We start from the raw sequence: 57,671 nt of genomic DNA, 5'->3' as shown, positions 1-57,671 counted from the left end.
AATTATAGGTACAAATTTAAAGGCATTAAACTGATAAAACGCACAGCAATGTGAGACTTATCGCACATTGCTATTTCCAAAACGTCCTTTGCTTAATTTGCAGCTTTGAACATCAAGTCACCTTCAACTTGGTTAAAGCTCAAGGCTTTGAACACCTCAAACCCTTCAGAGCTAAAGAATTCACGCTGTTCAGAGCGGGTAACAAATACAGCTAAACCACTTGCTTGATTGCTTGACTCAACTAAATCATCAAGCCCTCGTAGCAGATATCTGCCTAAACCTTGCCCCTGAAAATGTGGGTCAACGGCTATAAAGGCTAAAAACAGATAATGGCCTTTGCTTGAAAGCGCTTCGCGAATAGTACGCTCTTTTTCTATAAGCTGATTGGTTTGCAAGTAACCTGCACTGAGCATCAGTTTTAAGCGCCAATGCCAGTATCGCTCAGCTTGTAGTTCACTTGCCGAATCAAATACACAGGCAATGGCTTTTAATCTACTTTGGGAGTAAAGACCTATTAGAGGCTGTTTTTCTTGCCAGAAACTTGCTAGCTCTTCACGTACTAAAGCACGTAATTTAGTTTCATATTTACTTGGGTTATCTTGTTGAAAACCTAATACATTCTGAAGAACGGGATCATCATGATAGGCTTGATAAATAAGGCTTGCGGCAGTGCTGATATCTTCAGCACTCAGGTATTGCACACTTAAGGTTTCGGGTTCAGCAACTGTCAAAATACTCATCCTTTTATTTGTTTTATTATTTTCGTACTAGACTATAAGGTATATACCCAACGGTGATTAAAGACAAATTCAGCGTAAGTTAAACTGCGGTTCATCATCATTAAGTTCAAGCAGTAATAATTATCGCCATACACAAGGAGCAGAACTATGGATACGACAAAACATGATATTTCGACCCTATTTGCACAACTTGGTTTACCGAGCAAAGAAAGTGAAATAGATGCTTTTATAGCATCTCATCAACTGTCTGATACAACCCTATTGCAGGAAGCGCCTTTTTGGGATGAAGCTCAGCAACACTTTTTAGCAGAATCACTTGCAGAAGATGGTGCTTGGAGCGAGGTGATTGATGAATTAGACGCAAGGTTACGCCAGTAACGCCTGCGAGCTAATTAACAAGCTTAAATAACATTCTTTTAGCTCGTTAATTAGGAAAGTAATTTCACTCCACATCTATTATTGCTACCATACGCGCGCACTGCAGCCCATATACTGCGGTGCTTTTTAGTCTTTATAAAAGAGTTTATACAAAAATGAATGCCGTTGTATTTGATGCAATTAAAACCCTTCTTGATGAAGGTAAAACCCCAACAGTTGCCTTAACTAAAAGTAAGTTAACCCAACCTATGCCGATGCCTGTGATCATCGCTGCGGTTAGCCAATATAAAAACAACCCGGATTCAATTAATAATTTCATCAATAACCCGTCAAATGAACAACTGAGTACACCAAAAGAAAGCCAATTGGATCGTATTGAAGCTAAATTAGATAGGTTATTAGCACTGCTTGAGAAAAAATAATGTTTGTTGTCGATCTGACTTTTGATTGCTACCAAGATACTACCCTAGAGCTTGCTGAGCAGGCGATAAACCGCCTAGTGAATGCGCTTCGTTTTAACGGCCAAATAATTGGTGATGAATTTCCAACGGTTTTAAAAGATGGATTTTTCATTACTCGTGTAATGTGCCCAACCGAAGATGCGATGCATCCGCTCAACCATAGCCCGTTTGTAAAACATAGCATTGAGCAATTAAACACTGCAGGCTTACTGGCACCAAAAGTTAAAGTGGTCGGCCAAGACATTCACTCAAATGGCGCAGACATGTGTCATGATCCGTCGTGCTATATTTTGTATACCACGTACGTGCACACCTGTAGCCCGCTTTATTGTGGTGATGACTTTTTGCCTGTGCCGTTATTTCGCATTCCAGCCATTGCCAATGGCGATTACAAAACACTCATTAAATGGCAAGAAGACTGGCAAGCGTGCGATCAAATTCAGATCAATGGTGCAACCCGTTGTGAATTTCCTGCGCTTGAAGAGCTAACGAGCATCAAGAGTGACTTATACCGCCGTGGTCGTGATATCACGAAACGTATTAGTTTTCTAACCAAGAAGCCGGTTTATTACTATTTATACCGTGTAGGCGGCGTTGATAAAGAGTCAGAGCTTAAACGTCGTTGCCCAAGCTGCGATGGCGAGTGGAAATTACCAGAGCCATGGTTTGGCTTATTTGATTTTCGGTGCGAGCCCTGTGGCATTGTTTCGAATATTTCGTGGGACTTTCAATAATTTAATAAAGGCAATAATACACGAAAGGGGCAACCGCCCCTTTTTACTTTTTAAGCTTACACCGTTACTTTGTCTAAAAACTCACTGATGCTTTTCGCTAGCACATGATGTGGTTTTTTACCCACATACTCTAAGCAAACCTCACCGCTTTCGACTAATACAGTGATCAGCAGATCATCTTGCTCTGTAAGACCAATAAATACGGTTTCTGGCTGCTTTAGCTTGCGCTTCATTAACACGTGACCGGTAATATTTTGCTGTAAGCGGCTAAAATCATCTTCATTCCATGCCTGTAGCAGTTCAATGTGATGATCATCAATACTCAATAACAAATTACCCGCATAGACATGACCAAACAATGGGCTTAAACCTTCAGGAAACGATAACTCTAGTGCCTTGGCTAAGTCTTCTAAACTGCCAGCAGGTTGCTGTGGAACTGCACACCACTGAATAAGCCCCTGCTCATCTACTTCGCCCTGCTCACATGGACTTGGCCATGCTGTATCATGTTCAATAACAGGAAGCTTTCCTGTGCGTTCGAGGCATTTTTCACTAAATGCTTGATGTAACTTATCTAATTTTGTAGAAACAGACATACTGCGAAACTCATTGGCTTTAGGTATAATGCCGCCATTGTAACTACAAAAGTGTAAAGATGACAGATTACAGCAACTCACCCGAACTGAAAAACAGTGTTCTTGGTAAAAGCACAGAGTATGTAGATACCTACACACCCAGTTTACTGTTTCCTATTGCCCGTAAATTAAACCGTGATGCATTAGGTGTTAGCGAAGATAACTTACCGTTTAAAGGCCAAGATATTTGGACTGGCTATGAATTATCGTGGCTAAATAGCAAGGGTAAGCCAATGGTCGCTGTGGCAACGTTTGTATTTCCTTGTCAAAGCAGTCACATCATTGAGTCAAAGTCATTCAAATTGTACCTAAACAGCTTTAATCAAACACGTTTTGAGACGCCGGATGACGTACATCAAGCACTGAGCAAAGACTTATCCGATGCGGTAAATGCACCGGTGATCGTTACTTTATACCAAGCTGATGATTTCAATTGTTTGCCATTTTCAGCGTTACCGGGCGAATGTATTGATGATCTGGATATCGAAATCACTAGCTATGATATTGATGCCAGCTCACTTCGCCATAATGGTGATGAGATTGTCTCAGAAACCCTACATAGTCACTTACTAAAATCGAACTGTTTGATCACCTCACAGCCTGATTGGGCGAGTGTGATTATTCGTTATAAAGGCCAAGCGATTTGCCATGAAGCCTTATTAAAATATTTAATTTCGTTTAGAACTCACAACGAATTTCATGAACAATGTGTGGAGCGTATTTACTGCGATTTAATGCAGCAGTTAAACCTCGAAGAGCTTGAAGTGTATGCCCGTTATACACGCCGTGGCGGTTTAGATATCAACCCTTATCGCTCAACGAATCAAGATGAAACACCTTTCAAGGTAAAAATTAATCGCCAATAACTTTGGTGGCAATAAAAAACCGAGTTGTGAAACTCGGTTTTTTATTGCCTGAAGATTCGTTACAGGTAATTATTCGTCTTTAAAAATACCCACATACGTTGGTGATGTATTCGATTTACTCGCACGATACATACCAACGGTGTTAAACGGCAAACTGATGTTACCTTTAGCATCAATGATGATCACACCACCAGTTCCCCCTACAGGCATTAATACATCGTGGATCACTTCGTTACCTGCTTCCACAATGGTTTTACCTTGGTATTTTACGCGAGCACAAATATCAGCTGCCACATTGTAGCGAATAAAATACTCACCATGACCTGTCGCAGATACTGCACATGATTCATTTTCAGCAAAGGTTCCTGCACCAATCACAGGTGAATCACCCACACGACCAAAACGTTTTGCTGTCATACCACCTGTAGAGGTACCTGCGGCGATATTACCGTTTTTATCAAGTGCAACCGCTCCAACAGTGCCCATTTTGTAATTAACTGGCAGGGCTTTGTGTGCAGCTTGGTAGTCTTTGCTGGTGACTTTTTGTTTATCGAGCTTTTCTTTTGCTTTTAATAACGCTTTGTAGCGATTTTCAGTATCGAAAAGATTGTTTTCAACCAGCGGCATACCTTGAGTTTTTGCAAACTCTTCGGCACCTTGACCGCTGAGCATAACATGCACTGATTTTTCCATCACTAAGCGCGCCAAGTTAATTGGGTTTTCAATGTGTTTAACCCCAGCAACAGCTCCTGCTTGGCGTGTACGACCATCCATAATCGATGCGTCAAGCTCATGTGCACCGTCATAAGTATATACAGCACCGCGACCAGCGTTGAAATACGGCGAGTTCTCAAGCACATTAATTGCCGCAGTAATGGCATCTAGGCTCTCACCGCCTTTTTCGAGCACGGCATAGCCTGTTTCAACGGCTTCTTTTAGTTTTGCACGGTAAGCTTTTTCTTGCTCTGGCGTGAAGCGGCTTTTTTCAATTGTTCCAGCACCACCATGAATAGCAATAGCGAAAGGTTGATCACTACTATGGCAGAAAGTACTAAATGATAATGCGCTAAGGGCAATGGCTGAGGTGAGTAATGTTTTTAACATAGGGGCACTTATATTTATTTTAGTTTGTAAGCCCAATGTGAATAATTCGTCGCTCGTTTTCAAGCTTTAACAGACGAAAGAAACAAAAAAAGCGCCTAATGGCGCTTTTTTTCAGCAGTTTAAAATTAAGCTTGAGCTGCTTTTAAACGTGCTAAACGTGCTACTTGGTGAGTAGACGTTAAGAAAGAGTAGATTGGTGCTAAATAGCCACGCTTACGAAGGTCTAAGAACTCTTCATCACTTAGTGAGTTAAGTTTTTTCTCGTCAACAAGGTAGATACCGTTGATGTCTTTTTTCTCACCTTTGATTTCTACAGTTAGCGTTTGAGCTACTAGTAGTTCTTTGTCTGCAAGGTACTTAGTGAATGCTTCAGTTACCTGAGAGAACTCGATGAAAGAAACAAGTGCTTCTTTACGACGCTTAAGGTATTCAGTTTCTTCACCGTTTTCGAAAAGTGCATTACCTGTTTCTTCGCTTACAAGTGGGCTTGCTTCGTCGATTACGATACCAAATTGGTCAGCTTCTGGATGCTTAACAAGACCAAGTGGGTAACGAGTCATAGACATAGGCGCAAATGCTGCTGTCCATTTGCCGTCTTGAATGAAAAGGTTTTCGCCTGGCTCTAGACCAAATAAAGCAACTGCTTGAAATTTACCTGATTCGTTGTTTTTAACAAATGCCATTGGGAATTCATTTGCGATACGTGCAAATTCGTGTGCAACCACAGGTACTAAATGCTGAGTTTTCATGAACTCAATGTTGATGCCATTTTGAATTTTAGTGTTGGCATGTTTTTCGTTATGTAAAGGCTGTACTTGTTGCTCCGCCATGATACTGCTCCGTTAATTTTATAATATGTTTTTGCTGTTAGTGCCCAAAGCCTATAGGTTTTGGCAACAAAAAGGAAGTGAAAATTTTGTGGCAGTTTGTACATTATAAATTAACAAATTTACTCATGTTGCTAATTAACCTTAAGTGATGAAAAAACAAGCTGCGATCAATTAAATATTATCACGCATAAGCCACTATTTTTGTTAGTATATTCAACAAACACGGGATGACTGAGGCAAATAATGGAAGGCTATCAATTAAATAAAGACTATAAAGTAAGCCAAGTATTTATTGGTGAAATTAATGAAACCGTTATTATCGTTGATGGCTTTTTGCACAACCTTGAGCCAGTTTATCAATTTGCCACAGAGACAGCCTATTTCCAGCCTTTTGGCAGCGATGGCACACTCTACCCTGGCAAACGAGATGAAATGCCTGCGCCCTACTACCGAGCTTTTGAGCAGCTAGTTAACGAACTTTTAGAGCAAGGGATCATTACTAGCGGCGAAAATAATTTATATCTTCACCGCTGTAAACTTTCATTAGTTACTCAAAATGCGGATGAATTAAATACCTTGCAGCGTATGCCACATATTGATTCAACGGATGATAAAACATTTGCAGCAGTGCATTATTTGTCAGACAAAGAATGGGGTGGCACAGGCATATATAAATACCTACCTGAGAACATTATTAAAGTGACGGCTGATAACCAAAATAGCGTGCATAACATGATTGCTGATACAGAAAAACACAGCGCAACTCATCCTGGCTATTTAAATGAAACAACAGCGCTTTTTGAAAAAGTTGTGGATGTTGAAGCCAAGATCAATAGGCTCGTAATTTATAAAAGTAATCTATTACATAGCGCAACTCTTTTAAATCACAAAAAGTACTGTAATGATTTAAATAACAGTCGTTTATCTATCTCCTCATTTTTTAGAATCGACTGAGTTGGCTAATACGTATTAGCCAGCTCAGTTAATAAAATTAGTACTTCTGTAAGCCAAATTTCTTTATTTTATCTAACAGTTCTCTGTGCTTAGGTAGCTCGCTTAATAGCTGATTGACGCGCTGCAGTTTAAGTTTAGCAACTTGTTGATTGTCGCTCTGCTTAGTTTGCTGTTTGGTGGGTACATAATGCATACCAAACAGTACGTATAAGTAGTTTTCTAAGTCGAACAAATCGAACTTACTAGCAAAGTCTTCGCGTACCGGTGTAAAGCGCTGCCAGCGTGCTAGGTTATTTTTTAGTTTTTCTGATAACTGGTCGGTTTTTTTGTTATCACGCCAAAAAGCCGAATCAGTTCTATCCGAAATACAGTAATGCATTTTTATAAAATCAAACGTTTGTTGCCATACATAATTCACCTGCTGATTATAATCATCAGCAACTAAGTTAATGTCTTCTCGGGTACGCGGAAAACGTTTAGCTAATAACCCCGCAGAAAAGTCTGCAATTAAGATGGCAGTTGCTTCAAGAGGCTCAACAAAGCCTTGCGACAACCCGATAGCCACACAGTTTTTGTGCCACATTTTTTCTCTGTGCCCTACTTTCATCGGGATCTTTCGTAGCGTTAAGTGCTCAAATTTATTACCTAAATAATGATGCAATTTAGCGTGCGCTAGCTCATCGCTCATATACTTAGATGAGTAAACAAACCCCACCCCTCTTCGCTCTGTTAGCGCAATATCCCAGATCCAACCGGCTTGGTGTGCCGTGGCAATAGTGTAAGGCGGTATTTCATCATCGCTTTGTGTCGGTACTTGCAATGTGATTGCAGTATCAGTTAATAAACTATCTGACTTATCAACAAAGCCCACCCCTAGTTTTTGCCCAATAAAGGCAGCCGAAAAACCGGAGCAATCAATTATAAAGTCAAATTCTAAGGCGTTAGTTTCTGAGTCAATTAGGTGTGTAATAAAACCTTGCTCATCACAGCTGACATCTTTAATTTCTGCAAACAGGTGTTTTACAGCAAAATGTTGCGTGGCATGGCTTCCTAAGAAAGCAGCAAACTTTTTAGCATCAAAATGATAGGCATAGCCATTGATACCTGCATATTGCGGTGTCGCAATTGTTTTTGGAGCTAAATTATTTTCACAACATGCATGCTGCTTAGAAACAAAGTCTGCGTAATCATTACCGTTACCCTCAGCAAGCCACTGCTGCGTTAACTCCTCACCGAATATATGTGGGTGATCAAATAAATGATGGTAAAAGTTAGCACCATGTTTGTGTTTATCTAGCCAATTTACAAACTTGATTGACTGCTTAAAAGTAACATCACATTCATTGATAAAATCACTTTCACTGATACCAAACTTTTGCAAAGAGTTGCGCATCGAAGGAACAGTACCTTCACCGACACCTATGCTGGCAATATTAGGAGACTCGATTAACGTGATCTCAATGCCACTTTGCAAAAGCGCATGACCCAAATGGTTAGCGGCTAACCAACCTGCTGTTCCACCACCAACAATTGCGATTTTTTTTATCATTTTTACTCGCCCACTTTTTACTCACAAAAAAGCCCAGTGCGAGCTGGGCTTTCTTAATTTCGTTATCTAAATCAAATTAGAAACGTAGTGATACACCTAGCTTGTAGCGTGCTTCACCTTCAAAGCTCCATGCTGGGTAGCCGTTACGAAGCTCAGGTTTAACATCTGCATCACCTGAGGCAGTACCAATTTGAATACTGTCTTCTTCAGTAATGTTAACCGCTTCAAATGTTAAGTCTAGATAGTCTGTTACTGAATACTTAGCCGTTAGGTCAAGTGTACCGTAGTCTTGATGCTCACGGTTACCATAGAAACCTGGTGCTTCACGAACCATGTACTCTGAACGCCAGTTATATGCTAAACGTACGCTGTAGAAATCAGCCTCATAGTAACCAACTAAGTTAACCGTATGCTCTGAAGAGTCAGAGAATAATTCAATACGGTCAGGGAAGTTTTCTGCAGGAGCTTCTGAATCGACGTAAGTATAATTAGCTTGGTAGCCGAAACCATTGTCAAAACCATCTTGAATTTGTAGCTCGATACCTTTAATCTCACCACCTGAGCCCGTCCCCTTAGAAGCTACTGTCCAGTCATCCTTTCCAGTGTTAGGGTCTGTTATACCAATACTTTGATTAGTCACTTCATCTACCTTAGTAAATGATGAGATATCTTTGATGAAGTAAGTAGCACTAACCATGCCGTCACCATCAAAGTAGTATTCAATACCAAAATCAGCTTGTGTTGCTTTGAATGGCTCCAGACCGATATTACCAGTAGTGATAACTTCATTACCATCTACATCATCTTCATAACCCGCTAATGATGAAGATGCAAACATGTCAGTGTAGTTAGCACGTGACATTACTTGCGCTGCTGAGAAACGTAGAATCATATCTTCAGTTAAATCAAATGCCACGTTAACACTTGGTAATACTTCGCTGTAATCAGCTTTATCAGTGCTTAGGCTGTTTGCGTAGTTACCATTCGCATCTAGTGCGAAGTAATCAGATGATGCATCTGTAGAGGTATAACGTAGGCCAAAGTTACCACGTATGCCTTCAGCAGAAAAATCAGCCATTGCGTAAAGTGAAAAATTCTCTTCATTTACTGTACCATAGCCAGCCTTATAAGCGATTGATGTATTATCAAAACTAGTAATCGCTGCGTAACCATCAGAGAGCATTTGATCAAGGTTAGGTTTAGGTATAGTGAAACCCGCCCCTGAGGATACTGTGCCTGAATAATAATGAGATGCATCGTATGCCGCGATTGAATCAACTAAATTCGCAGTATAAGTCTCTTGTTTAACGTCGTGGTCTGCCCAACGGAAACCTGTTTTGATTGCAGTGATTGCACCAAAATCAACAGGGAATGTTAAATCAAACTGTGCGTATGTTTCTTCATCAGAGTTAGGTTGCTTTTTGAGTGCCCAACCAGCTGAAGATAGTTGCCCTTGGAAGTCATCAGCAGTGAACGACTTATTCGCAATATCAATATCAATTACGTCACCTGTCGCATCATATGTGCCCGCATAGTCTGCAGGAGTACCTAACCAAAAACCATAGTTCGCAGTGAGGTCCGTACCACCTTCTGATTGTGTGTTACCAACTCGGCCTTTAAGCTCAAAATTATCACCAGCGTATTTGAATTCAAAATCAACCGTATCCGAAGTCATTGAACCTGCACGAGCCCACGTTTGTGCCCAGCCTGGGTTTGCACCTTCACCTGAACGACGGTAGAAAGTACACGTACCATCTACATTAACTTGTTCACAAGCTGCATCTTTATCGTCAGGGAATATTAAAAATAGAGAAGTATTTGCGTTATCAGCTGAAAGATCTAGGCTCATAACATTAAGACCTAGCTCTATACTATCAGTTGGGCGATATTGGAAAACGGCATTGATAGCAGTACGTTCACGTTGTTGTTGGAATGTAGAAGGAACAATGTCACCCCAACCTACTAAAGATTCAATACCATTGCGCTGATAATTTGTTTCAGAAAATGCTGCTGAGACTAGTGCACCAAAGGTTTCTTCATCATTTTTCCAGCTATAAAGACCAGAGATTTCAGGATCTGTTTCTTCAGAGATCGTGCCGTAGTCAGCTTTCACACTTCCAAAAAGGGTATTCGCGTCAAGATCTAAAGGCTTACGAGTGTTTACGATTACCGTACCACCGATACCACCTTCGACAAGGTTTGCCTGAGATGATTTATAAACCTCAATACCACCAACCATTTCTGGTGGAAGTAATGTGTAGTTAAAGCTGCGGTCGATTGACTGTTGGTCATACCAACCTGTTGAAGCGACTGAGTGCCCATTCAGTAAAGTACGCGTTAACTGTGCAGATGCACCTCGAATAGACACTTGTTGACCCTGACCAAATGCGCGGTTAACAGCAATACCTGAAATACGGCCAAGTGCTTCACCTACATCGCTATCAGGAAACTTACCGACATCTTCTGCAGAAACAGCATCGACAACGCTGTCAGCAAAGCGCTTAGTATTCATTGAAGCTTCAAGTGAACGGCGAATACCGCGAACTTCAATTACTTCAACATCTTCTTGAACTTTAGTTTCATCTGCTGCGTATGCAGCGCCAGTGAACCCAGCACTCATTACGAGGCCGATATTAACTGCTAATAAGCTTTTCTTAAAATTTTTAGCTAACACAGGATTCCCCTTGAATCATTTTGTTGGTTTTTTTTATCACTTCTGCCCAGTGATGATGACAACGCTGTCATCTAGTAACAAACCATACACTCTAAATTACATTTGTGCTACATCTTTTTGGTTAATTTGTGCAAAAAATTTACAACGAAATAATCAAGTTATTGATATAACTAATATTTAATATTGAGTTTTTAAGAATTGTTACAAATAAACGGCGCAAATATAGCATGAGTGATATTGCAGATGAAAAGACCAAAAGGATGGGTTTTTGAAATTAGCTAAAAATTACATGTATTTTTGTAAGCTTTAGTTTCCATTGGGCATTTATTAATCATAACTAAAAGTTATATAAAACCTGTTATCTAACAATAAATTAGCTTAAAAAACTAACGTGTTTCTAAAAGCACGCTGTCATGTACAAATTATTTTTAACTTTTTCTGGGCAGAATGAGTTAAAGGGAATATTGAGAATAACAATCAATAACAATGACAGCGCTGTCATTTTGATTATATAGAGCCCCTTTGTACTTGTCTAACACTTTATCGGCTATTTAAAGAAAGTGTATTTATTCAATACTGTTTGTTATACCAATTCGCTTAATTAAGTGATCTATTTTGAGGCAATAAAACCTCGTTGATAACAAGGCAAAAATTTCGTTATTTAGTTGTTCTAAACCAGAAATTTTTAACGCCGTTAGCGACAGGTTTAATCCCTCAAAATGATTAAGTATTATTGCGGATTGGTATTCAAGGTGAGTATTTAAAAACAAAAAAGCGAGCATAATAGCTCGCTTTTGACATTGAGTTTAATCGGGCGATTAAGGTGCCCAATAAACTTCAATATTGATATGTGGGTGATTCAATACTGCACGTAAAGGCATGTCAGCAACTGCACCGCCCTCTTTCGCTTGCTTGTAAACAGCGAGTTTTTCTTCACCACTAATTAAAAGCTTCACAACTTTAGAATCTGCAATCGCAGATAAAGTTAACGTCATACGCTCAGTGATTTTACCTGTTACATCGCTTTCAATGGCATTAATTGCACATACTAAATCATCTGTTGCTAGACCGTGTTCAAGACCTTCGGCATGAGGGAAAAGAGAAGCCGTATGACCATCAGGGCCCATGCCTAAAATCGTCACATCAAAAGGACGCTTTAATGCTTTGTATGCAGCTTCACATTCAGCTACACCGTTTTGCGCCGTTAATGCGTCATTTTTCATTGTCACGAAATTAGCAGCTGCGCCATGGTTTTGTAATAGCGTGCTTTTGATAAATGCTTCATTACTTTTTTCATGATCAGCATCAACCCAACGCTCATCAACCATAGCAACATCAATGCTTGCCCAATCAAGTTCAAGGTTTGATAAGTGCTTATAAGCAGGTGCTGGCGATGAGCCACCCGATACCATCAATACCGCACGACCATCTTCTTTAATTCCAGCAACAAGGCTTTGTTCAAGGCTTGAAGAAAGTTCAGCTGTTAATTCGTCTTTGTTTGCAAAGAATTTTTCAACTATTGTTGCCATCTTAATTACGCCTTATCGCCTGTGTTAAACCAAACGTGGTTGTTTTCTTCTAAAAGCTCATCTGCATCTTCAGGGCCCCACGTACCAGCACGGTATAATGATGGTGCACCTTTTTCTTGCCAACGCTCGATGATTGGGTCAATCCATTTCCATGCTTGACGTACTTCATCACGGTGAATAAACAGCGACGGGTTGTTTGCTGCGGCATCTAACATTAAGCGCTTATAAGCATCTGAATGAAAACCATTACTGTACGCTTGCGATAACTCAATGTTCATGGTTACTGGTTCTAATTGCATCTCAAGGTTATCAAGGCGCTTAGACATCAGTGTTAATTGAATTGTTTCTTCTGGTTGCAGACGAATAACAAGACGATTTGGCTCAATGTTACCTACGTTGTCGGTGTAAACGTTGTGAGATACTTTTTTGTATTCAACAACGATTTCAGCACAACGCTTTTTCATACGTTTACCAGTACGAAGATAGAAAGGCACGCCAGCCCAGCGCCAGTTATCGATGTGCGCACGAATAGCAACAAAAGTTTCTGTTTTACTCGCACCTTCGTTTAATTCTTCTAAGTAACCTGGGACGATTTTACCGTCTAAGTTACCTGGTACGTACTGACCACGTACAATGTTTGCATCAACATCTTCAGCCACTAACGGACGTAACGACTCAAGTACTTTTAGTTTTTCAGTACGGATGCTGTTTGCGTTTAGTTTATTTGGTGATTCCATTGCCACTAAGCAAAGTAATTGTAGCAAGTGGTTTTGTACCATATCGCGTAATGCACCCGCTTTATCGTAGAAACCAGCGCGGCTTTCTAAGCCTACTGTTTCTGATAAGCTAATTTGGATGTTATCGATTGATTTTGCATCCCACAGGTTTTCAAACAATGAGTTTGAAAAACGTAGTGCCATTAAGTTTTGTACTGTTTCTTTACCTAAGTAATGGTCAATACGGAATACTTGCTCTTCTTTGAAGTATTCAGCAATTTTTGCATTGATTGCTTCAGCAGATTCACCACAGTAACCAATCGGTTTTTCAACAACAACACGAGATGTTTCTGTGATTAGACCTTTCTTTGATAAGATTTCACAGCAGCTACCATACACTGCAGGTGGTAAAGAAAGGTAAAAAACACGAGACTTGTCAGCGTCGTGTTCATCAAGAATATCTCTTAATTTGTCCCAGTCATCATCTGCTTCAGTCACATTTGATACAACTGGCACAAGGTAAGCTGAAAACGCTTTCCAATCTTTTGCGTTGTACTCACCTTTACCTAAAAAGTCTTGTAACGCTTTATGTGCTGTTTCGATGTATTCTTTACGTTTGCTTTCTTCACGTACCGTAGGAAGGATACGAGAACCTTGAGGAAGGTTGCCCTCTTGATAAGCGCGATACATTGCAGGAAGTAACTTACGTAACGCAAGATCACCGCCGCCCCCAAAAATTACGATATCAAATGGATTTAACATATATCACTCTCTACATTGGCAATGCCATGTTCATCCAATTCATGCAATATGGCAGTGCGTGTTGTTATCTGGTTGATGTGGCCTGTTAGACAATATCCTTTAACAAAGCCTGTTGAATTTGTTTGTAAGTAGCTTACTCATTCTTTTTATGTTGGCTGAAGTAAATGAGTCTTAGGGGCTCTGTAAATCCTCTCACAAAAATACAGGCCCTAAGAACTCCAGCGCTACCCGTTCAAAGGTATTCGGTTTGCAGCTAATACTGCGAATCTTTTACTGCTTACGATGTGTCTTATAGTAAGCGATCAGTCCATTGGTTGAACTATCATGTGGATGACTGACTGCATCATCAAATAATTCAGCTTCAATTTTAGAGGCAAGTCCCTTACCTAGCTCTACACCCCATTGGTCAAATGAACAGATTTCTAAAATAATGCCTTGGCAGAAGATCTTGTGCTCATAAAGCGCAATTAATCGTCCTACCGTTTTCGCATCAACTTTATCTAATAACATTGACGTTGTTGGGCGATTGCCTTGGTGAATCTTGTGATTCAATAATTCTGAGATTTCTGCTTCAGATTTACCTTTCGCGGTTAAATCTGCAGTTACTTGCTCTGCATCAACACCGGCCATCATCGCTTCGGTTTGTGCAAAGAAGTTTGATAATAAAATATCATGATGCTTGCCTACATTGACTTGCGGCTCAATTGAAGCAATAAAGTCAGCAGGTACAATTACATTACCTTGGTGTAGACATTGGTAAAAAGCATGTTGACCATTGATACCTGTCATACCCCAAATAATTGGAACCGTCGTGTAAGGAACCGTTTCACCTGCAAAAGTAACATGCTTACCGTTACTTTCCATCTCACCTTGCTGTAAATACGCGGGTAACATGTGTAGTGCTTGATCATACGGTAAAATAGCTTGCGCTGTATAACCTAAAAAGCTTGTGTTCCAAACACTTAAAAGCGCCATTAATAATGGTACGTTATTTTCAAATTCAGCATTTTTAAAATGCTCATCAATTTCAAACGCACCTTCTAGGATTTCTTCGAACGCCTCGAAGCCTAGGTACAGGGCGATTGGTAATCCTATCGCACTCCATAAAGAAAAGCGACCGCCTACCCAATCCCACATTGTGAATACGTTTTCATCAGCGATACCAAAGGCCGCTGTTTTTTCTAAATTGGTGCTTACAGCTACAAAGTGCTTAGCTATGTGCTCTTGCGCTTGTGCCGTTTGTAAAAACCACTCAACAGCCGATTTAGCGTTAGTCATGGTTTCTGAGGTGGTAAACGTTTTTGACGAGATAACAAATAACGTTGTCTCAACGTCTAAACCTTGTAAAACAGATGCAATCTGAACACCATCAACATTTGATACATAGTGAACATTTAATGTGCCATCAGCATAAGCAGCAAGCGCTTCTGTTGCCATTTGTGGGCCTAGATTTGAACCACCGACACCAATTGCAACCACATCTTTTACTGCTTTTCCTGTGTAGCCTAACCACTTACCACTGCGTACCTTACCAACAAAGGCTTTCATTTTAGCAAGCTCAGCGTTAACAGCATCTGTTACGTTTTCGCCATCAACCATTACAGCTGTGTTAGCGCGGTTACGTAAAGCAGTATGAAGTACAGCACGGTCTTCAGTAATGTTAATTTTCTCACCACTGAACATTTTTTCGCGCCATGCGCTAATATCACACTCTTTCGCTAAAGCAATTAATTGTTCAAAAACAGTTTTATCAATTTGTTGTTTCGAGTAATCGAATAATACACCCGGGATCTGAGCAGAGAATTGCTCGAAACGCGTGCTATTTTTGGCAAATAAATCTTTAAGATGAATTTGTTTCATCTTCTTGGCACTTTCAGATAGTGCTTGCCAACTAGCTAATTGCGAACGGCTGCTCATATATTTAATCCCCTTCAAAACTTGCAACAAACTGATTTTTAACTATCTTTTTATTATATTGAATAAAGACAGCAATTAAAAACACGGTGTGAAATCAACACTAAGTTAAAATGACAACGCTGTCAATGTTCTACTTTTACATTTTATAGTCGAGATAATAGCGCAATTTTTCTCTTTTGACACCGGTATCATAAAAATTATCTCAATTATTTTACTGCTAATTTGGTAGAACATTAGATACACTAACTAACTTATATTAAATATAGATGTACATATAAGAAAAAGCGTCTGGTGAATACCTGAACGATAATATTATAATACAAATATAACCAACTATAAAGCAACAGTATGAAAGTAACCATTAATGATGTAGCCAAGCTCGCAGGTGTTTCAATGAAAACCGTTTCACGAGTGATTAATAAAGAGCCATCGGTCAGAAAAAAAACGTACGATATAGTGATGGACGCTGTTAACACGTTAAACTATCAACCAAACCTTGCTGCTCGTAACCTAGCAGGCACATCGTCTTTTACTGTTGGTTTAGTTTATGACAACCCGAATGCTTATTATGTCATCGACATGCAAAACGGTGTGTTGTCGCGTTGTAAAGAAGAAGGCTATGAGCTGGTTATTCATCCATGTAACTATCTGGATGGCAACATGGAAGAAGACTTTAAAACCATGATCAAGCGCTCTCGCTTAGCTGGCCTTGTATTAACGCCACCGCTGTCAGAGCAAAATAGCATTATTGATATGCTAGATGAGATGGGCATTCATTATGTTCGCGTACTCTCTGGCCGCCCTACTGAAGAAGACCAAGACACTTGTATCTATGTGAACGATTACGCAGCTGCGTACGAAATCACCGCTCACCTACTGTCGCTTGGCCATAAAAATATTGGTTTTTTATGCGGTGACAAAGAGCATAAATCAACAACTGAACGTTTAGAGGGTTATCAGGCCGCGTTAAAAGATCACAGCATTCCATTGCATGACGCGCTCATCTACGAAGGCCAGTATTCTTTTGAATCAGGTGTAGAAGGCGCAAAAGCATTGTTAGGTGAGAATAACCCGAAAAACATCACAGCCCTACTTGGCGGTAACGATGAAATGGCAGCGGGCGCGTTATTCGCCTCACGCTTAATGGGTATCGAAATTCCACAGCAGCTATCAATTACGGGCTTCGAAGACTCACCGTTCTCGCGTCAAACTTGGCCTAAACTAACCACAGCACATCAGGCGAATGATGTAATTTCGCAGCATGCAGCCCGTTTACTGTTTAGAAAAACCCGTGGTGCACGTAATCAAGATAAAGACATCATCACGACCTTTACCCCTTCATTAGTAGTACGGGAAAGCTCAGGCCCTACAACAGCCTAATTTATACAAGTTACGAAAAAGCCGCTCTATAGCGGCCTTTTTAATTAAGCGAATTGGTATTGCTTGTTAAAGCAATGCTAAACCACCATTTAAGTTATAAACATTTTCAAACCCTAACTGCGACAAATTATTAGCCGCTTGTTTTGAACGATTACCACTTCGGCAAACCAAAATGTAGCTATGGTCTTTCTCAAGCTGCCCTTGCACGATGGCGTTTGCCATGCGACTGAGTGGAATGTTAATCACTTTGCTCTCAGCAACAGTAAATAACTCTGCTAAATTATTCGCTCCATGCTCATACGGTTCACGTGTATCGATTAGGTAAGTTGCCTTATCATCCAACATTGATTTCGCATCGGTTGCGACTAGCTGTTTCATCGGCGCACTTTCAAGTGTTTCAACATAGCCACATAAAGAATGACTTACAGTATGCTTTTGCTCATCAGCTTGTTGCTTTAATTCAACAAACTCATCATCTGATACTAGCTCACTTAATAGTTGTTCAAGTAACGGCGTCGTTGCTTTTTGCACATGCCAATCCATAGCAAAACATTGTTGATAATCATGACCAGAACAAATCACCGTTGAATCTTGTATTACCATAGCAAGCTGCTTTAAAGACTGAGCCATTTTCACAGCATCACCACCGCTAATTGCAGTGTTACCTAAGCCGCCTGGTAAGAATAAATCACCACAGAAGCAATAGCTGATGTCACCGCTTTGCGTATCTGATAATAAATAGCTAACACTATCGTCACTGTGACCTGGTGTTGCTACTTTAGTTAAGCGTGCATCGCTTAATTCGATGGTTGCTGAATCTTTTGGCCAGCCAAGTTCGTCTATCTCATTAGCAACATAACGTTCTGCGAGCTCTTTTGATAATAAACAACGGGCCGATAAACGTTCTTGGTGGTTATGGGTATCGATAATCGCTTTTACTGTTAAACCTTGTGTCGCGACAATTTTCGCCATACGTGGAATAAGCTCAATGATAGGATCAATCACCACAACGCTTTTATCACTGTCGACATAAAGCCAGCAGCACGCTGCTTGATGGCGAAGTTGTGTTAAGCCAATCGCACAAACTTCGTGTTGCGGCGATGTACTATCAGATACCACTAAGCAGTTTGCTTCTAGAATCGGTTTTAAAGAACGTATTTTGTCGCAAGCAAAATCAATCTCTTGTTGGTTAACAGCTGGGCCAAACGACATACGTATCGCGTTTTCACTTTGCCAATCACTGGCTCCCATCGCGTCTAAAACAAAACTACGATTTGCACCTGAGCTGCATGCCGAGCCGCCACTTACACGGATACCCGCAGCATCAAATAAGTCCATCACTTCTTTACTGGTTAATTCGTTCACCGCAAAGTTCAACGTTGTTGGCACCGAATGCTCAAAACTGTGATTGAACGTAATGCTACCAAAGGTGTCTGTTAATGCAGCTAATAATTGCTCGCGAAAAGCATGTAGCTGCTCAATTGGCTTAAAAGTCTGGTTTTGTTTATCAAGCAATAACGAGAACAACTTATTCAAACCGGCAATGCCCGGTAAATTTTCGGTACCAGATCGCATACCACTTTCTTGGCCGCCACCAGCAATAAATGGCGTATATGCACTGCCTTTACGGATATAAAGTACACCAATGCCTTTAGGCGCATACAATTTATGACCAGAGAATGGGGCGTAATCAATGGTTGTTTGGCTTAGCGCCAAGTTGGTTTTGCCTAATGCTTGTACACAGTCAACCATCCAAGCCACATTATTGTTTTCACTACGAATAACTTGCTCAATAGTGGTTAAGTCTTGGAAAACACCGGTTTCGTTGTTTACTGCCATAGTACAAATCATCAGTGCATTCGCAGCATGTTTACGAATAAACTCATGATCTAAAATACCGTTTTTATCTACTGGAATAGCTAATACCTGCGCGTTGATATCAAGTACACTGTTCCAATGTTTTAGCGTATTTGGCACCGCTTTATGCTCTGTTGCCCCATAAAGTAATACCGGATTCTCGATTTGATGATTTTTTGCAGCAATAAGCGTTGAAACAACCGCCGTTTGAATACCTTCTGTTGCACCCGAGGTAAATAAAATATCGCCGTCGGTAGCGCCAATGACTTCACGTGCTTTGTTACGTGTTTGTTCTAATAAGTGTTTTGCTTGAATACCCGTAATATGAGAGCTTGATGGATTACCAAAACAGACTTGCATCGTGTGCGAAACCACATCGGCAATTTCAGGAAGTACAGGAGTCGTTGCATTCGCATCTAAATAAATTTGCTGATTAGCATCGTCAGGAAGGTAAAAATTTGCCATGAAAAACGCACCATATTACTAAAAGATATATCTTATAACCTATTTTACATTTTTCACGGCTAAATTATAATAATCAATTAGTCAGTAAAGTGCGTTTTCTATACTTTTTAAGACTAAGCTAATTTTCTATTAGCTCAACCTGCTTAGAAGACCAGGCATTGATAAGCGCTTTTACTAAAGAAGCCAGCGGTATTGCGAAAAACACGCCCCAAAAGCCCCATAAACCGCCAAAAAACAATACCGCAACGATGATAAACACAGGGTTTAAATCTACCGCTTCAGAGAACAATAACGGCACTAACACATTGCCATCAAGTGCTTGGATCACGCCATAGATGATTAAAATAGTCCAAAATTGTGTTTCTAAACCAAACTGGAATAACGCCACCGCAGCGACAGGAATGGTTACCAATGCCGCCCCTACAAATGGAATAAGCACAGACAAGCCAACTAATACACCGAGTAAAGCCGCATAGCGAAGGTCAAGCACTGCAAAAGCGATAAAAGATGCAGTACCAACAATTAAAATTTCAAATACCTTACCGCGAATATAATTCATGATTTGCTGATTCATTTCTTGCCAAACTTGAATGATCAAGCGACGTTGCTTAGGCAATAAACGCTCAGCACTTTGCGTGAGCTCTAATTTATCTTTAAGCATAAAGAATACTAAGAGCGGCACTAAAATAAGATAAATCAGCCAAGCTGCAACGTCTTTTATCGAAGTTAATGACACCGATAGCACCAACTGACCAAACTCAATAGCTTTGGTCTCAACACTGGTAACAATTGATTTAACCTGATCTTCAGTAATCAAACTTGGGTAATCTTCAGGAAGATGTAACAGCAGTGCTTTACCTTTTTCGATCATATAAGGCGTTTCTTGAACTAGATTGCTGGTTTGCTGCCAAAGCACAGGCCCCATGCCGACAATAATCATAATCATCAAGCCACTGAATACCAGCATAACTAGAATCGTTGCGGTAAACCGTTTCAAACCCAGCTTTTCTAAGTGAGCAACAGGCCAATCTAGTAAATAGGCAATTACCAAGGCAACTAAGACAGGCACGATTAACGAACCAAAAAAGTAGAAAAATGCAAAGGTTGCAATAAGCAATAACAACAAGGTTACTGAATGGGGATCAGAAAATTTATTTTCGTACCAGGCTTTTACATACTCAAACACGAATGGGCTCCACTGTTAGCACACCTAATTCTAGGTCAATTTTAAAATGGTAATGATGTTTTTCTAAAAATCGCTGCATATCGTCCGTTGCCTCAGCAGCATTAAATGTAAAAGTCACGGCTTGTTGAGCCGATACTGCCTTATTCAACCCTAATTTAAACTGAATAAATTGTTGAGGGCACTTATAGTCCCTTAAATCAACCATTAACATAGCGAATCAACTGCGTTATTAATATGAATAATAAGTATAAGATGTAGGCACCTTGCTAAAATAAGTCTTTATAATGAGAAACAACTCATTTTTTTCTTAAAACACGCAAAACAATAGTTTATCCTTATTCAATAACTGGTAGTAAAGGAAACCTGATGCCTGGCTCGCATAATAAAGCGCAATTACCTGCGAATCCAACTCTTAAAGAGATAAACTGGTATAAAAAACAAATAAACTGGGGCGAGCTGCCGCCTTTTTATCATATGGTCGCATCATCGGTTAGCGAATCTGAAGGGATTTTAGACCACGGTTTTGATAATGCCGTTAAACAATTAATTGACCCACGCAACTGGAACCTTGATTTATTAGGTGGCCATGAAACCGACATGGGCGAAATTGTCTGTGAGCAAAAACCGCGCATTGCTTTGCATCAAAGCTTTACGGACCGAGGTTTCGAATTATGGGCCTACCCTTATGCAAAAGATGTGACGGTAGACCAATACATCAAAGACAACCGCTTTATGGAATTTAAGGTGTGGGATCCGCACACCATGAAAAACCTTATTCGTTTTAACCAGCTTCATAAATTCATCGCTTTTTACTTTGAAAGAGGTGACAAAGCTGACAAAGCCTTAATTCTGCATGCTCATAAAGTAGCGCATAAAATCATAACTTTTTTACAACGGGAGTTGAACGTTGTTAAGCTAGATGGAGTCACAATAAAAGATTTCTATCAATTGTGCGAAAAAGACAGCCGAGCATGCAGCGACGAAATAGATTTAGCAAAAGTCATGTTAGGTGAGCAAATCAACAAGGAATAAGATGCGACTAAAATTAGCCTTTATTACACTGTGTAGTGCATTACTGACATTTTCGATATTGCACAGTGAGCCGTTGAAGGCACAAACAAACTTTAAGCTGCCCGATTTAGGGACCTCGGCATTACAAGCCTTACCGATTGAAAAAGAACAAGCAATCGGTGAAGTGATGATGATGCAAATTCGTGGCTCATCACCCGTTGTCAATGACCCGGTTCTTGATGAGTATCTGACCACCTTGGGCCGCCGTTTAGTCGCAAACGCCAACGATGTTCGTTTTCCATTTTCTTTTTTCTGGGTTAATAACCCTGAAATCAACGCTTTTGCGTTCTATGGTGGTCATGTAGGTGTGCATACAGGGCTCATGGCACAAGCCGATAACGAAAGTCAATTTGCCTCAGTACTTGGGCACGAAATTGCCCACGTAACACAGCGCCATTTAGCGCGTCGTATTCAACAACAGCAAGATAACAGCGCGTTAACCATCGCTGGTATGATTGCTGGTATTTTAGCTACTGTAGTGGCACCTGATGCTGGTATTGCAATTATCTCTGCAAACCAGACTCAAGCGGCATTTAGTCAATTAACTCATAGCCGTGCTGCTGAACAAGAAGCAGACCGAATTGGTATGCAGACCTTAAATAATGCAGGGTTTGATCCTCGCCAATCGAGTGAGTTTTTAACTAAACTTGCTGCACAAATTCGCTACAAATATAAGCCGCCCGCATTTTTGCTGACTCACCCATTGCCAGAAAGCCGTGTCTCTGATGTGCGCTTACGTGCCGAGCAGTATCCAAAAAGGCACTACTCCGATAGCCTAGAGTTTAACTTAGCTAAGAGCCGTGTTATTGCTCGTTATCATCAAAAAGCCAAAGCAGCTGAAGATTTGTTTCGTAAATTAATGCGTGAAAATACCGTTCATAACGACACTGCACTTAAATATGGTTTGGGTATTAGCTTGTTGGATCAAAAAAAGCTTGATGAAGCAGCCAGCATTTTGAACCCATTACTAGAGCAAGATCCAAAGAACTTATTTTATATAGACACACACACCGACTTACTCATTGCGCAAGGTAAAGCGAATGAAGCGGTGGAATTTTTAGCTAAGTTAGATATCGATAGACCTAACAATCAGGTAATTGCCTTAAACTATGCAAATGCTGCGATGGAAGCAAAACAATTTGACCTTGCTGAACGTATTTTAAAATCTTACTTGTTAGCAAAACCTGAGAACAACCTTGCCAAAGAGCTGATTGCTGATGTCTACAAAAAGCAAGAGAATATGGCTTCTTATCATGAAGCGCATGCCAATGTACTGGCCCAGTATGGTGCTTATTTAAAGGCAGCTGATGAAATTCAAAAAGCACTAAACTTTGTTGAGCCTGAAGAATTAGTTAAACAACAACGTTTAAAAGCCCTACTCACGCAATACCGTCAATTACAAAAAGAGCTTGCGAGACTTTAAGTCTCGCAGCGCTTGCCCTAAAATAAGCCAAATTATTAAATGTGAGAACACACCATGTCTGTGACTATTTATCATAATCCACGTTGTTCAAAATCGCGTGAAACACTTGCCCTATTAGAAAACAATAACGTACAACCAAGTGTTGTTGAATACCTAAAAACACCACTTAATGAGCAGCAAATTGCGACCTTAATTAGCCAATTGGGCTTTACTTCAGCGCGTGAATTAATGCGTACTAAAGAAGACATCTACAAAGAGCTTGAGCTTAAAAACGAGCAAAACGAAGACAAATTAATTGCTGCAATGGCTGCCAATCCAAAGCTAATCGAGCGCCCAATTGTTGAAAATAACGGCAAAGCTGCTCTAGGTCGTCCACCAGAAAACGTATTAAGCGTACTTTAATGACTACAAACATTGTTGTGCTATACCACTCAAGCCATGGCTCTGTAGAAGCAATGGCACATGAGATAGCCGAGTCGATTGAGCAACAAGGAGCAACTGCTTTATTGCGCACGTTTGTAAAACGTCAGCCACACGATATTGTGATCAGCAAAGATGATCTAATTAATTGTGATGGCTTGGCCTTTGGCACCCCTACTCGATTTGGCATGATGGCCTCACAAGCAAAGAGCTTTTGGGAAACCACCAGTGATCTATGGCTTAAAGGTCAGCTAATAGATAAACCTGCTTGTGTATTTTCGTCATCGAGCAGTATGCACGGTGGTAACGAAGCTACCTTGTTGAATCTATCACTGCCGTTGTTACATCACGGCATGATGTTGCTTGGCGTGCCTTATGAGGTACCTGAGTTATTAGCAACTGAAACTGGTGGTACGCCATACGGTGCGACTCATGTGGCCGGTAGCAATAACAGCAATGTGTTAAGTAAAGACGAAATTAAAATTTGCCAAAGTGTTGGAAAGCGCTTGGCACTGATTACGAGTAAATTACAATGAGCTTGGAACCAAAGCTAAATCAGCCTGTTGCCAAAAAGCCAATTACTAAACGATTCCAACGTTTTGCACTGATTGGTTATATCGGCTTATTAATTTTAATGCCAGTTTGGTTGTTTTTAATTGCCCCAAGAGAAGGCCACAGTAACGGCTTTATCTTTGTTGTTTATATACTCCCTCTTCTATTACCACTGAAAGGGATTATTCAAGATAAGCCTTACACCTACGCGTGGGCAAACTTTATCGTGATGTTCTATTTTATCCATGGTTTTACATTACTATGGGTCGCACAAGAACAGCTGATTTGGGTATTACTTGAGTTAATCTTTGCCAGTCTGATGTTTATTGGTTGCACTTATTATGCTCGCCATCGCGGGCAAGAGCTTGGCCTTAAGATACGTAAATTAAAAGAAGAGCTGGCCGAAGAAAAAGCGGCACATGAGCACGATAAATAAGCACTTTCGTTTAGCTTAATTAAAACAAAAAACGGCAACCAAGGTTGCCGTTTTTTTATGTCACTTTATTTAGTTTTTATGCGTTCACACCAACTCTGCTAAGGTGGCTAGCGCGACAATACTTGCCAGACCCACTTGGCCAATTAAGCTAAATAATGAGAACAGTCTTAAAATAAACAGCCCCCATGGATGACGAATATGCGGGTACAGCGCACAGCGTTTTAAACTTGTAGCAAAGAAAAAGCATAAGATAGAAACTAATGTAAAGCCCAGCGTTAACTCACTTTTAATAGCAATGCTATTGTCAAAAAAGAAGAACAACTGCACAGGTAGTAACACAGTTACAATCGCGTGGAGTAAGTGCACTTTTTTAACGCGATCAAACTGCCCTTCTGGCGAAAGCTCTTTAATACCAAAGTCATGCTCAAGGCATTTAACTAAGTTATCTGCTTTAATGCTTACAGCTAATCGGTAGCAACTTAGACCATCGTTGTTACGAACTCTAAAGTCATAGCCCGCTTTTAAAAGCAACACCAGTAAAGGTCCATTCTCGGCTAATACGGCGTAATGTAATGCTGTATTCCCTTTGTTGTCTTGGGCCTTCTTATCTTGATGTTCAAGTATTGTCTCAACCACATTCACATAGCCTTTTTCGGTTGCCCACATAAAGGCTGTTTTACCGTTTTCGTCAGCTAATGCACCTGTTGCGCCTTGCTCAATAAAACGCTTTGCCATGGTTTGTTTTGCATTTTCGTGGCTTAAATGAGCAAGTAAAGCTTGTTCAAGTAACGATGCGGAATCAACATCAGGTGATACAAGTTTTAGTAAGGTGAAGTAATCTTCACCGTGAGCAACTTTTTCAGCTGCAAGCGCCGTTAATGATTCAAGATCAGCCACTGAATCAGGGATAAAACCACTAAAGCGCTCTCTAAAGTCAACTTCGGTCCACAGTTCTAATACATCGTCCGCAGACATTTTTGCACCGTGATTAAGCACATGTTCTATCACAGTGAAATAGCGCCGATTAAATAACTGGTGAATCAAAGTTATAGGTGTTTTAACAGCCGATTGAGCAAATGCGCTAGCGTATTTCTCTAAGCGCTGGCATAACATTAAAACAAGACTCTCAGGGGTGTAGTCGTTTTCTAAAAAGTGCGCTTTCATAGCATTAATGTAATGCAGCGCAGCTTCATCAAATTCAGAGATGTGTTGGAAATAACACTCTTCAAACGGTTCAAGAGGAGTCAACCATGTAAGATAGTAAATAGGCGGAAGAACCGTCGTACACACACCGTCATCTTCATTAGTAGAACGACATGCCGGCCAAGCTTCTAAAGCGTCTAAAATATAAGCCCCGTTTTGCTCAGCTAATCCTTTGATCAGTAACGGGTATTCCTTTGGCCAAATCAGTACATTTTCCATTAAAAAAACACAACTCCGCTGCACATTATTCGATGTCTAATTAAGCACTCAGTTATAGCAAAATTTAACTGACAGTTTGCTTAATATTGCGACCAATAACACAGTATCTGATAGATACTTTGGTAAACAAGAAAAGTAGTATGATTCTACCACAGAGGGTTACAGGTGCTAGCGCAAAGTAGGTGATTTTTAAAGAAAATAGAAAAGCAGCGGCACATGGACGGTACTCACTGCTTGGTTGGAGACTGAAAGTAACTAAAAAGCCCGATGAGGTGAAGGTAATCGCGCTTTTTAGCTGACTTACTTACTTGCTAATTCGTGTGTCACTTCATCAATGCCAACTTGGCTAATGCGCTGCAGCACTTCTTTTTGCTTTGCGCTTAACAGTGAGATACCTTCAGCAACAATATCGTATACTTTCCACTGCTTGTCTTTGCCTTGGCGTAATTTAAAGTGCAAATCTATAGCTGGCGCATTGTCATCAACAATTTGTGTCTTAACAGTTGCATAACCATCGTCGATTAGTTGTGATTGATCAAAAATCACTTTTTGGCCTGTGTATTTCATTAGCGCGCCAGCATAAGTCACTGTTAAGTAATGCTCAACCGCAGCAATAAAATCAACGGCTTGTTCACGGCGCAGACCTTTAATGTGCTTACCTAAAAGCTTGTACGATACAAACTTAATATCCATATGTGGTAATAAGCGTTTTTCAACAATATTCGCCATTGCTTCTGAGCTTGCATCACCTTTCGCATTTACATTTGCGATATCAACAAATAAATCAGCAGTGACTGATTCTAATAATTGCTTAGGCGAGCGGTCTTCACTGGCAAAAGCAGATGCAGCAAAAAATGCTGCAATTAGCAAAAATGAGTTAACTAGTTTGGTCATCGTATTCACCTCTAAACGAAAATTTTCGCTAATATACCGATGTTAAATCCATAAAAAAAGAAACAATCCGACACCGTTTTAATGCCAATTAAGCACCAATCGATTTTTTCCATAGTTTTCAGCTAATTGCTAAGAAATATGAGAATGTGCACAGCTTCTGTGTTTTTTTGCACATTGAAAAGCCCCTAGCACCGCCTTATTTACTTGCTCATCGACATAATGAGAAGTACCGAAATGAAATTTAAAAAGCCATTAAAAGCACTTATTTTGAGTGCAGCTGCTCTTTTAGCAGCACCAAGTTATTCAGCTTCAAATCATGGTTATGCCATTGATTACATTCAAGGTGAAGGTGATGTAAAAGGTCTAAAGCTGGCCTATCAGTACCATGTACCCAATGAAAAGTTGCCCTTGCAACACGCCCGTTTGTACTTCGAATCTAGTTTTAATATTTGGCAGTATGGCAAAGACAACAAACATCAAACTAATATCGTGTTAGCTATGTCTCCGGTGATCCAATACCCTGTGTTTAATGTGAAAAACATGCCTGTTTATGTGGAGTTTGGAATTGGCGTTTCACTGTTGGACGACACCCGTTTTGCAGGCAAAAACGTTAGTACTCACTATCAGTTTGAAGATAGATTGGGTCTAGTTGCAGATTTAGGTGACGACTCAAGCTTAGCACTTAGATATTTACATTACTCAAATGCGGGTTTCAAGAGCCCTAACCCTGGCCTTGATTTTATTTCACTGTCTTATGCAAGACGATTTTAAGTGCTACTATATCGCTGTGTATATCGGCAGGATTTCAAGATGGAAACTTGGCAAATTATAGCCATTGTTGTTGCTGTGTTTGGTGTAGTAATTGGTAACCTTATGTTGCTAAAACATGCAGCAAAAATGGACTTCAAAGTGCCTAAAAGCGATGATAATGAAGATAAAAAAAGCCCTGATGAATAATCAGGGCTTTTCTATTTAATGCTTTAGCTAAGATTACACTAACCAATGTGCCATTAAGACAATCACCGGTAATGTCACTAAAGTTCTTAAAATAAAAATGAAGAACAATTCGATAATATTAACCGGAATTTTACTACCTAAAAGCAGTGCTCCCACTTCCGACATATAAATCAATTGCGTCACACTCATTGCTGCGATAATAAACCGTGTAACATCACTTTCAATACTACCCGCTGCAAGAATTGACGGAATAAACATATCAGCAAATCCAACCATAATTGTTTGTGCTGCGGCCTCAGCTTCAGGTACTTGTAATAGCTCTAAAAATGGCACAAACGGCTTGCCCATATATTCAAAAATTGGCGTATATTCAGCAATAATCAAGGCAAATGTGCCCACAGCCATAACGACAGGTAACACAGCGAATACCATATCAAAGGCGTTATGTAGACCTTCTTTCACTGTACCAGCAAAACCCGGTGCAGTGCGTGCTTTAGCAAGCGCCACATCAAGTGAATGAGAGACTAATGATTTACCTTCAGGCACTGATTCTGCGTCTTTATCTGGCTCTGAGCCATCAAAATATAGGTCTTTTTTGAAGCGTAATGGTGGTAAGCGAGGCACAATTAATGCCGCAACAAAACCCGCCAAACACACTGTTAAATAAAACGGTGCAAACAAGTGTTCAAGCTTTACTTGGCCAATAACAACTAAACAAAAGGTGATTGATACTGCAGAGAAAGTAGTACCAATAATGGCCGCTTCGCGTTGTGTATAGTGTTTATCTTCATACTGACGAGCGGTCATCAAAATACCCACACTACCATCACCTAACCAAGATGCTACACAGTTAACCGCACTGCGACCTGGCACACCAAAAAGTGGACGCATCACTTTAGTTAATAAGGTACCGACTAGCTCTAACAAGCCGAAGTTTAATAATAACGGTAATAGTAAGCCCGCTAAAACAAACACAGAAAACAACACAGGCAACAAGTCGTTTAAAACCAGTGCACCGGTATTACCGGAAATAATCATTTCAGGCCCTTGTTTTGTGTAGGTCAAAACGATAAAAACCATACCCAGTAATCGAACACTCAGCCACAACCAACTAACATCAAATAAATGTTTAATTAAAAAGAACTTAAGTAATGGCTGCGGTTTAAACAACTTTATCACTAAAGATAAAATACCGGTAATGCAAACAATGCTCGTAATTAAACCAAGCGCGAAAGGAGCTATCCACGCCTGCACAGCTTTTGCCATAACAGCAATCGGAATGGTCATTGCCTCACCTATGGGTACCGGCGTCATAAACAAGAAGACACCTATAAGTGAGGGAACGAAAAAGGTAAACAAGGTTCGCAAGTCACTGCGATGGGCTGTGTTTAAGTTAGACATATTTTCAACCTGTAAAAACCACAAAAAGAGCGGCTAAGCTCTTTTTGTGGTGGTTTTAACTATTATAATTATTAAATATTAATACCGCGCTGACGCAGTGCATTCTCTAATGCTTGCTGGAGATCATTCATTGTTCCTGGCTCAAGAATTGTGCCTGCAGAATCCATCCACGTTAAGCTTGTGCCACCTTCTTTAGTGCGACTAACAAGAATTTGATATTGGCCATCTTCAATTGGTAGCTCAGCTAACTCTTCACCCCAAATTGAGTCCCATACGCTTGATTCTGGCTTTTTATAATCAGCCGTGATCAAACCACGATCTTGGTCAATTTCTACAATAGTGAAAGATAAGCGCTCTAAGAAACCTGAAAAACGCTCAAACACAGCAAAGTAGTCCTGCTCAGTCACTAAAGCTGCATTCCCTTTGTCATCAAACCCCATCTCTAACGAGATAACACCTTGCTTTTTGCGCATTTCAACTTCAAGTTGACGATAGCGATAATCAAATTCAGCGACAACTTGGTTTAACGCACGCACTTCTAACTGTTGCTGTAAAAGCGGTGTAAGTGGTTGACTATCGCTTTTATAATCTACTAACTTAGCATTTAATGACGCAGTACGTTGGTGCGATTTTTCTTCAATAGTAAATAAAAAACGTTGTTGTGATACTTCGGTTTCGCTTTCCCAAAACCAACCATCTTCTGGCTTTATAATTGTGTACCAATCTGTTTCAACACTTCCTAAAAGCTTATCTTCATTTATTGCAGAAGTATTTTTTTCGTTCAACACGGCGTGGATCGAGTCCCAAATAAACTCGTCTAAATCAACAATACCGTCGTTTTTATCAAAATAAACACGCGCATCTTTGTCACCCTCTTCTACCCAACTACCTTGAGCAATGGTAATAACCTGTGCTGGCGGACGGTAGTTTTTCGCTTCAGGGTTATTGTCGTATTGCGCAACGTCCATTTTATATGTCGGATCTTGAGCCGGTTGCGCTAAACCTTCAGGTGCTTTGACTGGTTGATTAGCACGATAATTGCGTTTGTGGTGCGCTTCGTCGGTAAATACACCGCACCCAGTTAAACTTACCATTACGCTTACAGCAAGCGCCTTTGAGATCCAATACTGCACAGATATTTCTCCTTAGCAAACCCTTAATTCTTTTAACAAATATATGAGTGGGTAATACCGATTTGGTTCACTGTAAAATCACTTTTAACTTTACATTTCTTGTTTTTATGCAAAAAACCCGAATAGATTGGGCTAGCGTAACGTGTTTGAATGCTTATCGCCTTGCAAAATTTTAACTATGGTACTTTCTGATGCCCCTAAAAACAAGAAAGAGCGCACTTTATTCACGGCTTAATTAATCGTCGCTATCGTTAACTAAGCAAATTATGTTAAACTTCGCCGCCGTGCGGTATTAAACTCACGTGAAATTAAAGCTTAATCAAGCTTATATCCATTGGTATTGTTAATTACTAGGTATTTAAAATTCCATGACTGCTTTTACAAATCATCAGATAGTACTCACTGCGATTGGCGAAGATAGACCCGGTATCGTCAGCGAATTAACTCAGTTAGTGAGTGATTGCCATTGCAATATAATTGACAGTCGCATTGCTATTTTGGGCAACGAGTTCACCTTTATCATGCTACTAGCAGGTGATATGTCGGCAATTAGCCGCATTGAACATACTTTGCCAACTAAAGGAATGGAACTAGGCCTTTTAACCATGATGAAACGCACTGCAAGTCATGTTGCATGTGAATTTTGTGCCGGTTACACCCTCGAATACACAGGTATTGATACACCAGGAACATTAAGTAAAGTTACGCGCTTTTTTGCTGATAACAACATCAGCATTTGTTCTCTTAAATCGGACACTTATGATGAAGATGACGAGCTTAAAATGCGCTGTGAACTTGAGTTTAATATTCCTGTTGAAGTCGATATTGATAACTTTAAAGTGAGCTTTGAAGATCTTTCTCGTAGTTTGAACGTAGATTATATTTTCAGACGCATTCGCTAAGGAGCAAAGCATGAAAACAATTAATCCATTACAAGCAGGCGACACAGCCCCAGCTTTTAGTTTACAAAATCAAAATGACGAAACTATCGTACTCGCTGATCTTTTAAAAGAGCAGCAAGTACTGGTTTATTTCTACCCTAAAGCATCAACACCAGGTTGCACTGTGCAAGCAGAAAACTTACGTAATGAAAAAGCTGAGCTAGCTAAATTAAATACACGTGTTGTAGGTATCAGCCCTGATCCAATCAAGCGTTTAAAGAATTTTGAAACCAAAAAAGAGCTTAACTTTGATTTATTAGCCGACGAAGATCACGCGATTGCTGATGCCTTTGGTATTTGGGGTTACAAGAAGTTTATGGGTAAAGAATACGAAGGAATTCATCGTATTAGCTTCCTTGTAGGCCAAGACGGTAAAATCAAACATGTGTTTGATAAGTTCAAAACCAAAGACCATCATCAGGTGGTGTTGGACTATTTAGCGCAGAATTGATAATTACGAGTTACAAGAACATAGTATAAAAGCGTTGCCATGGTGCAACGCTTTTTTGTTTTTAACTGGAAATATTAAACCCCGTGTCTACTTTATCGGGGTCAGATCAGACGGCTAACGGCTAAACCCTAACTAATTCCTAAATACTTATGTACTTGAACCGATAAACGCCAGTTCTTTGCAATACAAGTTTCAATAGCAAGTTTAGTTGCTGAGATCTTTTGGCTAATTGGTTGTAGATACACTAAACGTGGATTCACACCTGTTTTTAAGAATAAATCTTCGAGCTCTTCCACATGCTTTTGCATTGCCACTGGGTGTTTAATCTCATCAGCGCGCTGCATTGCACTGCGTAATACTTTATAGCCACCACGCATATTAATTTTTGGTGATACAGTCACCCATGTCTGCTCAGGGACTAAAATTTCAAATGTACCGCTGGTTTCAATTTGAGTCGAATAGCCATTTGCGTGTAATAATTCACACACTGGATTTAGGTCGTACATGCAAGGCTCACCACCGGTGATCACCACATGTTTTGCGTTGTAGCCACGTTCTTTAAATAGCGCTAACACTTGCTCCGCTGTTGCTTCTGCCCAATGATCTGAGTCTGCTTTTTTCTCAACGGTGTCATCAAGTGACACTTTATACACATTATCAACGTCCCATGTTTGTTTTGTATCACACCATGCACAACCCACAGGGCAGCCTTGTAAACGTAAAAAGATTGAAGGTGTACCCGTAAAACTCGCTTCACCTTGAATTGTTTCAAACACTTCGTTAATTTTGTACAAAAGACATCTCACTTACGACGCAAGGGTATAAAATACATACCATCAAAAAAACCAAAAACACGCGCAAAAATTGTTATTTAGGCCCGAGCCGTGTAGTATATCGCGCCCTGAAGTAAACCTCTATCAAAAGTAAGAGCAAAACAGATATGACGCAAAAAGTAGTTGTGATTTATTCCGGCGGTATGGACTCATTTACCGTATTAAATAAAGCCCTGCAACAAGGCCACGAAGTGTATGCCCTGTCTTTCGACTACGGCCAGCGTCATGTTAAAGAGCTTAAAGTAGCTGCTCAAGTATGTGAAAAGTTAGGTGTTTCTCACAAGATTGTTGATATTTCAGCGATCAACCAATTAATTGGTGGCTCATCACTAACTGATGATATCGAAGTACCAGAAGGTCACTACGAAGAAGAAAGCATGAAGAGCACAATTGTGCCTAACCGCAACATGATTTTACTCTCACTGGCTGTGGGTTATGCGGTGTCTTTAAAAGCTAGTAAAGTTTATTACGGTGCCCATTCAGGCGATCATGCAATTTATCCAGACTGTCGCCCTGAGTTCGTACAAAAAATGGATGATGTTTGCCGTATTGCCAACTACGACGCTGTTGAAATTTTCAGCCCATACTTAAACAATACCAAAATCGACATTTTGACAGACGGTTTAAAAATGGGTCTTGACTACAGCCAAACGTGGACCTGTTACAACGGCCGAGACAAGGCCTGTGGTAAATGTGGTGCTTGCCAAGAGCGCTTAGAAGCCTTTGCTTTAAATAACGTTACTGACCCTATCGAATACGAATAATCTTATTTAGAATAGGACAGGTTAAGTTTAAAAGGCGAGTTTAACTCGCCTTTTTTGATTGTGTTTGTTGAATCAGATTTAACAGCTCTGCTGTGGCAGTTGCATCAGCTAACGCTCTATGGTGATTCGTTAACTTCAATTCAAAATGTGCCGCTAAGTTACCAAGCGAATATGACTTAAGCTTTGGAAATGCCTTTCGTGATTCAACTACAGTACATAGCTTTGGCATTTTAAAGCCTTGCCCAAGTGCACCATATTCTTTGCGAATAAAGCCGAAGTCAAAATTCACATTATGAGCAACAAATACACTGCCTTTTAATAGTGAGCGCAGTGTATCGGCAACCTCTGCAAAGCGTGGCGCATCACGAACCATAGCGGCGTTTATCCCCGTTAACTTGGTGATAAAAGCAGGAATACTACGCTCAGGATTGATTAAACTCGCCCATTGATTGATTACTTCACCCGCTTGTAACTGCACAACCGCTATTTCGGTAATTTTATTATTACCTTGTACGCCGCCGGTGGTTTCTATATCCACCACACTGTAAATACGATTCGGATCATTAAACCAATTTACCGCAACGATATTTACTGCAAAGCCATGTTGTTTTAACACCTCAATACTGACAAGTTGGTTGCGTCTTAATTTGTCGCCAGGGGCTTTCACTTCCTCAAAGGTGAGTGTATCCCCCTTTAACACCATCAAGTCTGGGTAGCCATCTTTGAGCTGCTTAAAGGTTTTTGTCATTTGTAGTAAATGCGCTTTTAAATTTGCAAGCGGGCTGTGTTTTATTAATACCTCTAGCGGCTCTAACATGTCGCTGTGCCACACAAACACGCTATTGGGGGCTTCATAAAACTGCCCTGCGTTTTTGCAAACATATTTATATAAGGCTTCATTACTAGTGAATTTGGCAAGCTTTTGCTCAATTTGTGTTTGTTGCACTGTGTAAAAACAATCAGCCAGCAACACCTTTGGATAAAGATCAAATTCATTACACGGCGGGTGCGGGGTCTCTATAAAGAGCTCTTGCCAAAACGTTAAGGTAAAGAAGCTCAACCAAAGATTATTCTCGGTAAAAAATACCGTATTACCCAGCTGTTGATAATGCTCACACACTCCTTGCTCTACATCGCCACGGTAAATATCATCAACCTCTAATTGATGCTCGGTATCAATGAGCATTTGTGTTAGGCGTGAGCGTTGTTGCTTATTATATTTACGCTGTAAAAAGTCCTCTGCAAAATATAAAATGCCATCATCAAGCGGGTCTTGAATAACTTGCTCAAGCTTTTGTTCAACCCAGTTTTTATCACCTTGTTTATAACGCTGACGAATTGCCAGCTCTTGCGCTTCACTACTGCCTTCACAGTGCCCAAGTAATTCAAATGCAAATGCTAAGTCATGCTCTTTAAGCTGCTTATACAAGCGGATCAGTAACTTGTTTTTGATACTCTGGGCTAATTCATCTTCACAGCTAATGGCTAAAAGCGCTTGGGCTACATTTTGATACTGTGATTCTGAATCACTTTCTTTGAACTGCATTCGCAGCTTATTTAATTGATAATGCGTTTGTGCTTCGGCTAGCGTTTGAAAACGAGAGATGCTCTCATTCACATCAGCTCGCACTTTTGCAATCCCTAAATCACGCATCACAAAACGATTTTGATGATTGATATCGCCGCCACTTAGTCGGCCGCTATGTAAAAACTCAAAGTATTCATAATACTGGCAACGGCTATTGACCACGAACTGACTAAACAACGCCTCTAATTCACTGTGGTTGCGATCAATATGCTCTTTACACAGTTGGGTCAAGCGCTGTTTACTGGCTGACTTTTTGTAATCAGGTTTAGTCGCCATTAACTCATCATTCGCTAATAAGGTTAACAGGGTTGGCTTGGTTAAATGCTCAAGCAATAGATCTAATTCGTCACTACTAGGATGTGCCACCAGCCCTTGCTGTTTTAGCTTAAAGATAGCACCGTGCAGGTTGGGGATCTCTTCATAATTTAAAGATGACAACGCGACGATTTTTGGCTTTCGAGAAAAAATACGCAGCAAAGTACATAAGCTTTGCTCATCAAGCTGAAGGAGTTTTTCAAGAAATAACTGCTGCTCTTCTAAAAGCAGATGCTTGCACTGAGATTGTATAAATTCAGCAAGCTCAAAGAAGTGACTTAAATAATATTTTGCTGGTAATTGTGTTTTCATAGCCAAACCCGACACTGTATATAAAAACAGTATCAGGTATTAGCTAATTGATTTCAATGTTTGCGGTTATTTAACTTTTAAAATACCCACAATTGCGCAAATTGCGCCCCCGACCATACCGAGCCAAGCTTCAATTGGTGTATCACCACTAAAAGTACGGCTAATTTGTGCACTTGCAGAATCATAAACGTTATATCCCCATACAGCGAGCGCCACACCAATAACGATTAAAGTAATACCTATAATTTTTCCCATCGTGTTGTTCCTTATTGTTATTAATTTCTTTTTGATAACGTCAGTGTTGCACACATATTAAACGCCTGCAAAGCATTAAGAAATAATCAAACTAAAGGTTATGTTTTGCCCACTTAACGACACCTGAAGTTCAGCATCAATTGCTTTACTTAGCGATTTGGCAATAGATAAGCCTAACCCAAAGTTATCATTAGAGGTTCTGGCACTGTCTTTTTGCCAGAGTGGATCAAATAACTGGCTCAAATCGTCTTCTGTTAATGGGACTTTTAATTCATTTGTAACAGAGAGATACAACTTATCATCTTTACTAAATAGCGTGCTTACAGTCACGATGCTCTCATCGGGGCTGTATTGTTTTGCGTTATTTACAAGATTGGTGATAATTGATTCAAGGGCAAATAAGTTACTGACAACGGCAGGAATATCATCTTGAAACTCAAACTTAACCCGCTCTAAATCACACTTTTCTAAGGTGCGCAAAATAACCTGATTTAAATCACATGCATCTTGCTTTGGGAGTGCTTCATCACTGTACTTATGCAGTAGTAATAAGTTCGACACAATACTCTTTAAGCGCTGGCTAATTTTTAGCACTTCGGGTTTGAAGTCTTCCTCAAGCTCTTTTTCATTTGGAAAACGAATGGCCACTTCAGCCATATTTATAAGCTCAGCAATCGGCGTTTTTAACTCATGAGCAATATCTGAGGTTAAGCGTTTTTCTCGAAAATAAAGCTGGCGGTTTTCTTGGATAAAAGCATTTAAGCTATCAACAATGGGTTGCAACTCTTTGACAGGTTCTTCTATTGCGATTACAGCATTTTTATCAGCAATACTCAGCTGGCTAATATCCCGGTTTAGTTTATTCAGCGGCGCTAGAGAACTGTCGACTGATTTACGCACAAATAGACGAATGAATACAATTACCGACACAGTAGAAACAACAAAAATAACGTCGATTAGCCATAAAACAAAATCAACTTCTTCTGATGAAGCCGCATAAGCTAACGTGATGGGTTGTTGCAAAGAGGTGTTAACACCTTCAGTGAGGTCTTCATCATCATCTAGGTCTAAAGGCGGTATAAAGCGAGTATAAATAACTCGACCATTTCGACCATCAGGTAACTCGATATTGATGATTTTTGTCTCGCCCAGTTTAATTTTTTCTAAAGGTAAGCTCTTTTGTGAGAAAAGATCCAAACTTTCTGAACGCGCGAACACGCCAGACTGCGACCAAAGTTGAAAATACTCAGTTTCTGTATTTCCAGAAAACTCAGGCATAAACAGCCCTGAAAAATCAAAATCAATTCCTTCTTCGTCAATATCAATCAATGACATAAGCATACCGGCTTTGGATTTCATGCCACGATTAAATTCGTTATCAATCCAACTATCAACGGCGATATCAGTAGCAACTAAAATACTTAGTACCAGTCCAGTTATAGTAATCGATAATGTGGTTACTAACCTACTGCGAATTGACTTCATTATTTTCCTTGAATGATATAACCAAAACCACGCTTAGTTTGAATAGGTAGTTCACTACCTGCTGCCCTCACCTTTTTACGCGCTGAGGATAAATGCGCTTCAATAGAGTTTTTTGAAACTAGGTCATATTGCCCTGCAATATAAGTACTTAACTTTTCAGCAGTGATCACTTTATTTTGGTTACTAAATAAACACTCGACTATTTTATATTCGTTGGGGGTTAAATCGATTACAGTCTCATCAACTTGCAAGAGTTTTAATTGTAAATTTAAAGCCAAGTTATCAATATAGATCACATCGCTAATTGTTTTCAGGCCGCCGCGACGCATTAAATTTAATAACCTTGCGTGCAGCTCATCAAACGAAAATGGCTTGGTCAGGTAATCATCGGCCCCGGTGAGTAACCCTTTAACTCTGTCTTCTGGTTCTTGCTTGGCAGATAAAATTAGCACACGCACATCAAGCTGTTTTGCTCTTATGGTTTGTAATAACGTAATACCATCAATACTGGGTAACATAATATCGAGTATGATTAATTCGTACTCACCTGTCATTGCCATACTCAAACCTTCAGCACCATCGCCGGTTTCATCAATAGTAAAACCTAGGTTCTCAAGGCCAATTCGTAGACTACGTCTTAATGACACCGAGTCTTCTATAATCAACAATTTCATAAGTTACTCATTTAGGTAAAAACCGCTTTAGCGTCATCAGGTTACGCTTTTAATCTTAAGGTTCACTTAAGATTTACTGAAGTTTTTCTAGTTTAGAAAATATTAAGATTACCATCAGGGTTTCTTAAGTTTCGACTCCTAGTATTGCCGTAGTTTCGATTAAGTAAGTACGACTATGACAGCAAAACTCTCTGTTTTAAAACCTTTGTTCCGTTTTTCATTAATTTTAATGTCAGTTTTTATACTGTCGAGAATAGCCTTGCTTGTATGGCAACACCAAAGGTTAGCTGATGGCGATAGCCTAGCCGTTTTATTTGGCGGCTTAAGAGTCGACTTAAGTAGTTTAGGCTACTTGTCAGCCTTGGCTGTTTTGATGTTACTCGCTGATCTGCTTGTGCGCAGCAAAAACGCTTTTTTTCAGCATGTTTTTACTCTTTATAGCAGCATAGTTGTGACTTTAATCGTGGTTGTAGAGGCTTCGACTCCCGCGTTTATTACCCAATACGATGTACGACCAAATCGTTTATTTGTTGAATACCTAGACTACCCTCAAGAAGTCTTTTCTATGCTATTACATGGCCACTTGTTTGCCATGATAAGCACTTTAATTATTGCAACGCTTAGCTGTGTCTTTGCGTACCGTTATATAAATACAGCATTTAGCAAACAGCAAAATGCTAAAACGGTTTGCCAAGTGGTGATACTCGTTACGACTTTATTAGTTTGCTTAATTAGCGCAAGAGGCACTGTAAGCCATCGCCCGTTAAACCCTGCATTAGTGTACTTTTCAAGTGACTCACTGGTTAACTCCTTAGCCCTTAATTCAACTTACAGTGTCGCATTTGCTATTAAGAATATGGGCAATGAAAAAAATGCCAGTAGTTTATACGGTACTATGCCACGTGATGAGATTTTACAAACAGTAAAGCAAGCAGCCTATAAACAGCAGTTTATCACTGAGAGTATTCCTACCCTTGCCAACAACACACCTTTTAGCACAGGCAAACAAAAGAATTTAGTGATCATTTTAGAAGAAAGCTTAGGCGCACGCTTTGTCGGCGAACTAGGTGGCATTGGAGTGACTCCTGAACTAGATAAGCTTTATCAACAAGGCTGGGGGTTTGATAACTTATATGCCACTGGTACACGCTCTGTTCGAGGGATTGAAGCGGTAACAACTGGGTTTACCCCGTCTCCTTCGCGCTCGGTGGTCAAACTTTCTAAATCTCAGCGTAACTTTTTCTCTCTTGCTGATGTATTAGCCCGCACAGGCTATACCACCCAGTTTATTTATGGCGGTGAAAGTCATTTCGATAATATGAAAAGCTTTTTCTTAGGCAATGGCTTTAGCGATATTGTCGATATTAATGACATGCAAAGCCCTGAGTTTATTTCGTCATGGGGAGCAAGCGACGAAGACTTGTTTAATCAAGCTGATAAAGAGTTGAGTGAGCTAAATAAATCAAGCAAACCATTTTTCAGCCTTGTGTTTACGTCAAGTAACCACGACCCATTCGATATTCCAGAGAGTAAAGTAACACTGCCTGAAGGCCACGACCCAGAAAACTACAAACGCGACCTAGCAATCAAATATGCTGACTATGCACTCGGTAAATTCATCGCAAAGGCAAAAACGCAAGATTACTGGCAAGACACCGTCTTTTTAGTGGTTGCAGATCATGATGTGCGCGTGTTTGGTTCAGAGCCTGTGCCGCTTAAATCTTTCCATATCCCTGCTGTGATCTTAAATAGTGAAATGGATGCAAAGCGCGATACTCGCTTAGTCAGCCAAATTGATTTACCTGTTACTTTGTTGTCGTTATTAGGCGTTGAGCAAGCAACCCCTATGCTTGGTTATGATTTAACGAAACAATACCCTGTTGAGCGCGCCATGATGCAGTACTACGACAACTTTGCTTACGTAGAAAATGGTCAAGCCGTGATCCTGATGCCAAACCAAAAAGTGAGCTATTGGCGCTATGACCCTACAAGTAAAACCCAAGTTGCCATCGATAACACAGGTAGCAGCGTTGGGCTTGCCAAAAAAGCCTTAGCGCACGTCTTATTTAGCAATTTAGCTTATACCGAACAGTTGTATCGCTTACCAAATAAATCGTAGCGATGAGGAATGATTATGAGCATGCAAATTAAACAACTCTTTACTCAAAAATGGCACGTTAGCTACAGCCAATTTGTCTGGTTGGTGTCGTTGTACTTGGTGATTGCATTTAATGGCCTGTTTTTATTTAACACGCTTGAAGCAGCCAGCAAACCTGAACATGTCAATTGGTTATTTATAGCAAGCGTACCGTTTTTCTTATTAGCACTGACGGCAATGGTGTTAAGTTGGTTATCGTTAATCACCTTCGTAAAACCCGTGCTTTTAACAAGCATCGTGGTTTCATCATTGTTGTTTTATGCAACCTTAAATTACGGTGTTATCTTTGATAAAAGCATGCTGCAAAATATCTTAGAGACAAATACAGGCGAAGCATTTTCATATCTTAATGTACAAGTTATCGCTTTTATTACTGTGCTAGGCGTACTGCCTGCTTACTTGTTTTCTCGCTTTAAAATTATCGGAAACTTTCGTATTCGTCTTAAAAGCTTTGCATTTCTTAACGTTACAGCGTTTATTGCTGTAGCTGTTATTTCCGTTCCTTTTTATAAAGATTACGCCTCTGTAGGGCGTAATAATCGCCAATTAACCAGCTACATTACCCCTTTTGCATTTTATACTGCGGGCTATAAGTACCTGCGCGATAATTATTTTTATCCACCTTTACCATTTAAAGTCTTAGATAAAACACCATACCTATTAGCTAAGCAACAAAGTTCACTGACGATTATGGTGGTAGGTGAAACTGCCCGTGCAGCAAATTTCTCACTGCAAGGTTACGACAAGCCGACTAATCAATATACCCCTAAACTTGGCGTTAAATATTTCAGTGATGTAAGTTCATGTGGCACCGCAACGGCCATTTCAGTACCTTGCATGTTCTCGCGCTTAGACCGCAATCACTATGATTCGCGCATCGCGCAAAGCCAAGAAAATGCCCTAGATATCATTCAACGAAGTGGTGTAGAAGTAACGTGGATTGATAACAATAGCAGCTGTAAAGGGGTTTGCGCACGAGTAAACTCACAAACGGTAGAACCCACAAAGAGCAATCCACTTTGTGACGGACGTTATTGTTTTGATGAAGTATTGGTTGAAGCATTAGCTGCAAAGCTTGCCAAGAGTCATGCGAAGCACCAACTAATAGTGTTACATATGATAGGTTCACACGGGCCAACCTACTATCGTCGCTATCCAGAAAAATACACTAAATTTTTGCCGGACTGCCCACGTAGCGATATTCAAAATTGTAGCACTGAGCAACTGACAAACACGTATGACAATACCATTGCTTATACCGACCTAGTGCTGAGTAAGCTTATTAAATTACTGCAAAACAGTCCGGCGGATGACAAAGCTCTGCTGTATGTTTCTGATCATGGTGAATCACTGGGTGAAAAAGGCTTGTACTTACATGGCTTCCCATATGCATTAGCGCCTAAAGAGCAAACCCATGTGCCTATGCTATTTTGGAGTAATAAACTGGCCAATACCCGCTTTAATCAATGTATCGAACAGCAGCGTAACCATGCTTTTTCACACGATAATATTTTTGACACCCTACTTGGCTTAACTCATATACAAAGCACTGAATATCGCCCAGAGCAAGATATTTTTAATACTTGCTCAACACAAAGCTAACGAAATAGAGATTTCAAACTATGCAATTTGATAGCACTAACAAACCCATTGGCATTAAACGTATCCTCCTCGCATTCAAAAACTCCCAACGAGCATTCACGTGGTTGGCAAAGCATGAGTCTGCTTTTAAACAAGAGCTGATACTGTTGGTCCTTGCCATAGCAGTGGTTTTTGTCTGGCAGATCAGCCTGTATGAGAAAATAATGCTGCTTGCATCAGTGCTATTTGTGATGTTTGCTGAAGTCGTCAATACGGCAATTGAAGCCGCCATAGACCGAATAGGCCTTGAAATTCATCCATTATCAGGCCTAGCTAAAGACTTAGGATCCGCAGCCGTACTGATTGCTCTAACAATTTGTGTGTTGGTCTGGGGCGGCGTGTTTATTAATAACCTAAGTTAGCTTACTTTTTTATCATCAGGGGAGTCATTACAAAGTGCACAGTGGCGCCCTTTTGATGAATGATATAAACGGGTTGCAATAAAAATGGCTGTGGCAATAAAAGACCAAAGTAGCGCAAAACCTAACGCGCTGAGTGTCTCGTGACCTTTTAGAATTTCTATCATAAATAATAAAATAGACACCAGCGTAAAAACTTTAGCGGCTCTGATCACCCAGAATCTTGTACCCATAACTTACTCCTTTAGAAAAACTCCTTTGGAAGAATAAGTGTAGTGCAAAATAAGAAGAACATACTAATAACTTAAAACAGGCTCAGACAATATCTGTACATTATTTTTAAACACCTCTAACAGCCCTGATGGCGAGTGTTCAGTACCAAGCGCAGTAACATGACAAACGTAACGATAACCGTTGTTAGTAAAGGTATAAAAATGATTCCCTCCACTGCCATCAAAGCTTAATGTGCCCCCTGTGATCACCAGGCTTGGCTCATCTTGGATTGATTGATCCCTATTCCATGCCGCATAGCGGTATTGATGATCAGCCAGTTCATCAATACGAATTAAATGCTTTTTTGTTTGCCACGTTAATATCGGCTTTGTGAATTCACGCAGGCTTTTGTGCAATGCTTGTTTTTGCTCGTCAATTAGCGCTTCGCGTTGTGCTTTTTCTGTCTCTGATTCATAGGGCACAGCCCAAATAGAGCCATCAAAATCCAGCCACAGTTTACCTGAATCAAACATAATGCCGCGCCAGCCCATCATTTCCCAATCATGGCGAATATTTGAGTTAGCTATTTCTTCAACAAACTGTTTATCGAAAATTTGCTCAAATTTTTCTATAAACATTTGCTCATTTTCAATAGCTTGCAACGGCGCTTTGCGCTTTAGCGGGTAATGGACTCTTTTAGCGATGGTCGCTTTATCACCGGCCTTAAACGCAGCAACCACAGGTTTGACAATACTTATGTGCTTTGTTGCGGCAGCTGTTGAAAATGAGATAAAGCAACCTAAGAAAATGACCGCAAAATACTTCATTGTGTTCACTTTTATGGTTAAACATTTGATTATCCAAAGCGTAACAAATTTTTGTATTTGCAGTACAGGTGCTATTGGAATAACAACTCAATCTCATCACTTTGGTTACCGAGCCTATCAATAGCAATTACCTTAATTGCCTCTAATGGTCGTTGTCCTTCAGAGGCCGCAACAGAAATTACACTCTCCTCACTTGAGTAGATATGATATTGCCACTGCTGTGCATATTTTAGATAGACAAGTAACTGTGATACTTGCTCAGAATTAGAATGACTCCAAGTAAGCTGGATGTCTTCGCCAACATAATTCATATCAACATTAACAGCCGCTAAGTGCGGCGCAGCTATCCACGGAGTTTCTGGTATTAATGCTTGATGCTGATAAACGCCTTGTGCAATCACATCACTCATCAATTGGCTGCCATCAAGTGCTGCTACATTCCAAAACACTGTACCGGGTGATGTTGATAAAAAACCACGATTAATCATGATTTGATTCACGACTTCATCAACGCCGGTCTCATCAAATGAGCGTAACGCATTAATACCAGGCCACAGATGTCGTTCATGCGTATTCTGAGATTGCCACCAACTTAATAAGAGCGGGTAACTTTGTGCATACTGGTTTATTGGCCAATAAAGTTGCGGCGAAAAATAGTCAAGCCATCCTTCATTAAGCCAAAGCTTAGCATCAGCAAACAGCTTGTCATATTGATCCATCCCGCGAATAGTTTCAGGTTCACCAGGTCTATAGATACCAAATGGGCTTATGCCAACAAGTACATGAGGCTTCGATTGCTTTACTCGTTGATATAAGCGTTTAACGAACTGATTTACAGCTTCACGACGCCAATCACCTATCGAAAGTGCCCCGCCTTCAGCCACATATTGCCTGTATTGTTCAGCATCAGGAAAATCTTCATCGTTGTTGTAAGAAGGGTAAGGGTAAAAATAGTCATCGTAATGAATACCATCTAAATCATAGCTATCTACAAGTTCGGTTAATACATTTAATGTATGTGAAACCACGGCTTGTTCGGTTGGTAAAAACCAATAGGTCTCATTTTTGAGTTTTACTACCTTATCATTCATTTTTTCAACAACTGAGTGTTCTGAAATTGGGCCCCCTATATGATGATGAGCACGATAAGGGTTTATCCATGCATGCAACTTTAAACCTCGTTTATGTGCTTGCTCTATCCAAAATTTTAATGGGTCATAAAACGGCTCAGGCGCTTTACCTTGCTCACCAGAAAGGTAATAAGACCAAGGTTCGTAAGAGCTTTGATACAAACTATCGGCTTGCGGTCGAACCTGAAAAATAACCGTATTAAAGTTATGTTTTTGAAGTGAATTAAGAATTTGAATAGCTTGTTCTTTTTGCTCTATCACTGACAGCCCGGGCTCATTAGGCCAGTTAATATTGGCAACAGTAGCAACCCATGCCGCACGAAACTCCCTTGCAACATGATCTTGATGGATGTTACCTAACAACTGCTTTTCAGTATTAGACATCTCCTTTATTTGTACGAAACTGCACGCACTCAAAACAAAGCACATTATCAAAGAGAAAACGTTTTTAAAGTACATTGTATACCCCACAAAAAAGGCACAACAAAGACTTGCTGTGCCTACATGTATCAAATTAAAAAGGAAAAATTAAAACTTCATTTGTGCGCCAAGTAAGAAACGACGACCATAATCATGTATCGCTAATGGGCGATTAGCATCTGACATGCCAGTGCTATTGCCCGACGTTGCTTCTTGCTCTTCATCCGTGAGGTTAATTGCTTGGAATACAAGGTTTAAATCTTCAGTAACATTGTAACTAATATTAAGATCATACTGACCAAAACCATCTTTATATTGGTTCAAACCAAGATAGTTAGTGTAGAAATACTCTGAACGATAAGTATAAGAAACACGGGCACTAAAGGTTGTGTTTTCATAATATACTGTCGCGTTAAAGGTATCTTCTGAATTATTAGGTAAAACGGCTTCTTCACCCGCCTCTTTTTGCTCCGCAGTTTGTTTTAACTGTGCATCTGAATAGGTGTAGTTTGTCTGTACTCCAAAGCCGTAAGGGAGTTTCTGCGTGTAGTTAACTTCAAAACCTGAGTTCTCACCGCCTAAACCGTTCAGAGGCTGGGTCACTAAAAAGTCACGAACTTCTTCCACGCCTGTATCAGGATCTGTCCAGGCCCATTGTTTTTCTATAGTGGCATTGGTTATGTATGAGTCGATATCTTTATAAAAATAAGCAAACGATAAAATAGATGATTCATTAAAGTACCACTCAGCAGATAAGTCATATTGAGTCGCACGGTAAGGCTTCAGGTTCGGGTTACCCTCAGAGCCTTTACAGCCTGTAGCTGCAGCACAATAACCACTTTTGCGGGCAGATAAGAAGTCATAATCCGGGCGAGACATGACTTTTGCCGCAGCAAAACGCACAACCACATCATCTGTAAAGTCGTAGTTGATATTCACACTCGGCAAGATATCATCGTAGCTATTAGAGCTATTGATATCTTGAATATTTTCAGGTGCAAAGCTGCGCCCTGTGTATTCAACAGAACGAGAATCTAGCTCTGTTTTCACAGCTCGAACCCCAAAATTACCGCGCCACTTATTATGATCGAACACCGCTTTTACATACCCTGCGGTGACGGTTTCTTCTAAATCGAATGTGTAATCAAGGTGTTCATATGGCGCTGTAGAAGGTGTTGTTGATGATATCCAATCAGCATATTTTGAATTATCAAACTGCCATAAAATTGCATTATCTGTCGAATCGCTTGCGAACATGCCTAAGTTAAATTGTTCACCATCTGATGATACTTTTGGATAATTCGCTTTTATTAAACTTGCAGCTTTTGAATGCTCTCGGTACTTAACCCCAGCCTTGATTGCTTTGAAGAAGTCACCATCTAATAGATACTCAAAATCTAGCTGCCCGTAAACTTCCTTTGAGTCGTTGTATATGTCATTTTTATGGTTGTAGTCTAAGCGATAATCATCAGCGCTTAAATCAGCGTCTAATGTTACATCTGGCGTTCCATTGTCTAATGTAAATGATGCGCTTGTATTTGCGTAATATTCTGAGTAAACATCACTTACTTCACCATCAGCCTTGCTATAACCTAGCTGACCTGTAACAGTGTAATTGTCTGCTTTATATGTCACTTTTAAATCGTGCGCTTGAGTTTTAAACTCCCCCTCATAACCTGCATTGCCATAATATCCTAAATTATTATGGGCCGGCAGATCGCCCGAAATCAAAGTGCCATCAACAATGACTGGATTTTCTACATTTGCAATGTTTTGCAAAATAAAGCCGCTTGAGTATGTTCCGTATGACTCATGCTCAGATTTTGAATATAAGTTATTAAAAACAAAATCTACGTTGTCATTAGCTGCATATTGAAACGTCAAAGTTGCGGTATCTAAATCACTATCACTTGCGTATCGGTTATAGCCTACCGCGCCAGGGTAAAACTCTGCGTTGCCATCTTGATCTGCATCGGTACTGCGATAGCCGAATCGAACTTCTTTGCTATCACGTTGGGTCGCAGTTTCTTTATGAACAAATCCTAGATTAAAACCAAAATCTTGTGCTTCATTTTTCCACGAATACAAACCAGAAAGGTACGGTTTAGTTTCTTCAGCATTTTCAAAATGATAAGCCTTAACAGAGAGCGCTGCGTAATTCGCTTCACTATCGAGCGGTTTACGAGTTTTTACAACAACGGTACCACCTATAGAACCCTCATCAATGTCTGCTTCTGCCGACTTATATACTTCAAGAGTATCTACTAATTCAGCTGGTAGCAGCGAGTAGTTAAACCCTCGTGAAGGACGCGTAATTGAAGCTGAAGCAGTTGCTGAAGCAACGTTTTGCCCGTTTAACAAGGTAATATTTAAATGCGGTGCAGTACCACGAATACTAACTCGGTCGCTTTCACCACCTAGGTCTTTTTCAACTTGTACACCCGGAATACGCTGTAGTGCATCAGCGACAGTTTGATCTGGAAATTTACCAATATCTTCAGCAGAAACGGCATCAACTACACTGTTTGAAAAGCGCTTCATATTAATGCTTTTCTCAACTGATGCAGCATAACTTCTTACTTCAATCTGCTCGATATCTTCTTTAGTTGCTTTTTTCTTTTCTGGCAGTTGATCAGCTGCATAAACAGATACTGATGTACTTAAAACTAAAGTAGGAATAAGTGCTTTTTTAACACCAGCCGCTAGCGCTGAGAATTTTTTATTCATGGAACTGTAACCTTATAGTTTTTGTAAAGTGAGAGATTTTGTGACTACAAACTACATAAATGCTCTTAAGAACAACAATTGGTAACAACTTTATTGTTACAATGCGGCTACAATATTAGTAATAAATTATAAAATCAAGATATTTTATTCTGAAAATAAGATTAGGATAAAATATTTAATTCTCAACTTTTAAGCATTCACCACCCATAAAGAGATAAACTAAATACAATCAATACCTTGTTAGCAATGAAAAGAGAAGAAACAAAATCAAAGCTGCTTTTAAAGATTCATAGGCTGCCTTGATGTTTTAAAAACAGGGAATTAATTATTCCAAAACTAAATCAAACACAACATTGACACTTGCTCTGAAGGTAATCGATTCTTGTAAATACTTACCTTCTGGGACTGTATTAATACGTGAGCCCGTTACCATGATTCGTTCAATATTTGTGTTGCTGCCATAGCCAAAGTGACTACCTACTTCTTGTGATTGAATACTATACACCCGACCAAGTTTCGCTTCGAATGCGCTAGCAAGGCTACTTCCCTGCTGTTTGGCATTCGCTACTGCTTTATCAAGAGCGGCTTGCTCGTAATCTGAGGCTTTGCTTGATAAAAGTTGAATTTGCTCGATTTGATTGACACCCACTTTAAGCGCAAAGTTTAAAAAGCCATCCAAAAGGGAGAGTTGTTTAAGGCTGACTTTGACCTTGCGGGTAGCGCGAAAACCATCTTTAACTTGGTTATCGTTTTCGTCATAGCGCATGTTCGGCTCTACGAAAATTCGACCCGCAGAGATACTTTTTTCGTCTATTGAGAAATTATTTAAGCCCGCAAGGAGTTCATTTACTTGCGCATCTACTTGCTGCTTAGCCTGCACACTTTCAGCTTTAACAGCTTCAAACTCTAACGTGATATCTGCCCTATCAGGGGCTGTACGCACAACAGCCTCACCCTTAACAACAATATGGCGATTATCCGGCAGACTTGTTGCAGCCATCGCAGAGCTGGAACACAAAACCAGTGCTAACAAAGATTTAAGCATCATAACCTCTCCTTAGAAAAAGTTATGATGCCTTGCTAGGGTGTGAATGTATAGCAATGTATGCTGTTTTTAAGTGTAAATAGTTGCGAAGAAAGGAAATTAATTAATGAAAAGCTAACACGGCATATTATGACAAGTTGCTAAAATATGCCGTCTTTTTAAAGATTTGCTTAGTGAGCTAGTACGCTTAGCCACTCATCTGGGTTTGCTAAAATGAACTCAAATATATCGTTATTATTTAAAGTTATGCGAATTCCATCTGCTGTGATTGGCAAAATACCCGCGCCTTTACCTGAACACTTACCAACGTTATTGATTTGTGCTCGTGAAAATGTGTATGGGCCTAAGCCTAGCTCTTTATTAAACGGTTCAAAAACAATGTCTTGTTCAGTAACTACAAGCTTACCATCCGCTTTTGCGACACCCGATTGAATAGTTGCTGCTGACTCTTTAACTGTGTGTGCGTGCATATCCTTTACTCCACTTAACATATGAGTGTTAGTCTACACTCAATGAAACCTTAAAATTGCGTACCAACTTAAGATACAGCAAGTACAAAAAAAGTACAGTAGAGTTAGTTAATTTAAAACATTATCTTTTAAAATAGTTATTGTTCACTGATCTGTAGTTTATTGTTAAATCGGACATAAACGATTGCTCCACCCTCAGTCTTTAGCTGATGTTTAAAACCGGCAACTGACGAGAAGTAACTACCAGCCTCAATTTGTTTTGCTTCACTATGTTCAACAGATCGGTAGTTAAGCTCGCCGCTGATCAAAACTGCGCGTAATGAACCTCTTTCACTTGTTAATTGCCCATTAAAACCCGCATCAAGTTTAACTAAAACACCTTGTTGATTTTGTTTTTGCCAAAGAGGGGTAAGGGTAACCTTTTTAGAGTCTAATGACGTTAACTCATCACTATTGAACCATACCATGTTGTCTGAATGAAGATTGAGTGAGTGCTCGCCATTATTAAACTGCGCCTTAGAAGGCTTAACCAAATAAGGCCCTTCATCTATTTCAAGGTATATGAGATTGGTCTCAGCCTTAGCAGCTGTTATGTGATTTTGCCCTGCAGGTTGCGTCCAAAATGACCCTGTTGCCATCCAATCCAATTCTGCATTTGGGTCATCATTATGCATCAGTCCTTTAATGACAATGCCACGGTATGAAATATTATGAATATGCGCAGGAGATGAAAAGCCCGGTTTAAAGCGCACTAGCATACCGGTTGCAGAATCTATTGTTCTGTCGCCCCATAAGTTTGCTGCGCCAGGGCTTTTGTCACCACGTAGAGGGTTTAAATATCCCCAGTTTACGGACTCTACGGGGACAAGTTCAGACTGGGGATTATCCAACCTTTTTTCATCAGCAGCGGCTGAAAATGCGGCAATAAGTACTACACTTGTTGTTAGTGATAATAGCTTTAACATATTAAATTTCCTCTAATAGCAAACCCAAGAGAACTCTCTTGGGGTTACAAATCTTGTTGTTAGCACAGTACTAATTTATTTCTTGTACCTTCATCACTAACTCCGGCCAATTACGCTGATTTTCTATGTCATGCTCAAGGCCTTGCTCATCGGCAATAGTGAAGCGCTTAATTGCAGGTGTTTTACTGGTTGCTTGATATAACCAATATGCTTCTGCTTTTAATGCCTCCGCAATTGGCTTATCAATTGATTCATATACCATTTGTTTGCATGCATTAATTGATTCAGCAGGAAACTGAGCAATTCGGTTTGCTAGCGTATCAACGTATTCATCAATCTCATCGGGGTTAAGCGCTTTATTAATGGTACCCATGCGCTCAGCCTCATCTGCATCAAAATCACGGGCACTCAAAATAATTTCTAAAGCACGACCTAAACCTGTCTGGCGAGCCATTCTTGAAGCACCGCCACCACAGGGTAAAATACCCATACCAACTTCCATTTGCATAAATTTAAACTTACCACGAGCTGCAAATCGCATATCAAGCGCTAGCGCTAGTTCATGGCCACCACCGCGTGCAAAACCTTCTAGTTTTGCTATTGTTGCCTGCGGCACTTTACTTAAGCGCTCACAAATTGATTGTAAGTCCAGCAGCTTCGCTTCATCGCGTGAAACAACTTCAACTGACATATCTTTCAATAGTTCAGTATCATAGTGGCAAACCCAAATTTCAGGGTTTGCTGATTGAAAAATAACAACTTTAGTGTTTTTATCTCGCTCTAAACGCATTGCTAAACTATTTAAATCAGCAAGCATTTCTTGGCCCTGAACATTAACTGGCCCAAAATCAAACGTAACAGTTAATACACCACCAGACTGAGTGGTCGTGAATGTTGTAAATCCTTCGTATTTCATAATTATCCCTAGTGTTTTTATTGGTTGCGGCTGTAAAAAAACTATCGTAAAAATAAACTCTAAATTTTTACATCTAGACGAGTTAAAACTTCGTCCATCGCCATAATCAAAGTAGTATTTTTTGCTGTATCAAACGCATCTGGATGTGGGTTCGAAAATGCACCAATATCATTATCAAAATAACGGCCAGTCATACCTGTAAATTGGTCACTTAACGCAGCCTTAACTAAAATATCAGCCCCGATAGCCAAATTTTTTCCTTGTGAACCATATGCTTCCTTAACCATTTTGCTTCCTAAAAAAGAGGCTGGATTAACTGCCACTAAAGAAGGAGTATTGTCTGCCCATTGTTTTGCCAATTGTAGCGTCCACATAGTTAGCGCTAATTTACTTTGCGCATAAGCACTGCTATCAGACAATGCTTGCAAGCCTTTAAGTGCTGCAATACTAACCGGTGCTTGCGCCGCTGAAGATAGGTTCACTATGCGACTATTTTCATTCATAAGAGCAGATAAAGTTTTGGTCAAAATATAAGGCGCAATCGTGTTCACTAAAAAGCGTACATCTAGACCACCCTCGCCTAGGTTATTTGCTATTTTAAAAACGCCAGCATTATTGATCAGTACATCAATATGTGAATATTTAGCTTTGATCTGATTGGTTAATTCAACCACCCGTTTTAGCTCTGATAAGTCTGCTAAAAACGTATCAATTTTTGCACCGCTATAAAGCGCCTCTATCAACTCTTTTGCTTGTAAAAGCTTTTGCTGGCTACGACCATGAAGTAAAAGCGTATGACCTAATGAAGCAAGTTTTTTTGCCGTCTCTAGGCCAATGCCATCTGTAGCGCCTGTTAATAGAATTGTTTTAGGCATACATAATGATTCCTTTTAATAAGGGGTCAGTGAAGTTAGTCAAAGAAATAAATTCATCACTGCTATGCAGTTGATAAATACGGCTTACTTTCACATATGAAACTCTCCCCTTTAGTTGCATTTGTCATGTTTAGTTTTACAAATAAAGCTTAAGGCTTTGGATAAAACGAATAAATAACGTATAAAAAGAATCAGAATTCTGATTTTCGAGATAATTGATGGACACTAATTGCATTAAACTATTTGTGTTAGCGGCTGAGACACTCAACATTAGTGCTGCAGGCGAGCAGCTGGGCCTTACTCCATCTGTAGCAAGTGCCTGGTTAGCCAAATTAGAAATGCAAGTTGGAGCAGACCTATTCCACAGAACGACAAGGAAAGTAACTTTATCACTTGCTGGCATGGAGTTTTTACCTTATGCCAAAGAGATCCTTGCTCAACAAGAAGCCGCGCTTGCAACCTTAGGACAAGGTAACCTTAATATTAGCGGAACATTGAGGTTTGCTGCATCAAGTACGTTTGCGCAGCGCTTTATCATGCCTATTTTGCCAGAATTCCTAGACCGCTACCCAGATATAAACCTTGAACTCATGCTCTCAGATGGCCAAGTTAAATTAATTGAAGGAGGGTTTGATCTAGCACTGAGAAACCTCGCTGTGGAAGATAGTAGCTTGATTTGCAGACGCCTTGCCAAAGACACTCGGATATTGTGTGCCTCACCAGACTACTTGGCTCGTAATGGCACTCCGAGGAATCCTGAGGAGCTTATCCGACATCAATTATTAGTGTTTTTAAATACCAAACCCCGCAAGTTAATTACCCCTAATTGCAGCGATCATTTTAGTTTTCCACCTGAAAAAAGTAAGCCACGCATTTTGTGTGATGATGGCGCAAGTATGCGTATAGCAGCAAAAGCTGGCGTGGGTATCTGTATGAGTTCATTGTGGAATATTCATACTGAGCTAGAAGCAGGTTCTTTAATTCGAGTTTTACCTGATTATCAAATAAGTGATAACAGCGCTATCTGGCTTGTATACCCGAAATCAAATGTACTTACGGCTAAAGTAAGAGTTCTTATAGATTTCTTAGTCGAAAAAATAGGTAACTCGCCAGAGTGGGAAACGATAAATAAAAAATGATTACTCTATTATGAGCACCCTACACGATTTAATAGCAAAAACTAATACCTATGCGCTTAATTAGGTAGACTATTTTGAGGCAATAAAACCTCGTTGATAACAAAGCAAAAATTTCATTATTTAGTTATTTTCGGCAATTGCTCCCGCATTGCTCTCCCTTCTGTATCCATGCAGTCGAAAATCAGAAACTCTTAACACAGGTAGCAATAGCCTTACATAAAACATAATTAAGTATTATTAAATAATGATATAGGTAAAACTTAAGTAATAAAGTCACAGATTGTCTTTTTAAATGCTATGCTTAAAGTTACTAATTAGTAGGTACAAGACTCATGACTCAATCGCTAAAGAAAACTCAAACAAGGCTGAGAGTAAACGCGGTAATTGTGATTATATTAGTCATTCTGCTAACAGTGACTTCATTATTCTTTTACAAGCATGTTGATAACCAATGGCGTGATTATTCCAATACTGCAAGCAACGTTTATGTTTTACATGACACCTTGGTGCAAAGGTTAGGATATGGTGGCTTTATACACCACTTTAAAAATCTAATTTTAAGAAAAAATGTTGATCTTTACCTCCCTAGTATAAAAAAAGAAATTTACGAAATAAAAGTAATACTAGAAAAGCTAGAAGCTGTAGAAAATTACGACAAGCAAGCTCTCGGCGGTGTAAGAACGACCCTAGCTAATTATGAGGAAAAGCTTGATTTAGCGCTCAAAATGATTGAACAAGGCGCTTCTAGTGAAGCTATTGACGACATTGTAAAAGTTGATGATGCGAAAGCCCTTGCAGCCCTATCTGACTTTGAAAGCCACGTAAACACCATGCTTAAGAAAAAGAGTGTGGCGATAAATGAAAACTTTAAATTTGCATATACAGTTCATATTCTGACGATTGTACTTTTGGCTGGTATTTTGCTCTTTTACTTTAAAAAGCTATCTACCTCATATAAAGAGCAACAAGCTTTAACTGATCAAGCATTAGAAGGGGCAAGAATTAAATCAGAATTTCTTGCTAATATGAGTCATGAAATTAGAACCCCCTTAAATGGCATTATGGGTTTACTACAAATCCTGCAACCTAATGTTCAAAAGCCCCAAAACATAGAAATTGTCTCAAAAGCTCTTTTTTCATGCCGATCATTACTTACTATTATTAATGATATTTTAGACTTTTCTAAAATGGAAGCGAACGAGCTTACAATCGAAAATGTTAACTTTTCTTTGATAAAAATAGTTGAATCTATAAATTCTGATTTTTTACCTATCTGTAACGAAAAGTCTATCGAGCTAAACATTGATATAGACAAAAATGTCGAAAATATATGGATTGGTGATCCTGTTCGTATTAGGCAAATAATTTTAAACCTAGTTTCTAACGCTGTGAAATTCACAGAGCAAGGTGGTATACAAGTTATTGTAAAGAAAAAAGTAAAAAACTTAATCCCAGGTATCGAGTTACAAGTATTAGACACAGGAATAGGTATGAGTGAAGAAGGTTTGGCAAATCTTTTTCAACGCTTTCAACAGGCTGATAATAGTATTACACGCCGCTTTGGCGGCACAGGCCTTGGCATGTCAATAACAACAAACTTAATTAAACGGATGGGAGGTACTATAGACGTTGATAGTAAATTAGGCGAAGGCACACGCTTTACCATATTTTTACCGCTAGAAATAGCAGAGCAGCAGCAAATCATAGAAAGCCCCCATATAACTGATGTTCCCAATCTTGAAGGTAAAACAGTTCTAATTGCTGAAGACAACCCACTTAATACTATGGTCATTCAATCCTTAATGGCCGAAACAAATGCCAATGTTCAGTTTGCCAAAGATGGTCTAGAGGCTATAGATTTATTTAAAAAAATAAACCCTATGCTCGTCCTGATGGATATCCAAATGCCAAAAATGGGGGGGATTGAAGCCTGTGCACACATTCGAGCATTAAACCCTACGACTCCGGTAATCGCGTTAACAGCAAATGTCATGAAAGAAAATATTATTGAATACAAGAACTGTGGTTTTTACTGCCATGTTGGTAAGCCCGTTGAAAAACATCTGCTCTTTGAAGCCTTGAATAATGCCATTTCACAGCACAGCCAAAACTTATCTGATTAATAAAAACGGCCCCATAATTAGAGCACATGACTCCAGCACTAACAGTTTAAATCCCAACAGCTAGTGTCTGAGAAATGATAAAAAGACACCCATGTTTAAAGATAATTAATTGAGAAATGATAAAAAGACACCCATGTTTAAAGATAATTAATCACCTACTTTAGAGAGGACTAGAGACATCACGTAATTAGACACCCACTTTTGGTAAAATTAGCATATCAATTGCATTTGACTTAGCGAAAAAGATCGCTCATAGTCGAAAAAATCATCAACACACATAAAATCTAATAATAAACACATCTAATTTGCTTGTAATGAAACTATATAGAGGAAGCTTGCAATGCCTTTCCTCAACAAAACCAAGCTTTAACAAATTAGAGAGTAGCAATTTATTATAAAATGCTATGCAAATGTGGGGAGTGCATTATGAATCGCAAGTCAAAATTAATTTATCGTATTATGTTAGCCTCAAAAGTTAACAACTCTAATAAAGAAATTTCTATAGATAACCTAAAACAGAACTGCTGTCTTTCTGAAACCGAACTACTCAACATACTAAAAGAGCTAGAAATAAAGAAACTTATATGTTGGGATTCTGGCAAGTCAACATTTATGATTTCGAGTTAACCTACTAGTTTTTAAAGTATAATCAACCTAAGATTACTTGCGAAACAAATTGTCAATTGTTTAACGAAAAAGTGAATAAACTACTTTCTGTTTCTCACTCTTTAGAATTACAGCTAAGCTTATTGTGTTCAACTCATGGAGGAGAAGAGCATGGCAACCCCTCGTAGAAACTTAATTAGCGTTTCAAACACGCCTTACTATCATTGTATTTCACGTTGTGTTCGTCGCGCTTTTTTGTGCGGGCAAGACCCACTAACTGGTCGTTCATATGAACACAGGCGCGATTGGGTTGAAAAGAAACTACTTCAACTTGGTCGTATATTTTGTATTGATGTTTGTGCTTACGCAGTTATGAGTAACCATACTCATCTAGTACTTCATATTGATATAGCAAAAGCAAATCGTTTGAATAATAAAGCGATTCTGATTAGATGGCACAAATTATTCAAAAGCACATTCCTTTGCCAACGATTCTTAAATGGCGAATTGCTAACACAAACCGAGCTCGCTGCGGTTAATGCCAGAGTAAATTTATATCGAGAACGGCTCAGAAGTATTAGTTGGTTTATGCGCGTTCTTAATGAGAGTATTGCACGAAAAGCAAATCAAGAAGATGAGTGCAAAGGACGCTTTTGGGAAGGTCGCTTTAAATCACAAGCTTTACTAGATGAAGCAGCTCTTGCAGCTTGCCTTGCTTATGTAGATTTAAATCCTGTTAGATCAAAAGCGGCTGATTTACCTGAGCAATCTGACTACACCAGTATTAAATCTAGAATTAATGCAGCTCAAAATAATAAGCAACCGAAATCACTTATGCGCTTTGCAGGTAAACCACGTAAACATACGCCTAAGGGACTACCATTTGAGCTCAAGACATATCTGCAACTTGTAGATTGGACAGGCCGCTCAATACGAGAAAATAAGCCTGGGAACATCCCAGAAGATGCATTACCAATACTTGAAAGACTAAACATTTGTACTGACAACTGGCTTACACTCACCACTTCCTTTACCCGCTCATTTAAAAATACAGCGGGTAAAGAACAAGCCATCAACGATTATACGAATCACATGAAACGAAAACGAAGAAGCTCTATTAGCACTAGTCGTGCACTATTTGCCTAAACCGAAACTCGAAAATGTTTAAAGTGGTCTGCCTTTGAGCTAAGCTTGCCCAAATCAGGCGCTAATCAGACAATGTCTACAGAATCACCTAAACATAACATTTATCTGTAAATTAATTTAGAACGACTAAGCAAGTCGGCTTTAAAATTAGTTATTAAAATACCTACAAAAGTGGGTGTCCGAATAACTTTATTACCTGTACCTAACCAGCTGTGTCATCTTCAATCAAATCATCAACATTGAGCCGGAATTTATATTGTTTAACTTGGGTGTCTAGATAACCTTAAAGTGGATGTCTTGATAACTTAAGAAATAAAAATCTCAAAGAAAGTTAGATTAATACAAGAATAAAAGATTGGTTCTAAAAAAATTTAAAAGGAATTTAAATGAAATAAGTCACCCAAATAGAATTTTGGGTGGCAGTCTTACCAGCCGCATCTCGGCACACACATCACACGCTGTGGCTGCTCCCTTCCGGGCCTGACCAGATTCACCTGCTAGTGTTGCGAGAGGACCAATAAGACTACCATTGAGGGCCTTGTTTGGCGCGGGAGGGATTATCTCTACTTTTAGCCAGTTATTCAAGGGGTATTCGAAAAAGAAAGTGCGATTGCATACTTGGTATACAATCGCACTGTCATTAAGGGGGTTATCGCTTACTTTTCAAGTTCAGCTTTAATGTTGCGCAGCGCAGCTTTCACTTTCTTCATATTTTCTGGGCCCATACGCAGCAATTGTTTTTGCGCATCGGGTAAGTTTTCCCACTCAGAGTAAGCATATTGATACGTAACTGAGTTACGAACGAGTGGCATATCACCTTTTGGCTCTGGCGTATCAAGCAGTACAT

Annotated in this window: 52 protein-coding genes and 1 other RNA gene (1 of these 53 only partly in view); 22 read left to right on the top strand and 31 right to left on the bottom strand. The window is 39.7% G+C overall.

The features are described 5' to 3' along the window. Positions 1-92: 92 nt before the first annotated feature. Positions 93-740 (bottom strand): GNAT family N-acetyltransferase, encoded by a 648-nt coding sequence (locus IRQ78_RS16705; RefSeq protein WP_054563618.1) that lies wholly within the window; start codon positions 738-740, stop codon positions 93-95. A 147-nt stretch (positions 741-887) separates the two neighbouring features. Here IRQ78_RS16705 and IRQ78_RS16700 point away from each other — a divergent pair, with 147 nt between their 5' ends. From IRQ78_RS16700 to IRQ78_RS16690, 3 genes are all read left to right on the top strand, one after another. Continuing rightward, the gene (locus IRQ78_RS16700) at positions 888-1,118 is read left to right on the top strand and encodes a DUF2789 domain-containing protein (RefSeq protein WP_036969581.1); all 231 of its coding nucleotides are present in this window, start codon (positions 888-890) and stop codon (positions 1,116-1,118) included. Between the two features lie 155 nt (positions 1,119-1,273). Continuing rightward, positions 1,274-1,540: a hypothetical protein gene (locus tag IRQ78_RS16695; RefSeq protein WP_054553723.1), complete on the top strand. Its 267-nt coding sequence runs from the start codon at positions 1,274-1,276 to the stop codon at positions 1,538-1,540. Next, positions 1,540-2,313: a Zn-ribbon-containing protein gene (locus IRQ78_RS16690; RefSeq protein ID WP_054553724.1), complete on the top strand. Its 774-nt coding sequence runs from the start codon at positions 1,540-1,542 to the stop codon at positions 2,311-2,313. Before IRQ78_RS16695 ends, IRQ78_RS16690 begins: the two co-directional genes overlap by 1 nt. A gap of 56 nt (positions 2,314-2,369) precedes the next feature. On the opposite strand, the gene syd is transcribed toward IRQ78_RS16690, so the two are convergent. After that, entirely contained in the window at positions 2,370-2,909 is a 540-nt protein-coding gene (gene syd, locus IRQ78_RS16685; protein ID WP_194442713.1) for a SecY-interacting protein, read from the bottom strand. 59 nt (positions 2,910-2,968) lie between these two features. Between syd and queF the strand changes: the two genes are divergently transcribed. After that, the gene (gene queF, locus IRQ78_RS16680) at positions 2,969-3,814 is read left to right on the top strand and encodes an NADPH-dependent 7-cyano-7-deazaguanine reductase QueF (protein ID WP_054553726.1); all 846 of its coding nucleotides are present in this window, start codon (positions 2,969-2,971) and stop codon (positions 3,812-3,814) included. A 69-nt stretch (positions 3,815-3,883) separates the two neighbouring features. Here queF and IRQ78_RS16675 read toward each other — a convergent pair whose 3' ends face one another. Together IRQ78_RS16675 and IRQ78_RS16670 are read right to left on the bottom strand one after the other, a co-directional pair. Beyond that, positions 3,884-4,918 carry an isoaspartyl peptidase/L-asparaginase family protein gene (locus tag IRQ78_RS16675; protein ID WP_194442712.1) on the bottom strand — a complete coding sequence of 345 codons (1,035 nt, stop codon included), beginning with the start codon at positions 4,916-4,918 and terminating at the stop codon, positions 3,884-3,886. A gap of 125 nt (positions 4,919-5,043) precedes the next feature. Next, entirely contained in the window at positions 5,044-5,748 is a 705-nt protein-coding gene (locus tag IRQ78_RS16670; RefSeq protein WP_054553727.1) for a SapC family protein, read from the bottom strand. A 243-nt stretch (positions 5,749-5,991) separates the two neighbouring features. Here IRQ78_RS16670 and IRQ78_RS16665 point away from each other — a divergent pair, with 243 nt between their 5' ends. Then, positions 5,992-6,702, top strand: coding sequence for a DUF6445 family protein (locus IRQ78_RS16665; RefSeq protein WP_194442711.1), 711 nt, complete (start codon positions 5,992-5,994; stop codon positions 6,700-6,702). Positions 6,703-6,739: 37 nt separating this feature from the next. Here IRQ78_RS16665 and IRQ78_RS16660 read toward each other — a convergent pair whose 3' ends face one another. The 5 genes from IRQ78_RS16660 to pgi form a co-directional block, all read right to left on the bottom strand. After that, complete coding sequence (locus IRQ78_RS16660; protein ID WP_194442710.1) at positions 6,740-8,251, bottom strand: tryptophan halogenase family protein; 1,512 nt, start codon at positions 8,249-8,251, stop codon at positions 6,740-6,742. Positions 8,252-8,327: 76 nt separating this feature from the next. Continuing rightward, entirely contained in the window at positions 8,328-10,925 is a 2,598-nt protein-coding gene (locus IRQ78_RS16655; RefSeq protein WP_199529528.1) for a TonB-dependent receptor, read from the bottom strand. Between the two features lie 818 nt (positions 10,926-11,743). Next, positions 11,744-12,454 carry a 6-phosphogluconolactonase gene (gene pgl, locus IRQ78_RS16650; RefSeq protein WP_138600000.1) on the bottom strand — a complete coding sequence of 237 codons (711 nt, stop codon included), beginning with the start codon at positions 12,452-12,454 and terminating at the stop codon, positions 11,744-11,746. Positions 12,455-12,459: 5 nt separating this feature from the next. Beyond that, positions 12,460-13,932: a glucose-6-phosphate dehydrogenase gene (gene zwf / locus IRQ78_RS16645; protein ID WP_054553730.1), complete on the bottom strand. Its 1,473-nt coding sequence runs from the start codon at positions 13,930-13,932 to the stop codon at positions 12,460-12,462. A 270-nt stretch (positions 13,933-14,202) separates the two neighbouring features. Beyond that, a complete protein-coding gene (gene pgi / locus IRQ78_RS16640) occupies positions 14,203-15,849 on the bottom strand; it encodes a glucose-6-phosphate isomerase (RefSeq protein ID WP_194442709.1) in 1,647 nt (548 codons plus the stop codon). Between the two features lie 348 nt (positions 15,850-16,197). Here pgi and IRQ78_RS16635 point away from each other — a divergent pair, with 348 nt between their 5' ends. After that, complete coding sequence (locus tag IRQ78_RS16635) at positions 16,198-17,229, top strand: LacI family DNA-binding transcriptional regulator (protein ID WP_138600002.1); 1,032 nt, start codon at positions 16,198-16,200, stop codon at positions 17,227-17,229. A 66-nt stretch (positions 17,230-17,295) separates the two neighbouring features. Here the strand turns inward: IRQ78_RS16635 and IRQ78_RS16630 are convergent, their stop codons facing one another. Together IRQ78_RS16630 and IRQ78_RS16625 are read right to left on the bottom strand one after the other, a co-directional pair. Further along, a complete protein-coding gene (locus IRQ78_RS16630) occupies positions 17,296-19,551 on the bottom strand; it encodes an aminotransferase class V-fold PLP-dependent enzyme (protein ID WP_194442708.1) in 2,256 nt (751 codons plus the stop codon). 118 nt (positions 19,552-19,669) lie between these two features. Further along, the gene (locus tag IRQ78_RS16625; RefSeq protein ID WP_054553734.1) at positions 19,670-20,737 is read right to left on the bottom strand and encodes an AI-2E family transporter; all 1,068 of its coding nucleotides are present in this window, start codon (positions 20,735-20,737) and stop codon (positions 19,670-19,672) included. A 366-nt stretch (positions 20,738-21,103) separates the two neighbouring features. Here IRQ78_RS16625 and IRQ78_RS16620 point away from each other — a divergent pair, with 366 nt between their 5' ends. From IRQ78_RS16620 to IRQ78_RS16600, 5 genes are read left to right on the top strand one after another with little or no spacing between them, the layout of a single operon-like run. Next, positions 21,104-21,769 (top strand): hypothetical protein, encoded by a 666-nt coding sequence (locus IRQ78_RS16620; protein ID WP_054553736.1) that lies wholly within the window; start codon positions 21,104-21,106, stop codon positions 21,767-21,769. 1 nt (position 21,770) lies between these two features. Next, positions 21,771-23,231: a beta-barrel assembly-enhancing protease gene (bepA, locus tag IRQ78_RS16615; RefSeq protein ID WP_054553737.1), complete on the top strand. Its 1,461-nt coding sequence runs from the start codon at positions 21,771-21,773 to the stop codon at positions 23,229-23,231. A 54-nt stretch (positions 23,232-23,285) separates the two neighbouring features. Continuing rightward, positions 23,286-23,633 (top strand): arsenate reductase (glutaredoxin), encoded by a 348-nt coding sequence (gene arsC, locus IRQ78_RS16610; protein WP_054553738.1) that lies wholly within the window; start codon positions 23,286-23,288, stop codon positions 23,631-23,633. Continuing rightward, positions 23,633-24,187: an NAD(P)H:quinone oxidoreductase gene (gene wrbA / locus IRQ78_RS16605; protein ID WP_054553739.1), complete on the top strand. Its 555-nt coding sequence runs from the start codon at positions 23,633-23,635 to the stop codon at positions 24,185-24,187. The genes arsC and wrbA overlap by 1 nt, the downstream gene beginning before the upstream one ends. Continuing rightward, entirely contained in the window at positions 24,184-24,639 is a 456-nt protein-coding gene (locus IRQ78_RS16600) for a DUF2069 domain-containing protein (RefSeq protein WP_054553740.1), read from the top strand. Before wrbA ends, IRQ78_RS16600 begins: the two co-directional genes overlap by 4 nt. 84 nt (positions 24,640-24,723) lie before the next feature. Here the strand turns inward: IRQ78_RS16600 and IRQ78_RS16595 are convergent, their stop codons facing one another. Both IRQ78_RS16595 and IRQ78_RS16590 read right to left on the bottom strand, forming a co-directional pair. Next, complete coding sequence (locus IRQ78_RS16595; RefSeq protein ID WP_138600007.1) at positions 24,724-26,061, bottom strand: ankyrin repeat domain-containing protein; 1,338 nt, start codon at positions 26,059-26,061, stop codon at positions 24,724-24,726. A gap of 300 nt (positions 26,062-26,361) precedes the next feature. Continuing rightward, the gene (locus tag IRQ78_RS16590) at positions 26,362-26,955 is read right to left on the bottom strand and encodes an MlaC/ttg2D family ABC transporter substrate-binding protein (protein ID WP_138600008.1); all 594 of its coding nucleotides are present in this window, start codon (positions 26,953-26,955) and stop codon (positions 26,362-26,364) included. Between the two features lie 234 nt (positions 26,956-27,189). Here IRQ78_RS16590 and IRQ78_RS16585 point away from each other — a divergent pair, with 234 nt between their 5' ends. Next, positions 27,190-27,726 carry an acyloxyacyl hydrolase gene (locus IRQ78_RS16585; RefSeq protein WP_138600009.1) on the top strand — a complete coding sequence of 179 codons (537 nt, stop codon included), beginning with the start codon at positions 27,190-27,192 and terminating at the stop codon, positions 27,724-27,726. A gap of 39 nt (positions 27,727-27,765) precedes the next feature. After that, entirely contained in the window at positions 27,766-27,912 is a 147-nt protein-coding gene (locus IRQ78_RS16580; RefSeq protein WP_082389286.1) for a DUF2897 family protein, read from the top strand. A 33-nt stretch (positions 27,913-27,945) separates the two neighbouring features. On the opposite strand, the gene IRQ78_RS16575 is transcribed toward IRQ78_RS16580, so the two are convergent. After that, complete coding sequence (locus IRQ78_RS16575) at positions 27,946-29,313, bottom strand: YjiH family protein (protein ID WP_194442707.1); 1,368 nt, start codon at positions 29,311-29,313, stop codon at positions 27,946-27,948. A gap of 71 nt (positions 29,314-29,384) precedes the next feature. After that, the gene (gene bamC / locus IRQ78_RS16570; protein WP_194442706.1) at positions 29,385-30,446 is read right to left on the bottom strand and encodes an outer membrane protein assembly factor BamC; all 1,062 of its coding nucleotides are present in this window, start codon (positions 30,444-30,446) and stop codon (positions 29,385-29,387) included. A gap of 368 nt (positions 30,447-30,814) precedes the next feature. Here bamC and IRQ78_RS16565 point away from each other — a divergent pair, with 368 nt between their 5' ends. Together IRQ78_RS16565 and bcp are read left to right on the top strand one after the other, a co-directional pair. Next, on the top strand, positions 30,815-31,348 hold the full coding sequence (locus IRQ78_RS16565; protein ID WP_054553746.1) for a glycine cleavage system protein R: 534 nt from the start codon (positions 30,815-30,817) through the stop codon (positions 31,346-31,348). Between the two features lie 10 nt (positions 31,349-31,358). Next, complete coding sequence (bcp, locus tag IRQ78_RS16560) at positions 31,359-31,838, top strand: thioredoxin-dependent thiol peroxidase (protein ID WP_138600011.1); 480 nt, start codon at positions 31,359-31,361, stop codon at positions 31,836-31,838. Positions 31,839-31,966: 128 nt separating this feature from the next. On the opposite strand, the gene queE is transcribed toward bcp, so the two are convergent. Further along, positions 31,967-32,632, bottom strand: a complete 666-nt coding sequence (gene queE / locus IRQ78_RS16555; protein WP_138619883.1) for a 7-carboxy-7-deazaguanine synthase QueE — start codon at positions 32,630-32,632, stop codon at positions 31,967-31,969. A gap of 122 nt (positions 32,633-32,754) precedes the next feature. Between queE and queC the strand changes: the two genes are divergently transcribed. Next, positions 32,755-33,435: a 7-cyano-7-deazaguanine synthase QueC gene (gene queC / locus IRQ78_RS16550; protein ID WP_268795049.1), complete on the top strand. Its 681-nt coding sequence runs from the start codon at positions 32,755-32,757 to the stop codon at positions 33,433-33,435. Between the two features lie 40 nt (positions 33,436-33,475). On the opposite strand, the gene IRQ78_RS16545 is transcribed toward queC, so the two are convergent. The 4 genes from IRQ78_RS16545 to IRQ78_RS16530 form a co-directional block, all read right to left on the bottom strand. After that, the gene (locus IRQ78_RS16545; protein WP_194442705.1) at positions 33,476-35,650 is read right to left on the bottom strand and encodes an exonuclease domain-containing protein; all 2,175 of its coding nucleotides are present in this window, start codon (positions 35,648-35,650) and stop codon (positions 33,476-33,478) included. A gap of 66 nt (positions 35,651-35,716) precedes the next feature. Next, on the bottom strand, positions 35,717-35,905 hold the full coding sequence (locus IRQ78_RS16540; RefSeq protein WP_194442704.1) for a DUF3185 family protein: 189 nt from the start codon (positions 35,903-35,905) through the stop codon (positions 35,717-35,719). 75 nt (positions 35,906-35,980) lie between these two features. Further along, positions 35,981-37,390 carry a sensor histidine kinase gene (locus IRQ78_RS16535; RefSeq protein WP_194442703.1) on the bottom strand — a complete coding sequence of 470 codons (1,410 nt, stop codon included), beginning with the start codon at positions 37,388-37,390 and terminating at the stop codon, positions 35,981-35,983. Next, positions 37,390-38,064, bottom strand: a complete 675-nt coding sequence (locus tag IRQ78_RS16530) for a response regulator transcription factor (RefSeq protein ID WP_054553753.1) — start codon at positions 38,062-38,064, stop codon at positions 37,390-37,392. The genes IRQ78_RS16535 and IRQ78_RS16530 overlap by 1 nt, the downstream gene beginning before the upstream one ends. A gap of 175 nt (positions 38,065-38,239) precedes the next feature. Here IRQ78_RS16530 and IRQ78_RS16525 point away from each other — a divergent pair, with 175 nt between their 5' ends. Genes IRQ78_RS16525 through IRQ78_RS16515 form a run of 3 tightly spaced genes read left to right on the top strand, consistent with a single transcriptional unit; the run spans position 38,240 to position 42,225 of the window. Beyond that, positions 38,240-40,183 carry an LTA synthase family protein gene (locus IRQ78_RS16525; protein ID WP_194442702.1) on the top strand — a complete coding sequence of 648 codons (1,944 nt, stop codon included), beginning with the start codon at positions 38,240-38,242 and terminating at the stop codon, positions 40,181-40,183. Between the two features lie 15 nt (positions 40,184-40,198). Beyond that, positions 40,199-41,824, top strand: a complete 1,626-nt coding sequence (locus tag IRQ78_RS16520) for a phosphoethanolamine transferase (protein WP_228482664.1) — start codon at positions 40,199-40,201, stop codon at positions 41,822-41,824. A 20-nt stretch (positions 41,825-41,844) separates the two neighbouring features. After that, complete coding sequence (locus tag IRQ78_RS16515; protein ID WP_166341518.1) at positions 41,845-42,225, top strand: diacylglycerol kinase; 381 nt, start codon at positions 41,845-41,847, stop codon at positions 42,223-42,225. On the opposite strand, the gene IRQ78_RS16510 is transcribed toward IRQ78_RS16515, so the two are convergent. From IRQ78_RS16510 to IRQ78_RS16470, 9 genes are all read right to left on the bottom strand, one after another. Further along, the gene (locus tag IRQ78_RS16510; RefSeq protein WP_166341520.1) at positions 42,222-42,455 is read right to left on the bottom strand and encodes a hypothetical protein; all 234 of its coding nucleotides are present in this window, start codon (positions 42,453-42,455) and stop codon (positions 42,222-42,224) included. The genes IRQ78_RS16515 and IRQ78_RS16510 overlap by 4 nt on opposite strands. Before the next feature lie 63 nt (positions 42,456-42,518). Then, a complete protein-coding gene (locus tag IRQ78_RS16505) occupies positions 42,519-43,262 on the bottom strand; it encodes a hypothetical protein (protein ID WP_194442701.1) in 744 nt (247 codons plus the stop codon). A gap of 71 nt (positions 43,263-43,333) precedes the next feature. Continuing rightward, positions 43,334-44,776 carry a glycoside hydrolase family 10 protein gene (locus IRQ78_RS16500; RefSeq protein WP_228482663.1) on the bottom strand — a complete coding sequence of 481 codons (1,443 nt, stop codon included), beginning with the start codon at positions 44,774-44,776 and terminating at the stop codon, positions 43,334-43,336. Positions 44,777-44,920: 144 nt separating this feature from the next. Beyond that, positions 44,921-47,539, bottom strand: coding sequence for a TonB-dependent receptor (locus IRQ78_RS16495; RefSeq protein WP_194442700.1), 2,619 nt, complete (start codon positions 47,537-47,539; stop codon positions 44,921-44,923). Between the two features lie 325 nt (positions 47,540-47,864). After that, positions 47,865-48,587 carry an SIMPL domain-containing protein gene (locus IRQ78_RS16490; RefSeq protein WP_194442699.1) on the bottom strand — a complete coding sequence of 241 codons (723 nt, stop codon included), beginning with the start codon at positions 48,585-48,587 and terminating at the stop codon, positions 47,865-47,867. A 167-nt stretch (positions 48,588-48,754) separates the two neighbouring features. Next, entirely contained in the window at positions 48,755-49,054 is a 300-nt protein-coding gene (locus tag IRQ78_RS16485; RefSeq protein ID WP_054553761.1) for a hypothetical protein, read from the bottom strand. Between the two features lie 137 nt (positions 49,055-49,191). Further along, on the bottom strand, positions 49,192-50,019 hold the full coding sequence (locus IRQ78_RS16480) for a DUF4437 domain-containing protein (RefSeq protein ID WP_054553762.1): 828 nt from the start codon (positions 50,017-50,019) through the stop codon (positions 49,192-49,194). 70 nt (positions 50,020-50,089) lie between these two features. Next, positions 50,090-50,935 carry an enoyl-CoA hydratase/isomerase family protein gene (locus IRQ78_RS16475; protein WP_138600022.1) on the bottom strand — a complete coding sequence of 282 codons (846 nt, stop codon included), beginning with the start codon at positions 50,933-50,935 and terminating at the stop codon, positions 50,090-50,092. 59 nt (positions 50,936-50,994) lie between these two features. Beyond that, positions 50,995-51,810 carry an SDR family NAD(P)-dependent oxidoreductase gene (locus IRQ78_RS16470; protein ID WP_166341530.1) on the bottom strand — a complete coding sequence of 272 codons (816 nt, stop codon included), beginning with the start codon at positions 51,808-51,810 and terminating at the stop codon, positions 50,995-50,997. 218 nt (positions 51,811-52,028) lie between these two features. Here IRQ78_RS16470 and IRQ78_RS16465 point away from each other — a divergent pair, with 218 nt between their 5' ends. From IRQ78_RS16465 to IRQ78_RS16455, 3 genes are all read left to right on the top strand, one after another. Further along, positions 52,029-52,949: a LysR family transcriptional regulator gene (locus IRQ78_RS16465; RefSeq protein ID WP_054553765.1), complete on the top strand. Its 921-nt coding sequence runs from the start codon at positions 52,029-52,031 to the stop codon at positions 52,947-52,949. 332 nt (positions 52,950-53,281) lie between these two features. Next, positions 53,282-55,072, top strand: a complete 1,791-nt coding sequence (locus IRQ78_RS16460; RefSeq protein WP_054553766.1) for an ATP-binding protein — start codon at positions 53,282-53,284, stop codon at positions 55,070-55,072. 777 nt (positions 55,073-55,849) lie between these two features. Next, on the top strand, positions 55,850-56,824 hold the full coding sequence (locus IRQ78_RS16455; protein WP_194442698.1) for a transposase: 975 nt from the start codon (positions 55,850-55,852) through the stop codon (positions 56,822-56,824). A 423-nt stretch (positions 56,825-57,247) separates the two neighbouring features. Here the strand turns inward: IRQ78_RS16455 and ffs are convergent. Together ffs and IRQ78_RS16445 are read right to left on the bottom strand one after the other, a co-directional pair. Continuing rightward, an RNA gene (ffs, locus tag IRQ78_RS16450) (signal recognition particle sRNA small type) lies at positions 57,248-57,344 on the bottom strand. A gap of 136 nt (positions 57,345-57,480) precedes the next feature. Then, positions 57,481-57,671, bottom strand: the 3' end of a protein-coding gene (locus IRQ78_RS16445; protein WP_166341538.1) for a DUF3014 domain-containing protein. It continues 673 nt past the right edge of the window; 191 of the gene's 864 nt are visible here — the last part of the coding sequence; the start codon falls outside the window, past its right edge; the stop codon is at positions 57,481-57,483.

Origin of the sequence: Pseudoalteromonas simplex (assembly GCF_015278155.1) — a bacterium.
GTDB lineage: Bacteria > Pseudomonadota > Gammaproteobacteria > Enterobacterales > Alteromonadaceae > Pseudoalteromonas > Pseudoalteromonas simplex.
This window is presented reverse-complemented; position numbering and strand designations above follow the sequence as displayed.

What these genes read in the sequence shown, in the direction of transcription:
- IRQ78_RS16705 (WP_054563618.1), bottom strand. Translation starts at nt 740, where the DNA reads ATGAGTATTTTGACAGTTGCTGAACCCGAAACCTTAAGTGTGCAATAC.
- IRQ78_RS16700 (WP_036969581.1), top strand. Translation starts at nt 888, where the DNA reads ATGGATACGACAAAACATGATATTTCGACCCTATTTGCACAACTTGGT.
- IRQ78_RS16695 (WP_054553723.1), top strand. Translation starts at nt 1,274, where the DNA reads ATGAATGCCGTTGTATTTGATGCAATTAAAACCCTTCTTGATGAAGGT.
- IRQ78_RS16690 (WP_054553724.1), top strand. Translation starts at nt 1,540, where the DNA reads ATGTTTGTTGTCGATCTGACTTTTGATTGCTACCAAGATACTACCCTA.
- syd (WP_194442713.1), bottom strand. Translation starts at nt 2,909, where the DNA reads ATGTCTGTTTCTACAAAATTAGATAAGTTACATCAAGCATTTAGTGAA.
- queF (WP_054553726.1), top strand. Translation starts at nt 2,969, where the DNA reads ATGACAGATTACAGCAACTCACCCGAACTGAAAAACAGTGTTCTTGGT.
- IRQ78_RS16675 (WP_194442712.1), bottom strand. Translation starts at nt 4,918, where the DNA reads ATGTTAAAAACATTACTCACCTCAGCCATTGCCCTTAGCGCATTATCA.
- IRQ78_RS16670 (WP_054553727.1), bottom strand. Translation starts at nt 5,748, where the DNA reads ATGGCGGAGCAACAAGTACAGCCTTTACATAACGAAAAACATGCCAAC.
- IRQ78_RS16665 (WP_194442711.1), top strand. Translation starts at nt 5,992, where the DNA reads ATGGAAGGCTATCAATTAAATAAAGACTATAAAGTAAGCCAAGTATTT.
- IRQ78_RS16660 (WP_194442710.1), bottom strand. Translation starts at nt 8,251, where the DNA reads ATGATAAAAAAAATCGCAATTGTTGGTGGTGGAACAGCAGGTTGGTTA.
- pgl (WP_138600000.1), bottom strand. Translation starts at nt 12,454, where the DNA reads ATGGCAACAATAGTTGAAAAATTCTTTGCAAACAAAGACGAATTAACA.
- zwf (WP_054553730.1), bottom strand. Translation starts at nt 13,932, where the DNA reads ATGTTAAATCCATTTGATATCGTAATTTTTGGGGGCGGCGGTGATCTT.
- pgi (WP_194442709.1), bottom strand. Translation starts at nt 15,849, where the DNA reads ATGAGCAGCCGTTCGCAATTAGCTAGTTGGCAAGCACTATCTGAAAGT.
- IRQ78_RS16635 (WP_138600002.1), top strand. Translation starts at nt 16,198, where the DNA reads ATGAAAGTAACCATTAATGATGTAGCCAAGCTCGCAGGTGTTTCAATG.
- IRQ78_RS16630 (WP_194442708.1), bottom strand. Translation starts at nt 19,551, where the DNA reads ATGGCAAATTTTTACCTTCCTGACGATGCTAATCAGCAAATTTATTTA.
- IRQ78_RS16620 (WP_054553736.1), top strand. Translation starts at nt 21,104, where the DNA reads ATGCCTGGCTCGCATAATAAAGCGCAATTACCTGCGAATCCAACTCTT.
- bepA (WP_054553737.1), top strand. Translation starts at nt 21,771, where the DNA reads ATGCGACTAAAATTAGCCTTTATTACACTGTGTAGTGCATTACTGACA.
- arsC (WP_054553738.1), top strand. Translation starts at nt 23,286, where the DNA reads ATGTCTGTGACTATTTATCATAATCCACGTTGTTCAAAATCGCGTGAA.
- wrbA (WP_054553739.1), top strand. Translation starts at nt 23,633, where the DNA reads ATGACTACAAACATTGTTGTGCTATACCACTCAAGCCATGGCTCTGTA.
- IRQ78_RS16600 (WP_054553740.1), top strand. Translation starts at nt 24,184, where the DNA reads ATGAGCTTGGAACCAAAGCTAAATCAGCCTGTTGCCAAAAAGCCAATT.
- IRQ78_RS16595 (WP_138600007.1), bottom strand. Translation starts at nt 26,061, where the DNA reads ATGGAAAATGTACTGATTTGGCCAAAGGAATACCCGTTACTGATCAAA.
- IRQ78_RS16590 (WP_138600008.1), bottom strand. Translation starts at nt 26,955, where the DNA reads ATGACCAAACTAGTTAACTCATTTTTGCTAATTGCAGCATTTTTTGCT.
- IRQ78_RS16585 (WP_138600009.1), top strand. Translation starts at nt 27,190, where the DNA reads ATGAAATTTAAAAAGCCATTAAAAGCACTTATTTTGAGTGCAGCTGCT.
- IRQ78_RS16580 (WP_082389286.1), top strand. Translation starts at nt 27,766, where the DNA reads ATGGAAACTTGGCAAATTATAGCCATTGTTGTTGCTGTGTTTGGTGTA.
- IRQ78_RS16575 (WP_194442707.1), bottom strand. Translation starts at nt 29,313, where the DNA reads ATGTCTAACTTAAACACAGCCCATCGCAGTGACTTGCGAACCTTGTTT.
- IRQ78_RS16565 (WP_054553746.1), top strand. Translation starts at nt 30,815, where the DNA reads ATGACTGCTTTTACAAATCATCAGATAGTACTCACTGCGATTGGCGAA.
- bcp (WP_138600011.1), top strand. Translation starts at nt 31,359, where the DNA reads ATGAAAACAATTAATCCATTACAAGCAGGCGACACAGCCCCAGCTTTT.
- IRQ78_RS16545 (WP_194442705.1), bottom strand. Translation starts at nt 35,650, where the DNA reads ATGAAAACACAATTACCAGCAAAATATTATTTAAGTCACTTCTTTGAG.
- IRQ78_RS16540 (WP_194442704.1), bottom strand. Translation starts at nt 35,905, where the DNA reads ATGGGAAAAATTATAGGTATTACTTTAATCGTTATTGGTGTGGCGCTC.
- IRQ78_RS16535 (WP_194442703.1), bottom strand. Translation starts at nt 37,390, where the DNA reads ATGAAGTCAATTCGCAGTAGGTTAGTAACCACATTATCGATTACTATA.
- IRQ78_RS16530 (WP_054553753.1), bottom strand. Translation starts at nt 38,064, where the DNA reads ATGAAATTGTTGATTATAGAAGACTCGGTGTCATTAAGACGTAGTCTA.
- IRQ78_RS16525 (WP_194442702.1), top strand. Translation starts at nt 38,240, where the DNA reads ATGACAGCAAAACTCTCTGTTTTAAAACCTTTGTTCCGTTTTTCATTA.
- IRQ78_RS16520 (WP_228482664.1), top strand. Translation starts at nt 40,199, where the DNA reads ATGAGCATGCAAATTAAACAACTCTTTACTCAAAAATGGCACGTTAGC.
- IRQ78_RS16515 (WP_166341518.1), top strand. Translation starts at nt 41,845, where the DNA reads ATGCAATTTGATAGCACTAACAAACCCATTGGCATTAAACGTATCCTC.
- IRQ78_RS16510 (WP_166341520.1), bottom strand. Translation starts at nt 42,455, where the DNA reads ATGGGTACAAGATTCTGGGTGATCAGAGCCGCTAAAGTTTTTACGCTG.
- IRQ78_RS16505 (WP_194442701.1), bottom strand. Translation starts at nt 43,262, where the DNA reads ATGAAGTATTTTGCGGTCATTTTCTTAGGTTGCTTTATCTCATTTTCA.
- IRQ78_RS16500 (WP_228482663.1), bottom strand. Translation starts at nt 44,776, where the DNA reads ATGTCTAATACTGAAAAGCAGTTGTTAGGTAACATCCATCAAGATCAT.
- IRQ78_RS16495 (WP_194442700.1), bottom strand. Translation starts at nt 47,539, where the DNA reads ATGAATAAAAAATTCTCAGCGCTAGCGGCTGGTGTTAAAAAAGCACTT.
- IRQ78_RS16490 (WP_194442699.1), bottom strand. Translation starts at nt 48,587, where the DNA reads ATGATGCTTAAATCTTTGTTAGCACTGGTTTTGTGTTCCAGCTCTGCG.
- IRQ78_RS16485 (WP_054553761.1), bottom strand. Translation starts at nt 49,054, where the DNA reads ATGCACGCACACACAGTTAAAGAGTCAGCAGCAACTATTCAATCGGGT.
- IRQ78_RS16480 (WP_054553762.1), bottom strand. Translation starts at nt 50,019, where the DNA reads ATGTTAAAGCTATTATCACTAACAACAAGTGTAGTACTTATTGCCGCA.
- IRQ78_RS16475 (WP_138600022.1), bottom strand. Translation starts at nt 50,935, where the DNA reads ATGAAATACGAAGGATTTACAACATTCACGACCACTCAGTCTGGTGGT.
- IRQ78_RS16470 (WP_166341530.1), bottom strand. Translation starts at nt 51,810, where the DNA reads ATGCCTAAAACAATTCTATTAACAGGCGCTACAGATGGCATTGGCCTA.
- IRQ78_RS16465 (WP_054553765.1), top strand. Translation starts at nt 52,029, where the DNA reads ATGGACACTAATTGCATTAAACTATTTGTGTTAGCGGCTGAGACACTC.
- IRQ78_RS16460 (WP_054553766.1), top strand. Translation starts at nt 53,282, where the DNA reads ATGACTCAATCGCTAAAGAAAACTCAAACAAGGCTGAGAGTAAACGCG.
- IRQ78_RS16455 (WP_194442698.1), top strand. Translation starts at nt 55,850, where the DNA reads ATGGCAACCCCTCGTAGAAACTTAATTAGCGTTTCAAACACGCCTTAC.